The 57,671-nt window shown below is 44.0% G+C and carries 46 protein-coding genes, 1 tRNA gene and 1 pseudogene (2 of these 48 only partly in view); 37 read left to right on the top strand and 11 right to left on the bottom strand.

Translation table 11 applies throughout. The features are described from left to right. The 19 genes from ACGHVY_RS17500 to ACGHVY_RS17410 all read left to right on the top strand — a co-directional run. Window positions 1-1,120: the 3' portion of a transglutaminase domain-containing protein gene (locus ACGHVY_RS17500; protein ID WP_390600264.1), read on the top strand. Its footprint begins 761 nt before the window's first position; the window shows 1,120 of its 1,881 coding nt (coding positions 762-1,881); the start codon falls outside the window, past its left edge; its stop codon occupies window positions 1,118-1,120. Window positions 1,121-1,283: 163 nt separating this feature from the next. Beyond that, window positions 1,284-1,757, top strand: coding sequence for an arginine repressor (locus tag ACGHVY_RS17495; protein ID WP_008776404.1), 474 nt, complete (start codon window positions 1,284-1,286; stop codon window positions 1,755-1,757). 25 nt (window positions 1,758-1,782) lie between these two features. Next, the gene (locus ACGHVY_RS17490) at window positions 1,783-2,361 is read left to right on the top strand and encodes a GNAT family N-acetyltransferase (protein WP_308746521.1); all 579 of its coding nucleotides are present in this window, start codon (window positions 1,783-1,785) and stop codon (window positions 2,359-2,361) included. Window positions 2,362-2,376: 15 nt separating this feature from the next. Next, complete coding sequence (locus tag ACGHVY_RS17485; protein ID WP_024987829.1) at window positions 2,377-3,585, top strand: argininosuccinate synthase; 1,209 nt, start codon at window positions 2,377-2,379, stop codon at window positions 3,583-3,585. Then, window positions 3,582-4,550 carry an N-acetyl-gamma-glutamyl-phosphate reductase gene (gene argC, locus ACGHVY_RS17480; RefSeq protein ID WP_308746520.1) on the top strand — a complete coding sequence of 323 codons (969 nt, stop codon included), beginning with the start codon at window positions 3,582-3,584 and terminating at the stop codon, window positions 4,548-4,550. Before ACGHVY_RS17485 ends, argC begins: the two co-directional genes overlap by 4 nt. 109 nt (window positions 4,551-4,659) lie before the next feature. After that, window positions 4,660-5,781, top strand: a complete 1,122-nt coding sequence (locus ACGHVY_RS17475; protein WP_390600261.1) for an aspartate aminotransferase family protein — start codon at window positions 4,660-4,662, stop codon at window positions 5,779-5,781. A 137-nt stretch (window positions 5,782-5,918) separates the two neighbouring features. Next, on the top strand, window positions 5,919-6,692 hold the full coding sequence (gene proC, locus ACGHVY_RS17470) for a pyrroline-5-carboxylate reductase (protein ID WP_390600260.1): 774 nt from the start codon (window positions 5,919-5,921) through the stop codon (window positions 6,690-6,692). A gap of 111 nt (window positions 6,693-6,803) precedes the next feature. Beyond that, window positions 6,804-7,358 (top strand): helix-turn-helix domain-containing protein, encoded by a 555-nt coding sequence (locus ACGHVY_RS17465; protein WP_390600259.1) that lies wholly within the window; start codon window positions 6,804-6,806, stop codon window positions 7,356-7,358. Between the two features lie 7 nt (window positions 7,359-7,365). After that, on the top strand, window positions 7,366-9,021 hold the full coding sequence (locus ACGHVY_RS17460) for an AMP-binding protein (RefSeq protein ID WP_390600257.1): 1,656 nt from the start codon (window positions 7,366-7,368) through the stop codon (window positions 9,019-9,021). A 160-nt stretch (window positions 9,022-9,181) separates the two neighbouring features. After that, window positions 9,182-11,329, top strand: a complete 2,148-nt coding sequence (locus tag ACGHVY_RS17455) for a polysaccharide lyase 8 family protein (RefSeq protein ID WP_390600254.1) — start codon at window positions 9,182-9,184, stop codon at window positions 11,327-11,329. Between the two features lie 239 nt (window positions 11,330-11,568). Further along, window positions 11,569-13,062, top strand: coding sequence for a sodium:solute symporter (locus ACGHVY_RS17450; protein WP_390600253.1), 1,494 nt, complete (start codon window positions 11,569-11,571; stop codon window positions 13,060-13,062). Further along, window positions 13,062-15,527 (top strand): DUF4922 domain-containing protein, encoded by a 2,466-nt coding sequence (locus ACGHVY_RS17445; protein WP_390600251.1) that lies wholly within the window; start codon window positions 13,062-13,064, stop codon window positions 15,525-15,527. Before ACGHVY_RS17450 ends, ACGHVY_RS17445 begins: the two co-directional genes overlap by 1 nt. Then, window positions 15,524-16,894 carry a SpoIID/LytB domain-containing protein gene (locus ACGHVY_RS17440; RefSeq protein ID WP_390600250.1) on the top strand — a complete coding sequence of 457 codons (1,371 nt, stop codon included), beginning with the start codon at window positions 15,524-15,526 and terminating at the stop codon, window positions 16,892-16,894. The genes ACGHVY_RS17445 and ACGHVY_RS17440 overlap by 4 nt, the downstream gene beginning before the upstream one ends. 15 nt (window positions 16,895-16,909) lie before the next feature. After that, window positions 16,910-18,193, top strand: a complete 1,284-nt coding sequence (locus ACGHVY_RS17435) for an MFS transporter (RefSeq protein ID WP_390600248.1) — start codon at window positions 16,910-16,912, stop codon at window positions 18,191-18,193. Between the two features lie 41 nt (window positions 18,194-18,234). Beyond that, window positions 18,235-19,350, top strand: coding sequence for an acyltransferase family protein (locus ACGHVY_RS17430; RefSeq protein WP_390600245.1), 1,116 nt, complete (start codon window positions 18,235-18,237; stop codon window positions 19,348-19,350). Next, window positions 19,347-20,204 (top strand): ATPase, encoded by an 858-nt coding sequence (locus ACGHVY_RS17425; protein WP_390600243.1) that lies wholly within the window; start codon window positions 19,347-19,349, stop codon window positions 20,202-20,204. The genes ACGHVY_RS17430 and ACGHVY_RS17425 overlap by 4 nt, the downstream gene beginning before the upstream one ends. Before the next feature lie 70 nt (window positions 20,205-20,274). After that, window positions 20,275-21,090, top strand: coding sequence for an N-acetylmuramic acid 6-phosphate etherase (gene murQ / locus ACGHVY_RS17420; RefSeq protein ID WP_390600241.1), 816 nt, complete (start codon window positions 20,275-20,277; stop codon window positions 21,088-21,090). Between the two features lie 272 nt (window positions 21,091-21,362). Then, window positions 21,363-21,629 carry a PD-(D/E)XK nuclease domain-containing protein gene (locus ACGHVY_RS17415; RefSeq protein WP_390600239.1) on the top strand — a complete coding sequence of 89 codons (267 nt, stop codon included), beginning with the start codon at window positions 21,363-21,365 and terminating at the stop codon, window positions 21,627-21,629. Window positions 21,630-21,670: 41 nt separating this feature from the next. After that, entirely contained in the window at window positions 21,671-21,898 is a 228-nt protein-coding gene (locus tag ACGHVY_RS17410; protein ID WP_390600996.1) for a hypothetical protein, read from the top strand. A gap of 48 nt (window positions 21,899-21,946) precedes the next feature. On the opposite strand, the gene ACGHVY_RS17405 is transcribed toward ACGHVY_RS17410, so the two are convergent. Continuing rightward, a complete protein-coding gene (locus ACGHVY_RS17405) occupies window positions 21,947-22,963 on the bottom strand; it encodes a zinc-binding alcohol dehydrogenase family protein (RefSeq protein ID WP_390600238.1) in 1,017 nt (338 codons plus the stop codon). Between the two features lie 139 nt (window positions 22,964-23,102). Between ACGHVY_RS17405 and ACGHVY_RS17400 the strand changes: the two genes are divergently transcribed. Continuing rightward, window positions 23,103-24,266, top strand: coding sequence for an IS4 family transposase (locus tag ACGHVY_RS17400; RefSeq protein ID WP_002561845.1), 1,164 nt, complete (start codon window positions 23,103-23,105; stop codon window positions 24,264-24,266). A 55-nt stretch (window positions 24,267-24,321) separates the two neighbouring features. Here ACGHVY_RS17400 and fucP read toward each other — a convergent pair whose 3' ends face one another. The 3 genes from fucP to ACGHVY_RS17385 are packed head-to-tail and all read right to left on the bottom strand — an operon-like array spanning window position 24,322 to window position 27,505. Next, window positions 24,322-25,596, bottom strand: coding sequence for an L-fucose:H+ symporter permease (gene fucP, locus ACGHVY_RS17395; protein ID WP_390600236.1), 1,275 nt, complete (start codon window positions 25,594-25,596; stop codon window positions 24,322-24,324). A 37-nt stretch (window positions 25,597-25,633) separates the two neighbouring features. After that, window positions 25,634-26,557 (bottom strand): amidohydrolase family protein, encoded by a 924-nt coding sequence (locus tag ACGHVY_RS17390; RefSeq protein ID WP_390600234.1) that lies wholly within the window; start codon window positions 26,555-26,557, stop codon window positions 25,634-25,636. A gap of 15 nt (window positions 26,558-26,572) precedes the next feature. Continuing rightward, the gene (locus ACGHVY_RS17385) at window positions 26,573-27,505 is read right to left on the bottom strand and encodes an aldo/keto reductase (protein ID WP_390600233.1); all 933 of its coding nucleotides are present in this window, start codon (window positions 27,503-27,505) and stop codon (window positions 26,573-26,575) included. Between the two features lie 178 nt (window positions 27,506-27,683). Between ACGHVY_RS17385 and ACGHVY_RS17380 the strand changes: the two genes are divergently transcribed. Then, window positions 27,684-28,706, top strand: coding sequence for a LacI family DNA-binding transcriptional regulator (locus ACGHVY_RS17380; RefSeq protein WP_390600231.1), 1,023 nt, complete (start codon window positions 27,684-27,686; stop codon window positions 28,704-28,706). A gap of 3 nt (window positions 28,707-28,709) precedes the next feature. Here the strand turns inward: ACGHVY_RS17380 and ACGHVY_RS17375 are convergent. The 4 genes and pseudogenes from ACGHVY_RS17375 to ACGHVY_RS17360 form a co-directional block, all read right to left on the bottom strand. Beyond that, window positions 28,710-28,862 (bottom strand): annotated as a pseudogene (locus ACGHVY_RS17375) (ATP-binding protein); the annotation flags it as partial. A 61-nt stretch (window positions 28,863-28,923) separates the two neighbouring features. Then, window positions 28,924-29,490 carry an FKBP-type peptidyl-prolyl cis-trans isomerase gene (locus ACGHVY_RS17370; RefSeq protein ID WP_308744528.1) on the bottom strand — a complete coding sequence of 189 codons (567 nt, stop codon included), beginning with the start codon at window positions 29,488-29,490 and terminating at the stop codon, window positions 28,924-28,926. Window positions 29,491-29,501: 11 nt separating this feature from the next. Continuing rightward, a complete protein-coding gene (locus tag ACGHVY_RS17365; protein ID WP_308744527.1) occupies window positions 29,502-31,043 on the bottom strand; it encodes a glycine--tRNA ligase in 1,542 nt (513 codons plus the stop codon). A 103-nt stretch (window positions 31,044-31,146) separates the two neighbouring features. Next, on the bottom strand, window positions 31,147-31,656 hold the full coding sequence (locus tag ACGHVY_RS17360) for an HU family DNA-binding protein (RefSeq protein ID WP_390600228.1): 510 nt from the start codon (window positions 31,654-31,656) through the stop codon (window positions 31,147-31,149). 231 nt (window positions 31,657-31,887) lie between these two features. Here ACGHVY_RS17360 and ACGHVY_RS17355 point away from each other — a divergent pair, with 231 nt between their 5' ends. The 15 genes from ACGHVY_RS17355 to ACGHVY_RS17285 all read left to right on the top strand — a co-directional run bounded on the left by ACGHVY_RS17355 (window position 31,888) and on the right by ACGHVY_RS17285 (window position 52,513). Further along, window positions 31,888-33,060, top strand: a complete 1,173-nt coding sequence (locus ACGHVY_RS17355) for a substrate-binding domain-containing protein (RefSeq protein ID WP_390600226.1) — start codon at window positions 31,888-31,890, stop codon at window positions 33,058-33,060. A gap of 269 nt (window positions 33,061-33,329) precedes the next feature. Then, complete coding sequence (locus tag ACGHVY_RS17350; protein WP_390600223.1) at window positions 33,330-34,403, top strand: family 16 glycosylhydrolase; 1,074 nt, start codon at window positions 33,330-33,332, stop codon at window positions 34,401-34,403. A gap of 90 nt (window positions 34,404-34,493) precedes the next feature. Next, a complete protein-coding gene (locus ACGHVY_RS17345) occupies window positions 34,494-37,634 on the top strand; it encodes a SusC/RagA family TonB-linked outer membrane protein (protein WP_390600221.1) in 3,141 nt (1,046 codons plus the stop codon). A 16-nt stretch (window positions 37,635-37,650) separates the two neighbouring features. Then, window positions 37,651-39,237, top strand: coding sequence for a SusD/RagB family nutrient-binding outer membrane lipoprotein (locus tag ACGHVY_RS17340; protein WP_390600218.1), 1,587 nt, complete (start codon window positions 37,651-37,653; stop codon window positions 39,235-39,237). Window positions 39,238-39,296: 59 nt separating this feature from the next. After that, window positions 39,297-40,631 carry a glycosyl hydrolase family 18 protein gene (locus ACGHVY_RS17335; RefSeq protein ID WP_390600215.1) on the top strand — a complete coding sequence of 445 codons (1,335 nt, stop codon included), beginning with the start codon at window positions 39,297-39,299 and terminating at the stop codon, window positions 40,629-40,631. Between the two features lie 16 nt (window positions 40,632-40,647). Next, the gene (locus tag ACGHVY_RS17330; RefSeq protein ID WP_390600213.1) at window positions 40,648-41,769 is read left to right on the top strand and encodes an acyltransferase family protein; all 1,122 of its coding nucleotides are present in this window, start codon (window positions 40,648-40,650) and stop codon (window positions 41,767-41,769) included. A gap of 12 nt (window positions 41,770-41,781) precedes the next feature. Continuing rightward, window positions 41,782-43,110: a sugar MFS transporter gene (locus tag ACGHVY_RS17325; protein ID WP_390600210.1), complete on the top strand. Its 1,329-nt coding sequence runs from the start codon at window positions 41,782-41,784 to the stop codon at window positions 43,108-43,110. Further along, window positions 43,086-44,270 carry an N-acetylglucosamine-6-phosphate deacetylase gene (gene nagA / locus ACGHVY_RS17320; RefSeq protein ID WP_390600208.1) on the top strand — a complete coding sequence of 395 codons (1,185 nt, stop codon included), beginning with the start codon at window positions 43,086-43,088 and terminating at the stop codon, window positions 44,268-44,270. The genes ACGHVY_RS17325 and nagA overlap by 25 nt, the downstream gene beginning before the upstream one ends. Before the next feature lie 7 nt (window positions 44,271-44,277). Beyond that, window positions 44,278-45,063: a glucosamine-6-phosphate deaminase gene (locus ACGHVY_RS17315; RefSeq protein WP_390600207.1), complete on the top strand. Its 786-nt coding sequence runs from the start codon at window positions 44,278-44,280 to the stop codon at window positions 45,061-45,063. Window positions 45,064-45,073: 10 nt separating this feature from the next. Then, window positions 45,074-46,624 carry a family 20 glycosylhydrolase gene (locus ACGHVY_RS17310; RefSeq protein WP_390600205.1) on the top strand — a complete coding sequence of 517 codons (1,551 nt, stop codon included), beginning with the start codon at window positions 45,074-45,076 and terminating at the stop codon, window positions 46,622-46,624. Window positions 46,625-46,827: 203 nt separating this feature from the next. Continuing rightward, a complete protein-coding gene (locus ACGHVY_RS17305) occupies window positions 46,828-49,473 on the top strand; it encodes a DNA gyrase/topoisomerase IV subunit A (protein ID WP_308744506.1) in 2,646 nt (881 codons plus the stop codon). After that, window positions 49,473-50,336, top strand: a complete 864-nt coding sequence (locus tag ACGHVY_RS17300) for a DUF3316 domain-containing protein (RefSeq protein WP_390600203.1) — start codon at window positions 49,473-49,475, stop codon at window positions 50,334-50,336. The genes ACGHVY_RS17305 and ACGHVY_RS17300 overlap by 1 nt, the downstream gene beginning before the upstream one ends. 49 nt (window positions 50,337-50,385) lie before the next feature. Next, window positions 50,386-51,408, top strand: coding sequence for a S41 family peptidase (locus tag ACGHVY_RS17295; RefSeq protein WP_390600200.1), 1,023 nt, complete (start codon window positions 50,386-50,388; stop codon window positions 51,406-51,408). Window positions 51,409-51,481: 73 nt separating this feature from the next. Continuing rightward, window positions 51,482-51,563 (top strand) — tRNA-Leu (locus ACGHVY_RS17290). Between the two features lie 59 nt (window positions 51,564-51,622). Then, complete coding sequence (locus ACGHVY_RS17285; protein WP_390600198.1) at window positions 51,623-52,513, top strand: PfkB family carbohydrate kinase; 891 nt, start codon at window positions 51,623-51,625, stop codon at window positions 52,511-52,513. 82 nt (window positions 52,514-52,595) lie between these two features. Here the strand turns inward: ACGHVY_RS17285 and ACGHVY_RS17280 are convergent, their stop codons facing one another. From ACGHVY_RS17280 to ACGHVY_RS17270, 3 genes are all read right to left on the bottom strand, one after another. Continuing rightward, window positions 52,596-52,958: a hypothetical protein gene (locus ACGHVY_RS17280; RefSeq protein ID WP_390600195.1), complete on the bottom strand. Its 363-nt coding sequence runs from the start codon at window positions 52,956-52,958 to the stop codon at window positions 52,596-52,598. Between the two features lie 4 nt (window positions 52,959-52,962). Next, entirely contained in the window at window positions 52,963-53,772 is an 810-nt protein-coding gene (locus tag ACGHVY_RS17275; RefSeq protein WP_390600194.1) for a hypothetical protein, read from the bottom strand. Between the two features lie 308 nt (window positions 53,773-54,080). Then, window positions 54,081-55,718 carry a tetratricopeptide repeat protein gene (locus ACGHVY_RS17270; protein WP_390600192.1) on the bottom strand — a complete coding sequence of 546 codons (1,638 nt, stop codon included), beginning with the start codon at window positions 55,716-55,718 and terminating at the stop codon, window positions 54,081-54,083. 264 nt (window positions 55,719-55,982) lie between these two features. Here ACGHVY_RS17270 and ACGHVY_RS17265 point away from each other — a divergent pair, with 264 nt between their 5' ends. Continuing rightward, window positions 55,983-57,671 carry the 5' portion of a SusC/RagA family TonB-linked outer membrane protein gene (locus ACGHVY_RS17265; RefSeq protein ID WP_390600189.1) on the top strand. 1,377 nt of this gene lie beyond the right edge of the window, so 1,689 of the gene's 3,066 nt are visible here — the first part of the coding sequence; the start codon lies at window positions 55,983-55,985; the stop codon falls past the right edge of the window.

Here is a 57,671-nt window from a genome sequence, read left to right as displayed (position 1 = left end):
CGCATGGTGCGTAGTGAGGGATACTACAAACGAAAATGCTTCATTTTACTTTACGGAAAATATTCCCATACGTGGATACAGAGGTGGAGAATTTCGCAAGATGTGTAAGATATACAGGCAAACCTATGCAAAACAACCGGACGGTTCGCGACAAAAGGATGTAAGTGACGAATATTTCAAAGATACTTTAACAATAGATATTCCTAACACCAAGAAAACGGGTAATTTATATCTGGGAGTTTTCAACAGGGACAAATTCTGTCCGATTGCCAAATCAACTGTCAACGGGAACAATGTATCATTCGGGCATGTGGAAGCTAATTGTATCTATATCATATTATCCAAGGAAGGAAAAAAAATCATACCTTTTACAGACCCGTTTATTTTCGATGGTAAACAACTCAAATACTTTTCGACGAATAATGAAAGAAAAGAGGCTCAAGATATTAAAATCTACCGTAAGTTTCCATTTTTTGCATGGAACAAAGATAGAATGTACAGAATCATAGATTCCAAATTTGAGGGAAGCAATACGATAGATTTCAGTCATCCCCACATATTATATCATATTTGTGATACTCCCAAGGTATGTTTTAATAAATTCACTTTACCCAATAAGCAAAAATTCCGCTATGTACGATACAAAGTTAGGAAAAATGCTTTTCTCGAATTAGCAGAGCTACACTTTTATCAAGACCAGCAAGAGGTGAAACCTGTAAATATAGTCGCATGCGAACCATATTATGCTAATGACGATGAATTTAAACTGGCGAATTGCTTCGATTATGACCCGCTCACTTATTTTCTGTCTAAGAAAGAAGGACAGGAACTTATTTTTGACTTTGGTTCAGAAGTCTTGATTAATAAGATTTTATGTATTCCACGTAACGACGACAATTTTATCCGCCCGGGAGATACCTATGAACTCTTTTATTGGGGAAAAAATAAAAAGTGGATTTCGTTAGGTAAACAAAAAGCAAAAGGTGTTTATTTAGAATATAAAAATATTCCCCGAAACGCACTGCTTTTTCTTCATGATGAAACCCGGGGAAAAGAGGAAGAGGTATTTTTCTTGAAAAATGGAGAACAATTTTTTGTTAATAGTTTGCCTATAGACTAACCTTCAACATCACATAAATCCAATAGCGATACTGGCAGCATACAAGCTATCTTTCACAAAACAGCACCCTATTTTTTCACTTTTATGCAAAAAATTAGTGGTTTTATGCATCTTTTCTCCAAAATAATGCATACTTTTGCAGCGTTATTAGAATAAATATGCAATGAAGAAGAAAGCAAATCGGTTAGACGCCATCAAAATGATTATCTCAAGCAAAGAGGTCGGCTCGCAGGAAGAACTGCTGCAAGAGTTGAACCGTGAAGGCTTCGAACTGACTCAGGCCACCCTCTCCCGCGACTTGAAACAACTGAAAGTAGCCAAGGCTGCCAGTATGAACGGAAAGTATGTATATGTACTGCCGAACAACATTATGTATAAACGTTCTACCGACCAGAGTGCCGGCGACATGTTACGCAACAACGGATTTATCTCTTTGCAGTTCTCCGGCAACATAGCCGTTATCCGCACCCGTCCCGGTTATGCCAGTAGCATGGCTTATGACATCGACAACAATGAGTTCACCGAAATACTCGGAACCATTGCCGGAGACGATACGATTATGCTAGTGTTGCGTGAAGGAGTCGCTATCAGCAAGATACGCCAGCTTTTATCACTCATCATCCCGAATATCGAATAATTATACCTATATTATATATAAAGAAATGGACACTCAACAAATAGATGTTATGGTAGCCGACGCCTCACATGAGGTTTACGTTGACACTATTTTGGAAACTATCAGAAATGCTGCCGCCGTACGAGGAACAGGAATCGCGGAACGCACACACGAATACGTAGCGACAAAGATGAAGGAAGGTAAAGCAATTATTGCCCTTTGCGGTGACACGTTCGCCGGATTCACTTATATTGAATCGTGGGGCAACAAGCAGTATGTGGCAACTTCCGGTCTGATTGTTCATCCCGATTTCCGTGGTTTGGGATTGGCAAAACGTATCAAACAGGCTTCTTTCCAACTGGCACGTCTCCGATGGCCGAAAGCGAAGATATTCAGCCTGACTTCCGGCGCAGCCGTGATGAAGATGAATACGGAACTGGGCTATGTCCCCGTCACCTTCAATGAACTGACAGACGATGAAGCTTTCTGGAAAGGATGCGAAGGATGTATCAACCACGACATCCTGAAAGCCAAAAACCGCAAATTCTGTATCTGCACAGCCATGCTGTACGACCCGACAGACCCGCGGAACATTAAAAAAGAACAAGAAAGAAATAACATTTAAAAAATATACAGCACTATGGAAGAAAAGAAGAAAAAAGTAGTGGTGGCATTCAGCGGCGGACTGGACACATCGTTCACCGTCATGTACCTCGCCAAAGAAAAAGGTTACGAAGTATATGCAGCTTGTGCCAATACGGGTGGTTTCAGTGAAGAACAACTGAAAACAAACGAAGAAAATGCTTACAAACTGGGAGCAGTGAAATACGTAACACTGGACGTTACCCGGGAATACTACGAGAAGAGTCTGAAATACATGGTTTTCGGAAATGTGCTGCGTAACGGTACTTATCCTATTTCGGTCAGTTCCGAACGTATCTTCCAGGCATTGGCCATCGCACGTTATGCCAACGAAATCGGAGCGGACGCTATCGCACACGGTTCTACCGGAGCAGGTAACGACCAGATTCGTTTCGACATGACTTTCCTCGTACTGGCTCCGAATGTGGAAATTATCACATTGACCCGCGACATGGCATTGAGCCGTCAGGAAGAAATTGATTATCTGAACAAACATGGTTTTAGCGCGGATTTCACCAAACTGAAATATTCGTATAACGTAGGTTTGTGGGGCACTTCCATCTGTGGCGGTGAAATCCTCGACTCCGCACAGGGATTGCCGGAAACTGCCTACCTGAAACATGTAGAAAAGGAAGGCAGCGAACAACTCCGCCTGACTTTTGAAAAGGGAGAATTGAAAGCCGTCAACGACGAGAAGTTCGATGACCCGATCAAAGCAATTCAGAAAGTGGAAGAAATCGGTGCCGCTTACGGTATTGGCCGTGATATGCACGTAGGTGATACAATTATCGGCATCAAAGGCCGTGTAGGTTTCGAAGCCGCCGCCCCGATGCTGATTATCGGCGCTCACCGCTTCCTCGAAAAATATACACTGAGCAAATGGCAACAGTACTGGAAAGACCAGGTAGCCAACTGGTATGGTATGTTCCTGCACGAAAGCCAGTATCTGGAACCTGTGATGCGCGACATCGAAGCGATGTTGCAGGAAAGCCAGCGTAATGTGAACGGTACGGCTATCCTCGAACTTCGCCCGCTTTCTTTCTCTACCGTAGGCGTAGAATCGGAAGACGACCTCGTGAAAACTAAATTCGGAGAATACGGTGAAATGCAGAAAGGCTGGACAGCCGAAGACGCGAAAGGCTTTATCAAAGTGACCTCTACTCCGCTGCGTGTTTACTATAATAACCATAAAGACGAAGAGATATGATTAAAGCAGGAATCATTGGTGGCGCAGGATATACGGCAGGCGAATTAATCCGCCTGCTGCTCAACCATCCGGAGACTGAAATCGTATTTATCAACAGCAGCAGTAATGCCGGAAACAGAATCACCGACGTACACGAAGGTTTGTATGGAGAAACAGATTTAACATTCACCGACCAGTTGCCTCTGGACGAGATTGACGTTCTTTTCTTCTGCACAGCCCACGGCGACACGAAGAAATTCATGGAAAGCCACAACATACCGGAAGACCTGAAGATTATCGACCTCTCCATGGACTACCGCATCAAGAGTGACGACCACGACTTCATCTACGGTCTGCCGGAACTGAACCGTCGTGCCACATGTACGGCAAAGCATGTAGCCAACCCCGGTTGTTTTGCGACGTGTATCCAACTGGGTCTGCTCCCGCTGGCCAAAAACCTGATGTTGACAGACGATATTTCCGTAAATGCCATTACAGGAAGTACCGGGGCCGGAGTGAAACCGGGTGCTACCAGTCATTTCAGTTGGAGAAACAACAACATTAGCGTGTACAAAGCATTCGAGCACCAGCACGTGCCGGAAATCAAACAGTCACTGCAACAGTTGCAGAACAGCTTTGATTCCGACATAGATTTTATCCCGTACCGCGGCGATTTCCCCCGCGGCATCTTCGCCACCCTCGTGGTAAAGACGAAAGTGGCTCTCGATGAAATCGTCCGCATGTATGAAGAATATTATGCGAAGGACTCATTTGTACACATCGTAGACAAGAATATAGACCTCAAACAAGTAGTCAATACCAACAAGTGTCTGATACATCTCGAGAAGCATGGCGACAAGCTATTGATCATCTCCTGTATCGACAACCTGCTGAAAGGTGCCAGCGGACAGGCGGTTCATAACATGAACCTGATGTTCAACCTGGAAGAGACAATAGGGCTGCGTTTGAAGCCTTCAGCGTTTTAATAACGGAATAACGGTTAGTGATTAGTGATTAACGGCTACGCTATAATGAAGTTAATTATTAATCACCAAACGTTAACCGCTAATCGTTAATCACTAAACGTTAATCAATATGAAATTATTCGACGTATATCCTTTATATAATATCAATATAGTCAAGGGGAAAGGTTGTAAAGTCTGGGACGAGAACGGGACTGAATATTTAGACCTTTACGGAGGTCACGCCGTTATCTCCATCGGACACGCACACCCTCACTATGTAGAGATGATCAGCAATCAGGTAGCCAATCTTGGTTTCTACTCGAACTCGGTTATCAACAAGCTGCAACAACAGGTAGCCGAACGGCTGGGAAAGATTTCCGGCTATAACGATTACAGCCTGTTTCTTATCAACAGCGGTGCCGAAGCGAACGAGAACGCACTGAAACTGGCTTCTTTCTACAACGGACGTACCAAAGTGGTTTCTTTCACCAAAGCCTTCCACGGACGTACTTCACTGGCAGTAGAAGCGACCAACAATCCGTCCATCATCGCTCCTATCAACAACAACGGGCACGTTGTCTATCTTCCTTTGAATGACACCGAGGCCATGAAGCAGGAACTGTCTAAAGGAGACGTATGCGCTGTTATTATTGAAGGAATACAAGGCGTAGGCGGCATCAAGATACCGACTACCGAATTTATGCAGGAACTCCGCAAGGCATGTAGCGAAACGGGCACTATCCTGATTCTCGACGAGATTCAGAGCGGATACGGACGTAGCGGAAAGTTCTTTGCCCACCAATACAATGATATCAAACCGGATATTATCACCGTAGCCAAAGGTATCGGAAACGGATTCCCGATGGCAGGCGTTCTTATCAGTCCGATGTTCAAACCTGTATATGGACAGTTAGGAACCACTTTTGGCGGAAATCACCTGGCGTGCTCGGCAGCCCTTGCCGTAATGGACGTTATCGAGCAGGAAAATCTGGTAGAAAACGCTGCCAGGATAGGTAACTACTTGCTGGAAGAACTGAAAAAATTCCCGCAAATCAAGGAAGTACGCGGACGCGGACTCATGATCGGGCTCGAATTTGAAGAGCCAATCAAAGAATTGCGCAGCCGCCTCATCTATGACGAGCACGTATTTACCGGAGCAAGCGGTACGAATGTACTTCGTCTTCTGCCCCCTCTCTGTCTCAGTATGGAAGAAGCGGATGAGTTCCTTGCCCGGTTCAAGAAAGTACTCTAACCGCTCATTTGATTAATAAACAGCCAACGATAAAAGCAGCCTTCAGTAGAAAAATCTTTCTTATTCAGGCTGCTTTTTGTTTTTTCGTAATTTACCGTTACCTTTGTCTATGACAACTCATTAAAAACAAGCGTAATATGAAAATAGCTATCATCGGTGCAGGCAACATGGGCGGCTCTATCGCTCGCGGCCTGGCAAAAGGAAGTCTGATAGAAGACTCGGATATCATCGTATCCAACCCCAGTGCAGGCAAACTGGAACAACTGAAAAAAGAATTTCCGGGCATCTCTACCACTCACAACAACGCCGAAGCGGCGCTGGGAGCAGACATCGTTATCCTTGCAGTAAAGCCCTGGTTCATGCAACCCGTAATGCGCGAGTTGAAACTAAAAAGCAAACAGATACTCATATCGGTAGCCGCCGGTATCAGTTTCGAGGAACTGGCTCATTATGTGGTATCACCGGAGATGCCGATGTTCCGCCTCATCCCCAACACCGCTATCAGCGAACTGGAAAGCATGACACTCGTTGCCGCGCGCAATACGAATGACGAACAAGATAAATTCGTTCTCCGGCTCTTCAGTGAAATGGGAACAGTGATGCTTATCCCCGAAGACAAAATAACCGCAGCCACCGCACTGGCTTCCTGCGGCATCGCCTACGTCCTGAAATACGTTCAGGCGGCCATGCAGGCCGGTATCGAAATGGGAATCCGCCCGAAAGACGCAATGACCATGGTAGCGCAATCACTGAAAGGAGTCGCCGCACTGATTCTGAACAATGAAACCCATCCTAGCGTAGAAATCGACAAGGTGACTACTCCGGGCGGAATCACCATCAAAGGAATCAACGAACTGGAGCACAACGGCTTTACGTCTGCCATCATCCAAGCAATGAAAGCATCGAAATAACGATTAACGGAGTAGTGATTAGTGATTAACACTATACAGCGCAGCTATTAATCACTACTCCGTTAATCACTAAATCAATCTCCAATCATTAATAATTAATCACTTAATAACATGAATGACCAAATTAAACAGATAGCAGAACGCCTTCGCGGATTGCGTGATGTACTGGAACTGACTTCTGAGGACATTGCCCGCGACAGCGACATCTCTGCTGAAGAATACCGACTTGCAGAAACAGGAGAATACGACATTTCTGTCAGCATGCTGCAGAAGATTGCACGTACGTATAATGTTGCCCTCGACGCCCTGATGTTCGGCGAAGAACCTAAGATGAGCAGTTATTTCGTAACCCGTACAGGAAAAGGAGTCAGCATCGAACGTACGAAAGCCTATAAATACCAGTCATTGGCATCGGGATTCATGAACCGCACTGCCGACCCGTTCATCGTTACCGTTGAACCGAAAGGGGACAACGAACCTATCCATTACAACAAACACAACGGACAAGAATTCAATCTTGTGATTGAAGGACGCATGCTCATCAATATCGAAGGCAAAGAAATCATCCTCAACCAAGGCGACAGTATCTATTTTAATTCCCAACTCCCACATGGCATGAAAGCGCTCGATGGCAAAACGGTACGTTTTCTGGCAGTAATTATGTAATAATATCATGGTAGAAAGATTTTTATCACAGACCTCTTTCAGTTCACAAGAGGACTTCAACAAGAACTTGAAAATAAACGTTCCGGAGAACTTCAACTTCGGTTACGATGTAGTAGATGCCTGGGCTGCCGAGCAACCCGATAAGAACGCTTTGCTTTGGACAAACGACAAAGGCGAGAGCCGCCAGTTCTCATTTGCCGACATGAAGCGTTATACGGACATGACCGCCTCTTACTTCCAAAGTCTGGGTATCGGTCGCGGCGACATGGTGATGCTGATTCTGAAACGGCGTTACGAGTTCTGGTACAGCACCATCGCCCTTCACAAGCTGGGAGCAACCGTTATCCCCGCCACTCACCTGTTGACAAAAAAGGATATTATCTACCGTTGCAACGCTGCGGACATCAAAATGATTGTAGCCGCCGGTGAAGGAATCATCCTGCAACATATCAAAGATGCCCTGCCCGATTGCCCGACTGTCGAGAAGCTGGTCAGCGTCGGCCCGGAAATACCCGAAGGATTCGAAGATTTCCACCAGGGAATAGAGAATGCAGCTCCGTTCGTACGTCCGAGACACGCAAATACCAACGATGATATTTCGCTGATGTATTTCACTTCCGGCACTACCGGCGAACCTAAAATGGTGGCACATGACTTCACTTATCCGTTAGGTCATATCGTAACAGGCAGCTTCTGGCACAACCTTGACGAGAACAGCCTTCATCTCACCATCGCCGACACCGGTTGGGGAAAAGCCGTATGGGGCAAACTTTACGGACAATGGATTGCCGGAGCCAACATCTTCGTGTATGACCACGAGAAATTTACTCCCGCCGCCATTTTGGAAATGATACAGAATTATCATGTCACTTCCCTCTGTGCGCCGCCTACCATCTTCCGCTTCCTGATTCACGAAGACCTGACGAAGTTCGACCTGTCTTCACTCAAATACTGCACGATTGCCGGAGAGGCCCTGAATCCTGCCGTATTCGAGACGTTCAAGAAACTGACCGGCATCAAACTGATGGAAGGTTTCGGACAGACAGAAACGACCCTGACTATCGCCACCATGCCTTGGATGGAACCGAAACCGGGAAGTATGGGACTGCCGAACCCGCAATATGACGTTGACCTGATAGACCACGAAGGCCGTTCGGTTGAAGCCGGAGAACAGGGACAAATCGTAATCCGTACCAGCAAAGGCAAACCTCTCGGACTTTTCAAAGAGTACTACCGCGATGCGGAACGTACACGCGAAGCCTGGCATGACGGCATCTATTATACAGGAGACGTTGCATGGAAAGACGAAGACGGTTATCTGTGGTTCGTAGGTCGTGCGGACGATGTAATCAAGAGTTCCGGTTACCGTATCGGCCCGTTCGAAGTGGAAAGCGCCTTGATGACTCACCCGGCGGTTGTGGAATGTGCCATCACCGGAGTACCTGACGAGATTCGCGGACAAGTAGTAAAAGCTACGATTGTCCTATCAAAAGAGTATAAGAACCGCGCCGGAGAAGAACTGATTAAGGAATTGCAGAACCATGTGAAGAAAGTGACTGCTCCTTATAAATATCCGCGTGTAATTGAATTTGTAGACGAACTTCCGAAAACTATCAGCGGCAAAATCCGTCGTGTGGAAATCCGTCAGAATGATGAGAAGTAAGTAAAAAACAATCTGTTCATCAATATATCCCCTTTAGCTACCTCTTGGGCAACTAAAGGGGATTTTTATATTATATATGAAAAAATTACACTTCTATTTTACTTTTCTCCATACCTTTGTCTCCGAATAATTTAATACAACCATTTAAAATAGAACCAACATGAGATTTGTTAACTACATTATCGGACTTCTACTCGCAGCTTTCTACACATCTGCCCCCCTCATGGCAAATAACAATAAAAATGACGAATTTGAAACTTTAATGGAGAAAATAAGGAACGACTTTGCACAAAATCCACTTATTGACGAAACTTTAAATAAGTACGATGCCGGCAAAGGATGTTTTACCGATGTAGACTACAGCCGCCGTGACCGCACCAACTGGGAACCTCTCATCCACATAAACCGATTGTATGATTTTGCTTTTGCCTATACCAATCCGCAGAACACTTACTATCAAAACGAAGACATTTACAATAAGATAGTGAAAGGACTGGAATATTGGTATGAACGTAATCCGCACTGCAACAACTGGTGGTACAACCAAATTGCCGAACCTCAGAAAATCGGCATATTACTTATACAGATGCGTATCGGCAAAAAACAAATTCCATCCGAACTGGAGACTAAAACTTTACAACGCATACGCAAAGACGGTGGACACCCTGCCAAATGGACGGGTGCCAACCAAACAGACATCGCACTTCACTGGATTTACCGGTCATGCCTGGAAAAAAACGCGACCGACCTGAAAACGGCTCTCGATAATGCTTACAGCCCGATAGAATACACCGTCAAAGAGGGTTTTCAGCATGACAACTCTTACTTCCAGCATGGCGTACAGCTTTATATCGGCGGATATGGTGATGAGATTCTAAAAGGAATCACCCAAGTAGCCATGTACACACAAGGAACCCAATATGCATTGAGTGCCGAAAAAATACGGATTCTGAGCAAATTTATGCGCGGGACTTATTATCAGACCATACGCGGAAAACATATGCTTTTTGACGTACTAGGCAGAGGCATAAGCCGGAAAAACATTACCGACAAAAGCGCTACTACCCTGTTTGCCAAACGGATGATTGTCCTCGACCCGGAACATACAGACGAATATAAGGCCATTATCTCCCGTCTGAAAGGTGAGCAGCCTGCTGACTACAAGTTGCAGCCACTGCACACACATTACTTCCGGGGAGATTATACCCTGCACGTACGTCCCGGCTATACTTTCGACGTCCGCATGGTATCCACCCGCACCATGCGCTGCGAATACGGCAACGGGGAAAACTTAAAAACTTACTTTATGTCGGACGGATGCACCAATATAGCAACACAAGGAAATGAATACGCCAATATCCTGCCTGTATGGAACTGGTGCAGAATCCCCGGAACAACCGCCCCGCAACTGGATACGATTCCGATGGCTGCGAGCGACTGGCAGACCCGAGGAACATCAACTTTTGCCGGCGGTGTATCCGACAGTATCTACGGAGTATCCGCCTACGCCTACACGGACAACTATGCAGGAGTCAACACCGGTGCTAAAAAGGCATGGTTCTTCTTCGACAATGAAGTGGTATGCTTAGGGGCAGGAATCAATTCTACCTCTCACGCACCCATATATACTACAATCAACCAATGCCTGCTGAATGATAAAAACATACTGGTATCACAGAACAAGAAACAAACAGTTATAAAGAAAGGAGAATTTACCTATGATTCTCCCGACTGGGCTTTACATAACGGAATCGGATATATCTTTCCGCAAGGCGGGCGGATATACCTGAATAATGAACAACAAACAGGGTCATGGTACGACATCAACCATACCGAATCGAAAGAGATGCAACACCGGGAAGTTTTCACTCTCGGATTCGACCACGGGACTACTCCTCACAACGCCACCTATGCATATATCATAGCACCGGGGATAACTTCCGCCCAGCAAATGGACGCATACAATAAGAAGAGCCCTGTTGAAATCCTGGTCAATACGGATTCCATGCAGATTGTAAGGCACAAAAAGCTGAATATCTGGCAAATGGTATTTTATCGGGAAGGAACTTTCACTCACAAGGAGATGACCGTAAAGGTGGACAAAGCATGTACATTAATGCTCAAAGGCAGTCGCCGGGACAATGCGGAATTGCATATTGCCGACCCTGCACAAAAACAGTCGCGCATCAAAGTAGACGTATGCATCCCCAAGATTTCCAAAGATACCCGGAGCATCTTATGTGATTTTGAGAATACAGGTATCTATGCCGGCGCATCCAAGAAATACATTCTTTACAAGAAACAATAATCCATTTGAGCTCCACATAATCCCCGTTCCAGCAGGTTCAGACAAAGGGTCATTCTCACCGCGATGAGATTTTTTTCTCATCACGGTGAGTATACTTTGAGAAAAGTACTGGCTGATAATTTGTATAGAGGAAGAATTCTCTTTATTACATCTGTTTATTGGATTATATTATCAAAAACAGCTATATTTGCTACATAATTCAAGATATCTTATCTCCAAACAAATTTAAACAGCAGATAATGAGCCCAGCCGTCATATCTATTACTATTGTGGCATACTTTATAATCCTGTTCACTATTTCTTATATAGCAGGACGCAAAGCCGACAATGAAGGATTCTTTGTAGGGAACCGTAAATCGGCTTGGTATATCGTTGCTTTTGCCATGATTGGTTCCACGATTTCCGGGGTTACTTTTGTCTCTGTTCCGGGCATGGTACAGGCAAGCAGTTTTTCTTACTTGCAAATGGTACTGGGATTTATAGTCGGGCAGATTATCATAGCGTTTGTGCTCGTTCCTCTCTTTTACCGCATGAATTTAGTTTCCATCTACGAATATTTGGAGAACAGGTTCGGAAGTTCATCTTATAAGACGGGAGCCTGTTTTTTCTTTATTTCAAAGATGTTGGGAGCAGCCGTCCGGCTCTTTCTCGTATGCCTGACTTTGCAACTGCTTATCTTCGAACCTTTCCATCTCCCGTTCTTGCTGAACGTTATCCTGACCGTATTTATCGTATGGCTCTATACATTCCGCGGCGGGGTGAAATCATTGATATGGACAGATGTCCTGAAAACATTCTGCCTAGTAGTTTCGGTGGTTCTCTGTATCTACTATATCGCTTCCAACCTGCACCTGAATTTCAGCGGCCTGGTCACTACGATTTCGGACAGTGACTTCTCCAAGACATTCTTCTTTGATGATGTCAATGACAAGCGGTATTTCTTCAAGCAATTTCTGGCAGGGGTATTCACCGTCATTGCCATGAACGGGCTCGACCAGGATATGATGCAACGCAATCTCAGTTGCAAGAACTTCCGGGATTCACAGAAGAACATGATTACAAGCGGCATTTCGCAATTCTTTGTTATTCTGCTTTTCCTCATGCTGGGAGTATTGCTTTATACTTTTACAGCGCAGCAAGGGATTGAGAATCCGGGAAAAAGCGACGAGTTATTTCCGATGGTCGCTACCGGAGATTATTTTCCCGGCATAGTCGGGATATTATTCATTATCGGGTTGATAGCGTCCGCCTATTCTGCGGCAGGCTCTGCCTTGACGGCGCTGACTACTTCCTTCACCGTAGACATTCTACATGCGCAGAAAAAAGGAGAAGCCGCACTCAGTAAGATACGAAAGCATGTACATATCGGTATGGCAGTCGTCATGGGAGCAGTTATTTTCGTTTTCAATCTGTTGAACAATACCAGTGTGATTGATGCGATTTACACATTGGCAAGTTATACATACGGCCCTATCTTAGGGCTGTTCGCCTTCGGCATCTTCACCAAGAAACAAGTTTATGACAAATATATCCCGTTGGTAGCTATCGCGTCCCCTGCACTTTGCTATATCCTGCAAAGAAATTCGGAAGCTTGGTTCAACGGTTACCAAATCAGTTACGAGTTGTTGATTATCAATGCCCTGTTTACATTCCTCGGGCTTTGTTTGCTCATCAAAAGACAAGACAAAGAGGTATCGTACACAACTCATACTACAAAACAAGAAATAAAATAATGAAAGCAACAATCAACTGTTTTCTTCCTTTTAGCAGGTTGGAAGAAACTGTACAGACGGTTAAAGAATTACGTGCGTCGGCACTGGTAGACAAGATTTATTTATTGGCATCACCGATTACCAATGTCTGCCTTCCCGGATGCGAACTTATTTCCGTAGAGAAAATGCAATCCACACAAGCGATGCGGGCTATTGCCGAACATTCCAATAAAGCATATACCTTACTTTATACCAAACGCACTGCGTTAAAAATAGGGCTGTTCGCTCTTGAAAGAATGGTTCAAGTAATGGAAATGACTCAAGCAGGCATGGTCTATGCAGACCATTACCAACAAGTGGACGGTGTGCTAAAACCTGCTCCGGTCATTGACTACCAACCCGGTAGCCTACGAGATGATTTCGATTTCGGTTCGGTATTGCTGTTCGATACCAACGCATTCAAGAAAGCCATAAAAGAAACAGAAGAAGAATATCAATACGCCGGCTTGTATGATTTGAGACTCAAAATATCCCAAAAGAACAAACTGGTACATATCAACGAATATCTATATACGGAAGTAGAAAGTGACAAGCGGAAAAGCGGTGAAAAACAGTTTGATTATGTAGACCCTAAAAACCGCCAGGTACAGATTGAAATGGAACAAGCATGCACCAAACATTTGAAAGAGATTGGCGGATATCTGCATCCTATCTTCCATCCCATAGACTTCTCTTCCCACACTTTTGAATATGAAGCTTCTGTCATTATACCCGTGCGCAACCGCATTCGCACCATCAAAGATGCCGTACGCTCGGCACTAAACCAGCAAACGACCTTCCCGTTCAATGTCATTGTCATCGACAACCATTCGACAGACGGAACGACCGAAGCACTTCAGGAACTAAGTGTGGACAAACGTTTGATTCACGTCATTCCCGAAAGGGATGACCTCGGCATCGGTGGTTGTTGGAATGTAGGTATCCATCACGAAAAATGCGGAAAGTTTGCCGTCCAACTTGATAGCGATGACGTATATAAAGACGAACATAGTCTGCAAATCATCATTGATACTTTCTATAAACAGAAATGCGCAATGGTAATCGGCACTTATATGATGACTAATTTTGATATGCAGGAAATTGCCCCCGGCATCATCGATCATAAGGAATGGACGCCCGACAACGGACGAAACAATGCATTACGCATCAACGGCTTGGGAGCTCCCCGTGCATTCTATACGCCTATTCTTCGGAAAATCAAAGTCCCGAATACAAGCTATGGGGAAGACTATGCCCTTGGATTGAAAATTTCACACGATTATCAGATAGGCAGAATATATGACGTGATTTACCTTTGCCGCCGTTGGGAAGGAAACTCGGACGCTGCGCTGCCTGTTGAGAAAGTCAACCAGAATAATCTATATAAAGACCGACTTCGTACGTGGGAATTGGAACAGCGCATCCTGCAACAAGAAACGACATTAGAGAAAATTCAGCAAAGAATCGAACAGTTATTCCAGAAGCAAACCCTTTCATGGGAACTTGCCAAAGAGAATTACCAGGCATTGGAACAGTATCAGTCACGAACAAAAGAAATAGGAAAATGGATGGGTAATAGCCATTTAGACGCGAAACTATTCCTTAATCCGAAACGTATTCTTTCGGCTACCGCACAGACAGATACTGTCTCTATTCACTCACGGCCTTGCTTCCTCTGCCAAACAAACCGACCGCAGGAACAAGAGTTCCTCAGTTTTGGGAATTATCAGATACTGGTTAATCCCTATCCCATATTTAAACACCACTTTACAATTGTAGATAAGGAACACAAGCCGCAATCCATAGCCGGGCGTTTTAAAGATATGATAGAACTCACCGACATAATGAAAGAATACTTCCTTTTGTATAATGGACCGGAATGTGGAGCTTCCGCTCCCGATCATGCCCATTTTCAAGCTTGCAGTAAAGAGGAAAGCTTGCAGGGGACATATAACGATAGCATAGAATTAATAGATAACGACAAGGTGCTAATTAATTATGCAGATTTCCCGTACAGTTTTATCCATATTGAGGCGGAAAATAAGAGAACAATGTCGAAAACCTTTCATCTGATTTACGACATCCTAGCTGCCAATAATAACGGAAAAGAACCAATGATGAATATTCTTGCCTGGTATGGTTTGATACGCACCAAAGATTCTTTTGGAAAGAACTACGAAGACGAACTTAAAGCCGCAACCACACACCCTTACAAATGTGTTATCTTCTTACGCAGCAAACATCGCCCTGACTGCTATTACGCCAAAGGAGACGAACAAATTCTCATCAGTCCTGCTATTGCTGAAATGAACGGTATATTCCCTATAGTACGCGAAGAGGATATGGAGAAACTGACTCCTGAAAAGGTATATGATATCTATAAGGAAGTATCCATATCTAAAGAAAAACTACAAGAAATAGCAGAACGCATTAAAGCCGCCTTATGACAGAGCCTCAAATAGCAGTTGGCATTCTTTCGGAGAAAGAGATTAGATTCTCTTTCCCGGAAGAATTCATCTCTTCTGATGGAATGGCAATCTCCGGAATACAACAAGCCGTTTATCAGAAAGGGAAAATCCATTGGCAAGAAAAAGTATATGATGAGTTATCCTTCACTCCCCAAAAGAATACAACTTCTTTCTTTGAACTGCAAGACGTAACCATCGGCATCAACTTCCATTGGGAACGTAAAGAAGTTCAAAGGTTCAAAGGTAAACTGAAGATTATCGTTGAAGATGACAAGCTGACCGCCATCAATATAATTTCTATCGAAGATTATCTCACCAGCGTGATTTCATCAGAGATGAGCGCAACAGCTTCTTTAGAACTGTTGAAAGCACATGCGGTTATCTCCCGAAGCTGGCTATTGAATAAATTGAGAATTGAGAATGAAAAATTGAAAAATAAGATGCAACCGGACAACGCGGACAGCGCAGCCATTTCTCAATTCTCAACTCTCAATTCTCAAATTATCAAATGGTACGACCATGAAGCCCACAAGAACTTTGATGTATGTGCCGACGACCATTGCCAGCGTTATCAAGGGATTACACGTGCCTCAACTCCACAGGCTGTTGAGGCTGTTTCCGCTACACGGGGTGAGGCACTTATCTACGAAGGGAAGATTTGTGACGCCCGCTTCTCCAAATGCTGCGGCGGTGCTTTTGAAGAATTCCAGAACTGCTGGGAGAATGTAAGGCATCCTTATCTTATCGGACAACGGGACAGCCGAACAGAAAACCTGCTTCCCGACTTGAGCATAGAAGCGGAAGCGGACAAGTGGATACGCACTTCGCCCGTTGCATTCTGTAACACACAGGACGAGAAGATTCTCAGTCAGGTTTTAAATAACTACGACCAGGAGACTGCAGACTTCTATCGTTGGAAAGTCTGCTACTCCCAACAAGAACTGTCCGAACTGATTCACAAGCGCTCGGGTATTGATTTCGGGAAAATTATAGATTTAATTCCCATAGAAAGGGGAACATCCGGTCGTCTCGTCCGACTGAAGATAGTAGGTACGCTACGCACACTCACCATCGGAAAAGAACTGGAGATACGCCGTACCCTATCGACTTCTCATCTTTATAGTTCTGCTTTCGTTGTGGATAAGGAATACAAAGAAGAATATAGAGAATGTAAAGAAGAAGAGCTAAAAATCCCTTCCCGCTTTATCCTCACCGGTGCCGGATGGGGACATGGAGTGGGGCTTTGCCAAATTGGTGCTGCCGTAATGGGAGAACAAGGCTATAAATACGAAGAGATACTATCTCACTACTACCCCGGTAGTACGATTGAGAGACAATATAAATAAAATCAGACTGATGCTATGACAACGCCAACCATAAACAAAAATCCCTGGAGCTGGATTCCAACCCTCTACTTTGCGGAAGGGCTGCCTTATGTAGCGGTAATGACTATTGCCGTCATCATGTACAAGCGCCTGGGATTGTCGAATACAGAAATTGCCTTATATACTTCCTGGCTTTATCTTCCCTGGACTATCAAGCCCTTATGGAGTCCCTTCGTTGATTTGATTAAAACGAAACGCGCCTGGATTATCGCCATGCAAGGGCTTATTGGTGCAGGATTTGCAGGGATAGCCTTTTTTATCCCTACGACCCATTATGTGCAATTTACGCTTGCTTTCTTTTGGTTGTTAGCGTTCAGTTCCGCCACACATGACATTGCGGCGGACGGTTTCTATATGCTCGGGCTCAACAACAAAGAACAATCTTTTTTTGTAGGTATCCGAAATACATTCTACCGGCTCGCCAATATCTTCGGACAAGGTATTCTTGTGATGCTGGCAGGCTGGTTGGAGACATCACAAAACAATATTCCTTTGGCGTGGAGTATTACGTTCTACTTTATGGCGGGATTATTTCTTGCCCTTACTATCTACCACCGCTTTATCCTCCCCTATCCCGCTTCCGACACTAAACGTCCTGGGCTGACAGCGGGAAAGTTATTAGAAGATTTTCTCCTGACTTTCGTCACTTTCTTCAAGAAGAAGCATTTGGGGCTTATGTTCTTTTTCCTGCTCACCTACCGGTTGGGAGAGTCACAGTTAGCCAAAATAGCCTCTCCTTTCCTGCTTGATACTACGGATAAAGGCGGATTGGGATTATCTACGGCAACCGTCGGAATGATTTATGGTACGATAGGTGTCATAGCCCTGTTAGTCGGGGGGATTATCAGCGGCTTCCTTGTGTCACGCGACGGATTCAAGAAATGGATACTCCCCATGGCACTGGCTATCAACCTGCCGGATATTTTATACGTATGGATGGCTGCCACCACTCCGGATAATCCTATATTTATATCCATCTGTGTAGCTATCGAACAACTGGGTTACGGTTTCGGCTTCACAGCCTATATGCTTTATCTGATTTATATTGCGGAAGGCGAGCATAAGACTGCTCATTATGCTATCGGAACGGGATTTATGGCACTGGGCATGATGATTCCGGGAATGCCCGCAGGTTGGATACAGGAACACACCAGCTACACCAGTTTTTTTATCTGGGTATGTATCTGTACCATACCCGGCATTATCGCTTCATTAATGATTCGCAACCGGCTGGACGATTCTTTCGGAAAGAAACAATAAACAATTTACTTAATAACTTAACACATTAACAAGTAACAGTCATGAATGTAACAAGTAACAAACGCCTACTGGCACTCGATGTAATGCGGGGCATTACCATCGCAGGAATGATTCTGGTAAATAATCCGGGGTCTTGGGGATACGTATATCCCCCTCTTAAACATGCTCAATGGAACGGTCTTACCCCCACAGACCTGGTTTTCCCTTTCTTCATGTTTATCATGGGAATCTCTACCTACATCTCGCTCAGAAAGTATAACTTCACGTTCAGTCCCCCCGCTGCCCTGAAGATTATCAAAAGAACGATTGTCATTTTCCTTATCGGAATAGCCATCAACTGGTTTGCCTTGCTTTGCTACCACCACGACCCGCTCCCCTTTGCCCAAATCCGGGTGTTGGGAGTGATGCAACGACTTGCCCTTTGCTACGGAGCATCCGCATTAATCGCTTTGCTTATCAAACACAAGTATATACCTTATCTGATTTTTGTATTATTGGCAGGTTACTTTATCATTCTTATCACCGGCAACGGCTTTGCCTACAACGAGACGAACATTCTTTCTATTGTAGACCGCAGTATCCTGGGAGATGCGCATATGTATCAGGACAACCACATCGACCCGGAAGGACTTCTCAGCACTATCCCTTCCATCGCGCACGTACTGATAGGTTTCTGTGTCGGCAAACTATTGATGGAGGTCAAAGACATTCGCGAGAAACTCGAACGGCTCTTCCTTATCGGAACTATCCTTACTTTTGCAGGTTTCCTGTTGAGCTATGGATGCCCGTTCAACAAAAAGATATGGTCGCCGACTTTCGTTCTGGTCACTTGCGGACTAGGTTCCAGCATGCTGGCTTTGCTCGTCTGGATAATCGACATAAAAGGGTACAAGAAATGGAGCCGCTTCTTCGAGTCTTTCGGAGTGAATCCGCTCTTTATCTATGTACTGGCAGATGTTCTCGCCATCCTGCTAGGCGTCATAACCGTCACTTACCAGGGAGAAAGCACTTCCTTGCAGCAAGCCTTCTATGCCGGTACCCTGCAACCCATTTTCGGAAACGAAGGGGGCTCATTAGCTTACGCCATATTGTTTGTCCTGCTCAACTGGGCAATAGGCTATATATTATATAAAAAGAAAATATACATTAAGATATGATATTGATTGCAGACAGCGGTTCTACCAAGACCGACTGGTGTGTCGTTCTCAACGGCACACCTATCAAACGAATCAGCACAAAAGGGCTGAACCCTTTCTTCCAATCGGAAGAGGAAGTTCAACAAGAACTGGCACATTCTCTTCTGCCACAGTTACCGGAAGGGACGATTAACTCCGTCTATTTCTATGGTGCAGGTTGTACCCCCGAAAAAGCGCCTGTCATCCGGCGGGCAATAGCCGACAGTTTACCCATTGTCGGGAATATCAAAGCCTATTCGGATATGCTGGCTGCTGCCCGTGGATTATGCGGACATGAGGCAGGCATTGTCTGTATCCTGGGAACCGGTTCCAACTCCTGCTTTTACAATGGAAAAGAGATTGTCAATAACGTCTCGCCATTGGGATTTATCTTAGGCGATGAAGGAAGCGGCGCAGTACTGGGAAAATTGTTAGTAGGTGATATTCTGAAAAACCAGTTGTCACCTACCGTAAAGGAAGCATTTCTCAAACAATTCGACCTGACAGCTCCCGAAATCATCGACCGAGTTTACCGTCAGCCTTTCCCGAACCGCTTCCTGGCAAGTCTCTCTCCTTTCATAGCCCAACATCTGGAAGAACCGGGTATCCGCCAGTTAGTCCTCAATAGTTTCATCGCTTTCTTACGAAGAAATGTGATGCAATATGACTATGCACAGTATCCGGCACATTTCATCGGTTCGGTAGCTCATTATTACAAGGAAATATTACAGGAAGCAGCACAGGAAACGGGAGTCAGTATCGGCAAGATTCTTCAAAGCCCGATGGAAGGATTAATCCGGTACCATACGACTTCATCCAATCAGTTTAATTTATAACCAATTGCTTATATATCATCAATTTATAATCAGCAACTCATAATATAATTAGTAAATTGTAATCATCCCAATGCAGATAACCGAACAATCATCCCTCTACGACGATTTAGAAAAGAAGTCTGTACGAGAAATATTAGAAGACATCAATCGTGAAGACCAAAAGGTGGCATTAGCCGTACAAAAGTCTATTCCACAGATTGAACAGCTTGTCAGCCTGATTGTCCCCCGTATGAAGCAGGGCGGACGCATCTTTTATATGGGTGCAGGAACAAGCGGTCGCCTGGGAGTACTGGATGCTTCAGAGATACCACCGACATTCGGCATGCCGCCTACCTGGATTATCGGCTTGATAGCCGGCGGAGATACTGCTCTACGTAATCCGGTGGAAGGTGCAGAGGACGATATGAACCGGGGATGGGAAGAGCTTACCGAACATCAGATTAATGATAAGGATACCGTAATCGGCATTGCCGCTTCCGGCACCACACCTTATGTAATCGGTGCTTTGCGGGAAGCCCGCAAGCATGGCATCCTGACAGGCTGTATCACCAGCAATCCCGATTCTCCGATGGCGGCAGAAGCGGATATCGCCATTGAGATGATTGTCGGGCCGGAATATGTGACGGGGAGTTCACGGATGAAATCAGGTACCGGACAAAAGATGATTCTGAATATGATTAGCACTTCGGTGATGATTCAACTCGGACGGGTAAAAGGAAATAAGATGGTGAATATGCAGTTGAGTAATCAGAAGCTAGTGGAAAGAGGGACGCGGATGATTATGGAAGAACTGGGGTTAGACCATGGGCATGCGCAAAAGCTGTTACTGCTGCATGGTTCGGTAAAGAAGGCGGTTGACGCATACAATTCAATATCCAAACTATAAAGTATTGCTATTACCCTTTACCGGAGAGCGCCGGAAACATTGATTTTCGTTCAATAATCTAATAGATGGTATCGTATATCTGCCAATAATTAAATAGTATATACTGTTTAATCGTTAATTTAATTGCCTTTAAAAAGAGAATAGACTATTTTTGTTCTCACACTAAAATGAAAGCAGTAGTGGATGCAGCTATAAAGAAAATACCCTACGGGATGACGGACTTCGAGAGAATAATCCGTGAAAATTTTTAGCCAACAATATTCTGATAGATTATGGCAACGAACGTTATCAGGACATTACTCCTGCAACCCCGGTTATTACAACTTCCCGACATGGTTTATAGCTACTGCATCGAAATTAAGTATGCCAAACGGGATACATCCGACACCGAGATAGAGAAACTACTAGCCAATGCAAAAATACAACTGAAACAATATGCAGCCAGCGAATGGATAGCACACGACAAGAGAACCACTGAGCTGAAAAGTATTGCGTTAGTATTTCAAGGATGGAAGCTTGTAAGAGTGGAAGAGGTGTGATATGGAACTTCCCTCGAATCCTCAAATATAGCATCAAAGCTATGCCAGTTCTACTCCGGTCCGGAATGGACGGCAAAGTGCTTGGCACGATACCGATAGATTGGGGAAAAACGGTTGCCAGTCCGGCACGTCCTACACCGTGCAACGCTTCATTCCACCAGTCGTACTCTTTGATTCCCAGTCGCGGAATAGCCGGTGAGGAATTTTGCATTAATGATACTTTCTCTTCCTGTGTCAAACGGGGCAATTTCAGACACCAAAAAGGGTGAAAGGTATCAACCTCCCACCCTTTCGTTCAGGATATATAAAGCAAATTCCTAAAACTCAACCAAAATACGGAATACCTTTCCCGGATTAGCCGTCCATTCCTGCATGGCTTCCAAAGCACCTTCCGGTTTGGCTATCTTCGAAATCAACTCTTCCACCGGACAATTTCCTTCTTTCATATAGTTTATTACCGCACGGAAATCTGCCGGCAACGCATTTCTGGAACCACGGATATCCAATTCTTTTTGAACGAAAAGTTTCGTTTGGAAAGCCACTTCACTCTTGGCATAGCCGATGCAAACTACACGCCCAGTGAATCCGACTTCATCCACTGCCATTACATAAGTTACCGGACTGCCGACTGCTTCAATCACAACATCGGCACCGAGTCCTTCCGTTATTTCCTGTATCCGTTCGTGTACATTCTCTGTTTTAGAGTTAACCACATAAGATGCGCCGACCTTCTTCGCCAGTACCAGTTTTTCATCATCCAAATCGACAGCAATTACTGTTGCACCTCTCAAAGCAGCACGTACAATCGCACCTATACCAATCATGCCGCAGCCGATTACCATCACAAACTCGTTATCAATCACCTGTGCACGCGATACGGCATGAAATCCGACACTCATCGGTTCAATCAGCGCACAGTCACGGGAAGAGATATTGCCCGCCGGAATAATCTTCGTCCAGGGTAATACTGCATATTCGCACATCACTCCATTGCGTTGCACACCCAGCGTTTCGTTATATTCGCAGGCATTGACCCGCCCATTACGGCAGGAAGCACATTTACCGCAATTGGTGTACGGATTCAGCGTCACATTCATTCCTTTCTCGAAACCTGCCGGAACACCCGAACCGATTTCTTCAATAACCGCTCCTACTTCGTGTCCCGGTATCACTGGCAAATTCACCATCGGATTCTTGCCCAGGAACGTGTTTAAGTCCGAACCACAAAAACCGACATACTTGATTTTTACTAATACTTCACCGGCGCCAACGGTCGGTTTTTCCAGTTCAACCACCTTCATTTCTGAGGGGTTGACAATTTGAACTGCTTTCATTTGATATGTTTGATCATTACTGTCCCGTAAAAGTGGATAAATAGTTCTTTGAAATAATTGAAATATAGTCTATTAGATACTACTTTTTAGGCGCGACGATTTGAAATCATACCTTTGAGGTCAATTAAGGTGACCTCAAATGAACCAAGATAAATATGTTTTCGCTCAGTTAGTAGAATTCTTGAACAATGATAAGTTCAGAAGACTTGTAGACAAGTATGATGGCAATCGTTATGTGAAACATTTCACTTGCTGGAGTCAGTTACTTGCAATGATGTTCGGTCAACTCAGTAATCGTGAAAGTCTTCGTGACTTGATTGTAGCTTTGGAAGCACATCAAGGAAAGCGTTATCATTTGGGATTGGGTCGTGAGCCCATTGCCAAAACTACGCTTGCATCTGCCAATCAGAATCGGGATTACAGAATCTTCGAAGATTTTGCTTTCTATATGATGAAGGAAGCATGTGAAAAACGATCGACTCACATCTTGGATATTCCAGGAAGGAAGTATGCGTTTGATTCCACTACGATTCCTTTATGTTTGGCTACATTCCCTTGGGCGAAGTTCCGTAAGAAAAAAGGTGGAGTTAAGGCTCATGTCCTTTATGACATAGAAGCACAACTTCCAGCCTTTTATACAGTAACTACAGCATCCAGGCATGATTCAACAGAAATGTCCGCAATTAATTATGAGCCAAATGCTTATTATATATTTGACAGAGCGTATGACTCGTTTAAAGAACTTTATCGGATTCATCTTACAGGTTCTTTCTTTGTAGTCAGAGCGAAGTCTAATCTGAAATGCAAGTTCTGTAAATGGAAGCGTAGAATGCCGAAGAATATCCTTTCAGATGCGGAAGTGAAACTGATAGGGTACACTTCTGAAAAGAAGTATCCTGAATCATTCAGAGTCATCCGTTTCTATGATGAAGAGGATGATCGTGAATTCACATTCCTGACGAATGCCAAACACATATCTGCACTTGATGTTGCCAATCTTTATAAGAAAAGATGGTTCGTGGAACTTTTCTTCAAATGGCTGAAACAACACCTTAAGATAAAAAGGTTCTGGGGTACTACCGAGAATGCGGTTCGAATACAGATTAGTGTTGCTATCATCACCTATTGTTTAGTAGCTATTGTCCAATATGATATGCAACTGAATCGTTCAACTTATGAGGTCTTGCAGATTCTTAGCATCTCATTAACAGATAAAACGCCTTTACAAGAGCTGTTTAATAAGACTAATTTCAATGATGTCAAAGAACAATTTAATCCCCTTATTCCGGGATTATTTGATTAATTAATAACTCGTCCCGATTTTAACGGGACACTAGTGATGTTTGATAATAAATTTATTAATCGATTACTTTATAACCTTTCCAACCGTAATAGGCACAGAAGACAAAGCAAATCATCGGCACACAATAGGCCATATAATAGATGTGCTCATTGGCGTGCATGAAATAGGCTGTCAACTGCGGGAGACAGGCATTGCCCACAATCGCCATGACAAGAAATGCCGAGCCGCTCTTTGTCTGATTCCCCAATCCTTTCAAAGCCAACGAAAACTGAGTAGGATACATGATAGACATAAAGAAAGAAATAGCCAACATTGCGTATAGTCCAACCATTCCACCCCATATCATGATAACTCCGCACAGGAGTATATTCATCAGTGCATAGATTAACAGCATATCCTGCGGACGGAATTTTATCATCAATCCCGTACCAATCCAACGGCCTAAAAGGAAAGCGAGCATATACAATCCGAAAAAGGTAGTTGCCGTATCTTCCGGCAGTCCGGCATATGTACAGCAATATACCAAGAAAAGGCTGTTAATAGCCGTCTGCCCGCCATTATAGAAGAACTGCGCAATCACTCCCCAACGCAGATGCGAATGTTTCAGTACGCCAAAATCTATCAGTTTTTCTTTCTTATTGTCAGTCGTCGCTTTATCTGAAGAAGCTTCTGCGCCTTCATCCCCAATCTTCGGCAGTTTGGAGAATACAAAGACAACAGCTATGGCGATAAGCAGCAAAGCCAGTATCAGGTAGGGAAGTTTCATGGCATCCGTTTCCAGTTGGATATAGGCTTGCCAGCCACCCGGATAATCTACAGGAAGAGTCTCACGTGTATAGTGAGTTCCACTGAGGATAAGTTTACTCAGGAACATGGCAGCAATGAAAGCTCCCAGTCCGTTGAAGGATTGTGCCAGGTTCAGTCGTCGCGGAGCGGTTTCGGGAGCTCCTAAAACGGTGACATACGGGTTGGCGGCTGTTTCCAGAAAACACATTCCGGTGGCGATAATGAAGAAGATGCAAAGGTAAGCCCAATACTCTTTCAAGATAGCTGCCGGGAAAAATAGCAGGCCGCCGATAGCTGCCAATATCAGTCCGAAGATAATCCCTGCCTTATAGCTATAACGCTTCATAAACATAGCAATGGGAATCGGGAAAATAAAATAGGCAAGCCAATAGGCAGTCTCCGTAAAGGAAGCCTCAAAGGTATTCAGCTCGCAGGTCTTCATCAACTGTCGTATCATCGTGGGAAGCAGATTACTACTTATCGCCCACAAGAAGAAAAGGCAGAAAACCAAAGCCAACGGTATTGTATATGTATTCTTTTTCATGGTATAATATTGTTTCACAATGTGGTTATTTTCTCAATCATTCAGACATGTTCTTGATGTAAGGAAGTACGGGAAGGTCCGTAAATCCATAGAAGTTCCGGGCATTTTCTCCTAGAAAAAGTGCCTTTTCCTTCTCTGACAGTTCTGGCGATTTCAGCACAAAGTCATAGGACATCTTGTAGGTGATAGCCGTAATAGTACGCGGATAATCCGACCCCCACATCAGTTTCTCCATTCCGACCAATTCCGCCGCTTCACGAATAGCCTTAACAGCGCCTTTGAACGGATAGAACTCATCATTGAAAAGCCACGTGATTCCTCCGGATTCAATCATTACATTCGGGTGGCGTGCCAACTTTATCTGTTCGAGCCAATCCGGCAACGTAACCATTCCGAAATGTCCGATAGCTATCTTCAACCGGGGACATTCCTGAATTATCTCTTCCATTTCAGGAACTTGTGTCGCCCCATCCGCCAAATCAATAGAAAGCATCACACTCCGCTCTTCCATATAGTGGAACATCTGCATCATCTCTTCGCTATTCAGCATCACCCTGCCTTCTTTCAGCAACAGGCGATGTGCGGGAATCTTGATAGCTTTAAAGCCTCTGGCTATGAGTTTCTTTGCCTGTTCCAGGAATCCCGGTTTACGAAACTCACACATTCCGCATACAAAGAAACGATTGGGATAACGGGCAACAACCTCGGCTAAATAGTCATTCTGTATGCCATCAATAAACTCCTGTGTAATGACAGCGGCAGACACTTGCGCATAGTCCATATTCGACAGAAAGACTTCCGCACTATTCACTCCGTCTATCATAAAAGGTGGAACCATCTGCCGGATTTCTCCCATAAATAGCGAGCGTCCGTTTTCAAGCGTTCGGATAGGGAGTCCATCTACGACCGTATCCTGCCGTAACCACAGATGAGCATGTGCATCAATAATTGTGTAATCCATACGAACGGTTCTGTTTTATGAGTTTGCCCAGCTTACACGTTTCTGTTCCCCGATAATATCCTGCACTTCCCGAACAAGTTCCCAGTCAACCGGTTCCCCGATGAAAGCGATATTCTTTTTCACATTTTCAGGATTAGTCGTACTGAACAAAGTAGTCGCAATCCGAGGATTGCTGACAGAGAATTGCATGGCAAGTTTCTCAATCGGATAGTTTTTCGCTTTACAATGTTCCATTGCTTTGCTGCAGGCTTCTACCAGTGTTTTTGGGGCCGGATGCCAAGCAGGAACACCCCGTTCGCTCAATAGTCCCATTGAAAGTGGAGAAGCATTGATTACACCGATTTCTTTAGATTCAAAATAATCCAAGAAGTCAGCAAGTTTATCATCACACAGGCAATAATGGCAGAAGTTAAGAACAGATTCAACCGTACCGCTTGGAGAGTGGTCGATGACCCATTTCAGGTTCTCCAGTTGCAGGTCAGTGATTCCGACATGGCCTACCACACCTTTCTCACGCAATTCCACCAAAGCAGGCAGTGTCTCATTTACCACCTGATTTAAATCGGCAAATTCAATATCGTGCACATTTATCAAGTCGATAAAGTCTATGTTCAGACGTTCCATACTCTCATACACGCTCTCGGTAGCACGTTTAGCGGAATAATCCCATAAATTCACACCGTCCTTTCCATAACGTCCTACCTTTGTAGAAAGATAATAACGGTCACGAGGAAGCTCTTTCAGTGCTTTTCCCAGTACGGTTTCCGCTTTATAGTGTCCGTAATAAGGAGAGACATCAATGAAATTCATTCCCGATTCAACAGCAGTGAACACCGCCTGGATACCTTCTTTCTCTTTCAAATCATGGAAAACTCCCCCTAAGGAAGAAGCTCCGAAACTAAGAGATGAAACTTTCATCCCCGTCTTTCCGATTTCATGGTATTGCATACTTTTAGGTTTTAAATAGTTTTGTATGCGGCAAAAATAGGTCATGAATGATTGCCGTCAGTCAAAGGATAGCGTAAAAAGCCACGTAACGGTTTACGTAAAAAATATTGCTTCGAATGTTTTTATTTACCCGGGAATGTGCTTTCTTTGTAAAAGATTCAAAGTTGGAAACCTTCAAATGGAAAACCGGAAGCATACCTCACTCAAAGACCTTGCCCAAGCATTGGGCGTATCGATTCCCACTGTATCCAGGGCGTTGAAAGACAGTCCTGAAATCAGCCGTGAACTTTGTGCCAAGGTAAAGGAACTTGCCAAGGAGATGAATTATCGCCCTAATCCTTTTGCCATGAGTTTACGGAAAAATGCGCCGCGTATTATCGGTGTGGTCGTTCCGGATATCGTAACCCATTTCTTTGCATCTATTTTGAACGGAATAGAAAATATGGCTATCGCCAACGGATATTTTGTGATTATCACCACATCACACGAATCTTACGAGCATGAGAAGCGGAATATCGAGAATTTGGTCAATATGCGTGTAGAAGGTATTATCGCCTGTTTATCCCAAGAGACAACAGATTATTCCCATTTCGAAGCCTTGAAAGACATCAATATGCCGCTTATCCTATTCGACCGCGTTTGCTTGACTGACCAGTTTTCTTCAGTTGTAGCCGATGGAGCACAATCTGCGCAAATGGCAACGCAACATCTGTTGGATAATGGAAGTAAACGGGTAGCCTTTATCGGTGGAGCCAATCACCTGGATATTGTAAAAAGGAGAAAGCATGGTTATCTGGAAGCGTTGCGTGATAACCGGATTCCTATCGAAAAGGAGTTGGTGGTTTGCCGGAAGATTGATTACGAGGAAGGCAAGATTGCCACGGAAACATTGCTGTCTCTCCCCCAACCTCCCGATGCAATTCTTGCAATGAATGATACATTGGCATTCGCGGCTATGGAAGTTATCAAAAGCCATGGTCTCCGCATACCGGAGGATATTGCCATTATCGGATATACGGATGAACAACATGCCAATTATGTGGAGCCCAAATTATCAGCCGTGTCTCATCAGACCTATAAAATGGGAGAAGCTGCCTGCCAGTTGCTGATTGAACATATTAAAGGAGATAAGACAATCAAGCAGGTGATGATTCCGACACATTTGCAGATTAGAGAGAGTAGTATTAAGCCACGGCCTTAATATAAGAGCATAAGCCAAATTCGTATTATTCAAATAAACCTTGTCCACTTTCCCCAACAGCCTGATACCTTCCGTATCCGAACGAAGCTGGTTAATCATACCGGCTTTCTCCCAATAGCACATAAGATCAGAAACCGTATTTCTATTTATATCAAGAAAAGAGGTATTGCATCTATTACGATACAATACCTCTTTATCCTCATTGTCTTATATAAGACTATCTATCTACGATCTTGTCTAACTTCACATTATAAACTAATGCAGAATATGGCTGTAAAGATCCATCGTTACCAGTACCAGAGCCATAACCGCTTTGATAAGGAATATATAATGTCCAGAAATCACCAACTTTCATTTCAACCAGAGCATAAGACCAACCAGAAATTACACCATCCAAAGAAAACTCTGCAGGAGAATCAAACTCTGTCGGCTCTGCCCCCGTGAAAGTCTGCTGAACTACATCTCCATTAAAATAAGACATACGATAATATGCACTGATAGTAGAAGTATATACGGGAAATTCTGTTCCATCCCCGTTTTGTATCTTCTTTACATATATCTTTTGATTATTGGTCAAATCTGTTACAGCATAAAGTCTCTCTTTTTCATCTGTTACCGCTATGCTACCGCTTTGCTGCCCAGCATATACATTTGCTATAGAATCGATAAAAGCTTCGCTACGTGCCTGCCAATTATCATACTTACCAACCTCTTCCGTTTCACTACAAGCAGTAAACGCAAGAGCCAATAATATTAAGGAGAAAAAATAGATCTTTTTACTCATTCGTCAAAGGTTTATTGTAAAGTTTTCAATAGAGAAGTGATGCTTACTCTGTCTGCGATAATATTATTCAGTTCAGAGATAGCGACACGCTCTTGCTGCATGGTATCGCGGTTACGCAATGTTACGCAGTTATCTTCTAATGTCTGATGGTCGACTGTTACACAGTACGGAGTACCAATAGCATCCTGACGGCGATAACGCTTACCGATACTATCTTTTTCATCATATTGGCAATGGAAGTGGAACTTCAGGTCGTCGATAATCTCACGAGCCTTTTCAGGCAGACCGTCTTTCTTCACCAACGGCATGACAGCTAATTTCACCGGAGCCAAAGCAGCAGGTAATTTCAATACTACGCGGCTTTCACCATTTTCCAGTTGTTCTTCGCAATAAGCTGCGCTCATGATACTGAGGAACATACGGTCAACGCCAATAGAAGTTTCAATTACATACGGAGTATATGATTCGTTCAGTTCAGGATCAAAATATTTAATACTCTTTCCTGAGAACTTCTCATGCTGTGACAAGTCGAAGTTAGTACGGGAATGGATACCTTCCACTTCCTTAAATCCAAACGGCATCAGGAATTCGATGTCAGTAGCAGCATTGGCATAATGAGCCAGTTTATCATGGTCGTGATAACGATAGCTTGCATCACCGAAGCCCAGCGCCTTGTGCCATTTCAGACGGATTTCTTTCCATTTCTTGAACCAGTCGAGTTCAGTTCCCGGTTTTACAAAGAACTGCATTTCCATCTGTTCGAACTCACGCATACGGAATATGAACTGACGGGCAACAATCTCGTTACGGAAAGCCTTACCAATCTGCGCAATACCGAAAGGAACTTTCATACGACCTGTTTTCTGTACATTCAGGTAGTTTACGAAAATACCTTGTGCAGTTTCCGGGCGAAGATAAATCTTCATAGAACCATCGGCAGTAGAACCCATTTCTGTAGAGAACATCAGATTGAACTGACGAACCTCTGTCCAGTTCTTAGTACCGGAGATCGGGCATACGATTTCTTCATCAATGATAATCTGGCGAAGTTCTTCCAAATTACCGTCATTCAGCGCTTTCGCGAAACGAGCATGAAGAGCGTCACGCTTTGCCTGATGCTCCAATACACGTCCGTTGGTAGAACGGAATTGAGCCTCATCAAAACTTTCGCCGAATCTCTTGGCAGCTTTCGCCACTTCCTTATTGATTTTATCGTCATACTTAGCCAACTGGTCTTCAATCAGCACATCGGCACGATAACGCTTTTTAGAATCTTTATTGTCAATCAAAGGGTCATTGAATGCGTCAACGTGTCCGGAAGCCTTCCAGATAGTAGGGTGCATAAAGATGGCAGAGTCGATACCGACAATGTTTTCGTGCAACAGCACCATGCTGTCCCACCAATATTTCTTAATGTTGTTTTTCAATTCAACGCCCATCTGACCATAGTCATACACAGCGCCCAGTCCGTCGTAGATATCGCTTGAAGGAAATACGAAACCGTACTCTTTGCAGTGCGATACAAGTTTCTTAAAAACGTCTTCTTGTGCCATTTTCTTTTCTATATCTATTAATTTGATTTTCCTTTTTTCGTAAAAAGTGCCACAAAGATAGGGATTTATCTCATAAATAAGACAGGTAGGGTATTAATTTATCTTATTCCTGAACTTCTTCATCCATTTCCGGCTCTTCTATGTCGTATTCTGTTTGTTCCAATTCCCGATCTGCCTTCTTCATATTTTTCGTCAGCATACTTTCGGGCATATAATATTTAAAAGGTATACGGGTACACTTGGTTTTCTTCAGTTCCTTGCTGAATTTTGAATTTGCAACAAAATATACGCGTGAAATAGATACTTTCCCCGGTGTCACCAATTCGGGTAACTCATATCCCTGACTTGTCAATGCGGTCTGAAATGTTCCTAATCCTTCAATGGTCACCGAATGACCTGAAGAGAGCAAATCTTGAATACTCTCAACCAGTTCCGACAAAATGCCCTCTATCTGTCCACGATGAAATCCTGTCATTTTTGCCATACGTACCGCAAGTTCCTTATTCTTCACCCCGCCTCTTTGCTGCATTTTACTAGGTACACCGTACCATAACTCTTTTCTTTCTCCGGATGACAAATCCGCTTTCTTTCTCACTACATAAGGTATAGACATAATCTTGTGCTCCTTTCTTTTTTATTCGTTATAATAGTTTGTTCGACACCCGGGTGTCATGCATACTGAGACCCGGGTGTCGAACACAACAACACCCGGGTGTCGTACAGCACGAGACCCGGGTGTCATACAAGTTATTCTTGCCACAAAATTAAGTCTTTATTATAGGAAAACAAAGTTATTCTTATATATTTGTGCATCTTTCATAATGCTAAAGAAAAACATTAAACCATGATTAAGATTCTTCTACTGATTGACTACTCCAGTGAGTTCGACAGGAAACTGTTGCGGGGGCTTGTACAGTACTCCAAAGAAAACGGTCCCTGGCTCTTCTACAGACTACCTTCTTATTATAGTGCAATGTACGGAGAGGAAGGCATTCTGAAATGGGCAAAAGAATGGAAAGCCGATGCCATCATCGGTCAATGGAACAACGACACGATTGATTTGCAGAAAGAACTGAATATACCGGTGGTATTACAAAACTACCATCACCGGAGCGTTACTTACTCCAACTTGACCGGTGATTATAAAGGCACGGGAAGAATGGCCGCCCAATTCTTTGCGAAAAGAATGTTCCGCAACTTTGCTTATTTCGGTGTCAAAGGTGTGGTGTGGTCTGATGAGCGTTGCGAGGGCTACCGGCAGGAAGTGAAACGCACCGGCGGCGGATTCTTCTGTTTCGAATCAGACAAACAGGAAGACGAGATAAGATTGGAAGTAAGCCGGTGGTTGCAGCAACTCCCCAAACCGGTCGCCCTGTTTTGCTGTGATGACGCACACGCCCTGTTCATTTCTGAAACCTGCCGGATGAACAATATCCATATTCCGGAAGAAATAGCCTTATTAGGTGTGGATAACGACGAACTGATGTGCAATATCTCCGACCCTCCAATCTCATCCATAGAACTCGAAGTAGAAAGAGGCGGATATTCTATCGGCAGGCTCATCCATCAACAAATCAAAAAAGAACACGAAGGTACTTTCAATATTGTCATCAACCCTATCCGCATCGAACTGCGGCAATCAACGGAGAAACACAATATCAAAGACCCTTATATCCTGGAAGTAGTGAAATATATAGATTCTCATTACAGTGACGACCTGACGATAGACTCTTTGCTTGCCAATCTTCCGCTATCCCGCAGGAATTTTGAAGTGAGATTCAAGAATGCGTTGAACACTTCTATTTATCAGTATATCCTGAATTGCCGGTGCAATCATCTGGCAGACTTGCTGCTTACGACAGACCGCCCGTTGACCGATTTAGCCATAGCAGTAGGTTTCAAGGATTATAATAACATAGCACGCGTTTTCAAGAAATATAAAGGCTGTTCACCTATCGAATATCGTCAAAAACAAAAGCTGGTTATACATAGTCCGGTTTCCGGCACCACAGACTAAACACACTCACCTGCTTTCACCGGATTACACTTTTCGAGGAAGCCCTGTCAAAGCGTTTTTAGGGCTTACTTAAACTATTACTTCCTGCTTTATTTCTGTTTTTAACACTCATAGCACGAAATCCTGCGCAAAATGAAGATTCAATTGCGCAAATTGTGCGTAAATAGACTAAAAATCTCCATACTTTTGCGAATATAAAAGACGTCTGATAAACTATATTTTCACCAATTAAAATAATATTATGAATCACTAATTTAAATGTGCAGATTATGAATAAAGGTATAATTTATCTATGCATGCTATTCTTATGCTTTGCATGCAATGACTCCGATGCGGGAAATACGCTACCTCTTTCTTTCCAGACATTACAAATGGAAAACAATTCCAATTTTGTCACTCTGACAGCTATCACAGACGGTGATGCAAAGGACGCGTCATTCGAATGGTTCATTCCTAGCAAGAACTTACGATTGACAGGCAGAAGTGTCGTATGTTATTTTGAACAAAAAGGGACTTACGAGGTCACTCTGACCAGTGAATGGAATTCACAAAAAGGTTCAATCACCAAGACAATCACGGTGGATAACGACTCCTATTACCACCAACAAGGCGAGCAGCTTTGGTGGAATGACGAATTCACATCTTACACTCTCGACAAGATGGCCTGGAACTATGATATAGGTACCGAAGGATGGGGTAACAGCGAAAAGCAAAACTATACCAGCAGCCCGGAAAACTCCTTTATCAGAGACGGAAAGTTAGTGATAAGGGCAATAAAAGTAGACGGAAAAACCGGAGAAGAAAAAGGTGATTTCACCTCTGCACGCATTATCACGAAGGGAAAAATAGAAATTAACCGGGGACGTGTGGAGGTACGCGCCAAAGTGCCCGGAGTAAAAGGTACTGTCCCCGCCATCTGGTTCTATGGCAAAAATGCATATCCCTACTATTCCGAATTGGATATGATGGAATATGTAGCTTACGAGAAGAACAAGATTCACGGCACAGCCCACACTACAGCCACACTTGCCGACCCGAAGGAAGAGACAAACGTTTCAGGCGGCACTATCATGGTGAACGATGTAGAAACCAGTTTCCATGTTTATGGTATGAACTGGACAGACGATAAAGTGGAATTCTATGTAGATGACCCGGCAAACGTGTATCTGACTTTCACACCGTCACAGAAAGACAATCCCCGCTTCTGGCCTTTCAACAGCGAGTTGTATCTGATAATGAACGTCTCAGTCGGTGGAACCTGGGGAAGCCGCTACGGCATAGAACTGGACAAGTTTCCTCTAGAAATGGAAATTGACTATGTACGCATTTTCAAAAAGAACTAATTATTAACCCTAAAGAATACGAAAGTGAAAAACTCAATTCATTCATTCCATCCGTCCGAAAGAAGAATTTTCCTAAGGAGTTTTTTTCTAATGGTATATATATGCTGCTTCAGTCCGGTAATATTTGCCCAAAACCATTTCGTAGTGTCCGGCAAAGTGATCGGGGCAGACAAAGAACCCATCATCGGCGCCACCATCCAGGATAAGGCTAATAATATCGGTGTTATCTCGGATATAAACGGTAATTTCAGCATTAAGGCTTCTTCACGCAACGCTACGCTGCACGTTAGTTATATAGGCATGAAATCTGCGGAAGTGAAAGTGGAAGGAAGAACCACACTTACAGTGGTATTGGAAGAAAATACGGTAAAAATAGACGAAGTGGTGGTCACGGCACTCGGCATCAAACGGGAAACGAAAGCTCTGGGATATGCCGTGTCTTCGGTTAACAACGAGACACTGACCGCCGGAAACGAGCAAAATGTGATGTCCGCCATCTCCGGTAAAGTGGCAGGGGTGGATATTTCTTCCACTACGGCAGGGCCTTCGGGTTCCACACGTGTCATCATCCGCGGTAATTCACAGTTGAGCGGTTCCAACCAACCGTTGTATGTCATCGACGGTATGCCGGTAGACAACACTGAACTGGAAGGAGCCGGGAAATGGGGTGGTTATGACTACGGCGATGTGCTTTCCTCGCTCAATCCGGATGATATTGAAAACATCTCTATTCTGAAAGGTCCTTCGGCGTCTGCACTCTACGGTTCGAGAGCTTCCAATGGGGTCGTACTCATCACAACCAAGTCTGCCGGCAAGAAAAAAGGAATCGGAGTGGAATTTTCGTCCAACCTCAGTATCGTAAAACTGTTAAGCAACTTCGACGATTACCAGCGTGTCTACGGACAAGGACGTGACGGTCGCCCGCCAATGTCCACAGAGACAGCTTCGAACACGTCACAAGTATCCTGGGGCGGTAAACTGGATCCGAATCTGGAAGCCAACATCTATAACGGAGAATTACGGAATTATGGAAATGTAAACAATAACATCCTGAGCTTTTTCCGTACTGGTATTACAACAACCAATGCCGTAGCTTTCAACAAGACCAACGACAATTCATCGTTCCGTGTTTCCATATCGGACATGCGTAACTGGGACATCGTTCCGGAATCAGACTTAAACCGCACAAGCGTTTCTTTCAAAGGTAGCGCAAAAATGACTAAACGCCTGACAGTGGAGGCTCAGGGAACTTATAGCTACGAAACAGTCAAGAACCGTCCGGCACTGTCCGACAGCCCCAGCAATATAGGGAACGCACTGATAGGTATCGCCCCGAACTTCGACCAGAAATGGCTGGCGGCTAACTATAAAGATGAAGCCGGACGCTACAACGACTGGAACGGAGATAAATACCGTATCAACCCTTATTGGGTAATCAATGAAATGAGTAATAAGTCGAAACGTGACCGCCTGATGGGACAAGGACGTGTGTACTACTCTTTCCTCGACTGCTTGCAAGCCAGTTTCAAGGCAGGGTTGGATTCTTACACTTTCCGGTTTACGGATTTCACTCCCATGTACACTCCCGGCTTTGTGGACGGGCTGATGAAAGAGATGACCAATAACGTAATGCAATACAACTTCGAAATGATGCTCCGTTTCCAGAAACGTTTCAACGAGTTTGATGTTTCGGCTTTTGCCGGCGGTAACGTCATGCGTTACGAGTACGAGTCGATGATACAGACAGGGCAATCGCAAGTAATACCCGACCTTCAGGATATTACAAACTATGGCAGTATAGAAACAGAACATGCATTGGTACGTAAAGCAGTACGTTCCTTGTTCGGGCAGGTAAGCCTGGGATATAAGGAGCTTGTCTATATTGATGCCACTTTCCGCAACGACGTATCTTCTACATTAAGTGCCAGCAACCGTTCTTATTTCTACCCTTCCGTATCGGGAAGTTTGATATTCTCCAATCTTTTCGAGCACAAGGACTGGCTGACATTCGGAAAGCTACGCGGCTCGTGGGCGAAAGTAGGCGGTGATACAAGTCCCTATCAGTTGCAATTGGAGTATGGTCTGAAAGCCTATACCAACAAAGGTACATCTTTGGGATATATCGCTTCCGGCTCTGTACCTAACGCAAACTTGAAACCGACCTCTACTTATTCATTCGAGGTAGGGTTGGATGTGCGTTTCTTTGACAGCCGCCTGGGGCTGGATGTGACTTACTACCAACAGACGACCAAAGACCAGATTCTGTCTCTCCCGTTGTCACAATCCACCGGATACAAACGCGCCGTCATCAATGCCGGAGAAATAGCAAACAAAGGTATTGAAGCCTCTCTCTCGTTCGTTCCGGTAAGAACAAAGAATTTCACATGGGATGCCAGTGTCAACTTCGCCAAAAACTATAATGAGGTGGTGAAATTGCATGATGAGGTAAAAGACTTCGAACTCGCTTCCGCCCGTTGGGCAAATGCTTCCATCTACGCCAGCGAAGGACAGCCTTACGGTGTCATTGTAGGCAAAAAGCTGAAACGGACGGAGAAAGGAGACGTAATCTTTGAAAACGGTCTTCCTACTTTTGACGACAAGGTTTCTGTGTTAGGCAACGGCAACTATGATTTTACTTTAGGTTTCCGCAATGCATTCACTTACAAGAACCTCTCGATGAGCGTATTGTTCGACATGAAATTCGGTGCAGATATTTATTCTATGAGCGCTATGCAGTCTCATGTAAACGGTACATCGAAAGAGACACTCGAAGGACGTCAGGAATGGTATCGTTCCGAGCAGCAACGCCAATCGGCAGGCGTTCCGGCAGGAAGCTGGATAGCTACCGGCGGTTATGTGGGAAAAGGAGTGATGGCAATAAAAAACGATGATGGCGAAATGGTTTACGTGCCCAACAATGTATGTGTAGACCCTGCAAAATACTGGCAGGCACTGCAAACGACTTCTCCCGAACCGTTCATCTACGACAATTCATTCGTCAAACTGCGCGAAATATCACTCTCGTACACCTGTCCCAAGAAGTGGTTCGTACATACTCCCATCGAGTCTGTCACTCTCTCTGCCTACGGACGCAATTTATTGCTAATTTATTCCAATGTCGATAATATAGATCCGGAATCATCTTATAATAACGGCAACGGTCAAGGGTTTGAGTATGGCTCGTTACCTTCACGCCGTACCTTCGGATTCGGCATTAATGTCAAATTCTAAAAAACGCACACCGAATATGAAAAGAATTAAATGGAATTTCTTAATTGCCAGCCTCTTCTGCTTATGCAGTTGTGCCGACCTCACAGAGTTGAACGAAAATCCGACCAAGGCAACCAGCATTTCTCCCCACTTGCTGATACCTACCATACAACTGACTCACTCGCAATATCTACAAAGCACTCTCCGCTATCTGATTTTCCCGGGAGCATTTGTCAACCACTGGATTGGTGGCTGGAGCATGCAGGAATATGGCGGCAAGTGCAAAAAGCGCGTCGACTACATGGAGCGTCTCTGGACGATCTACTATCCGGAAATTATCAAAACCGCTGTCGCTCTTGTAGACCAGACCGCCGACAACCCGGAAGAAAGCAACTTGAATGCTATCGGCCGTATCTTGAAAGTGGAAGCCTTCTTGAAATTGACAGACTATTATGGTGATATCCCTTATTTTGAAGCCGGCAAGGTTTATCAGGAAAACATTGTAAAACCGAAGTATGACAAACAGGAAGATATCTACATGGACTTCCTGAAAGAACTGCGCGAGGCTTCCGCCCAACTGAGCACGGCAGCCATAGCACCTCAAAACGACCTTTACTTCAAAGGTGACATAGAGAAATGGAGACGTTTTGCCAACTCCTTATGGCTGCGTATTGCGATGCGGCTCCTGAAAGTAAATCCGACACTCGCACAGCAGGAAGCCAAAGCCGCCTACGAAGCAGGAGTAATGAATTCCAATCAGGACATCTGTTATGTGGAACATGAAGCCAGCAGACTGGAAGAAGGTCCCGGCAATGGTTTCGCCAACCAGCTATTGGAAGACCCGCAACACAGCAACTACCGCATGACCACCGAACTGCTGGATGCGCTGACTTCCGTCAATGACCCGCGGACCATATATATAGGTGGAGCATATACCGATGGCGACCGCATAGACATCACTTCTCAGGTATATGAAAAGCTGGGAGCTTATCAGGGAGTTCCCGCACAGGACTTTATCTATAATGCTTGGGCAGCAGCATTAACTCTCACGGTTGACGGAAAAGAAGTAAGCGTCACTCATAATTATCAAAAGATGCAACCTTCCAAACTGCTGACTAATCCGGGCTCTCCATACATTCACCTGAGTTATGCAGAAACAGAGTTCTATTTGGCCGAAGCAGCCGTCCGCCAGTGGAATGTATCTGCCGAAAGTCCCAAGGAACATTACAAAAAGGGATTGACTGCAGCAATCAAACAATGGGAACTGTTCGGAGCGACTCTCCCCACTGATGCGCAAATCAAGACCTTTGTTGAAAAACAATCCGCATTACTGGATGCCGGCACCACTGCTGCTTTGGAAGAAATAAACAAGCAATTATGGATACTCTATATCCTTGACCCGATTGAAGCATGGTCTAACATCCGCCGCACCGAAATGCCGAGCAAATATGTCATGTTCAAAAACCTCGCTCCCACAGAGAACGAGTCTAACGGAAAACGCCCTGCCCGCATGATGTACCCGATAGAAGAGCAGACCAAGAACAAGGCCAATCTGGAAGCCGCTATCGAACGTATGGGCGGTACGGACGACTGGACAAGCCATGTATGGTGGGACAAGGAATAAAAATGAGAGATTAGAATTACAAAAATACCCAACCATGAATAAATAAATGAATATACTATATGAAAACAAATTACCTTTTTTTACTATTATGCTTCATCGGTATAATGTTAGGAAGTTGCAAGGATGATTCTGCCAACAATCCGGAATTCAGGGATGATGAAGTACCCTACATCTACACGGATATGCAAGAAACGGCATCGGCTATAGCCGGCGAAGTGACAGAATTCAAGGTGCTGGTATCTCCGGCAGATGAAAAGACCTCTGTAAAATGGTTTCTGGACAGTGAAGAGATAGGGACAAGCGCTTCATTGGTCTATACTTTCCCCGAAACAGGCTCTTTCAGACTACGAATCGAAGTGACACGTAACGGATTACTAAATTACAGAAACTTTGCCTTGACTGTAACAGCACCGGTGACACCACCCGAAGAGCCCGAACCTGTGGAATTAAAGAAGAAGATATTCTGCTATTTGTCAAACGGTGCCATAACCAGTCGCGAAATTCCTTGGGAAAAGATGACACATTTGTGTGTCGTTGGTGGCGTTACCACCGACGGAACTATTCAGGCAGCAACCACCCTCCAGTCAAATACCGACTTCATCCGACAGGGACAGGCTAAAGGGGTGAAAGTTTTAATGTCTATGGATCTTGCCAGCGTAATGAAAACCATGACGGACGACTTCCGCCAGTCACTCGGCGAAAGAGCCTTGCAAGTAGTGGAAGATTGTGAACTGGACGGAATCAATGTACTCTTTGAAGGCTGGACGGGCAGTAGTGCAGGTGGTTCTGACAAAGCAGAAAACGCAACATATGCAAGCCACTTGAAAGCACTCTACCAACAACTGAAAGCGGGATTGGGAGATAAGCTGTTAACAGCCGGTGTAAAAGGAGACAGTGAAGGCATGTGGGGAAGCCAGAATGCTTACAACGGTGATTTCTCAATGTTCGAGTATGTGGATTATCTCAATGTGGCAATATATAACTTTACCGGGGCTTGGGCTTCATCTGCCGTAGACCAGCACTCTAGTTTCGAACATTTCACTGCCGCAGCGACCCAATGGGGTATCACCAATGGAATTGACAAGAGTAAGATTATTTTAGGCTTGCCTGCCTATGGCATCCAATTCCAAAGTACCACTATCCCGACCGGTGCCGTACGCAAAGCATACAAGGTCATTCTTACAGAATATGTTTCGGATACCCCTGCCGGAAAAGATGAAATAGAAAAAGATGGCAAAATAGTCTTCTACAACGGTCATCCGCTCGTACAGCAGAAATCCGACTATGTAGTGGACAATGATTTCGGTGGGATTTTACTGAATGACCTGTCGGATGACTCGGAAGATGACGCAACTAGCTTACTGAATATCATCTACAAGACCTTTATAAAATAACCAACACTCAGGATATATGTCGACCCAATCAAATAGATTACTTGCACTTGACGTAATAAGAGGAATCACCATTGCCGGAATGATCCTAGTTAACAACCCCGGTTCCTGGCAGTCTGTTTATGCCCCGCTAAAACATGCACAGTGGAACGGCTTAACCCCCACAGACTTGGTTTTTCCTTTCTTTATGTTCATTATGGGGGTGGCAATCCACTTCTCATTGCACAGGTTTGAGAAGTTGGATGCTGCCGTCAGCATGAAAATCATCCGCCGTACAGTGGCACTCTTTGCAGTGGGAATCGCCCTGGACTGCTTTTCCAAGCTCTGCTATGGAACCTTTTCATGGGAACATCTACGGATTCTCGGCGTGATGCAACGGCTTGCCCTTTCTTATGCGGGGGGAGCTTTCCTCGCCATCATCGTTCCGCAAAAGTACTATCTCGGTGTGGCCGGCGGTATCCTGCTGTTGTATTTCGGCTTATTACAAGGTTTCAATGGGTATGTGCATTCTGCCGACAACCTGATTGCGGTCATTGACGTCAAGCTGTTAGGAGCCGGACATTTGATTAAGGAAACTGCCGATGGCGGCAGCTTCGCTTTCGAACCGGAAGGACTACTCAGCACGATACCTTGCTGGGCACATGTGCTGCTAGGTGCATATGTCGGTGGTTTGATAACTCATACGGATGAGAATAAGGAACGTGTCCGCAAAATTGCATTATTCGGGATAATCCTGCTTTTTACCGGTTTCCTGTTGCAATACCTCGATCCTATCAACAAGAAGTTGTGGACTAGTTCCTATACACTAGTAACTTGCGGAGCAGCCTCGTTACTCCTCGCCCTGCTGATAGATGTCATAGATGTCCGCCGGCGAAAAGGATGGAGCCGCTTCTTCGAAGCTTTTGGAGTGAATCCTCTGTTTATGTACTGTGTCGGCTGGATTGCCAGTGTGTTATTCAGCCTGTCGTTTATCCCTTGGGACGACCGGCTTACCAGCATACGCGGATTGCTCTATAATCAGGCTTTACAACCTCTGCTAGGTGATTATATGGGCTCATTCATTTATGCCTTAATCTTCATCATTATAATCTGGGGATGCGGATATATCCTCTATCGGAAACGCATTTATATAAAATTGTAAAAAGAAAAGTTTATGGATAACGTTCAGTCAAGACAACCGTCCAATCTGCTCCCGATGATCATGCTGGGAATGCTGTTTTTCATCTTCGGATTAGTGTCATGGGTCAATTCTATCCTGATACCTTACTTCAAGGTATCCTGTGAATTGACACATACACAATCTTACCTGGTAGCCCTGGCATTCTACATCGCCTATCTTGTCATGTCCATCCCTGCCGCCCGGCTGATTGGACGGGTAGGTTCAAGGTGGAGCATTATGATCGGATTATGGCTGATGTCGGCAGGGACACTCATGTTCGTTCCTGCCGCCTATACAAGAGCTTATTCTATTTTCCTGACCGGGCTGTTCACCATAGGAACCGGGCTATCCATATTGCAAACGGTAGCCAATCCTTATGTAACCATACTCGGGCCGATAGAATCTGCGGCACGGCGCATCAGCATTATGGGATTATGCAACAAGATTGCCGGCATTCTTGCGCCTTTATTATTTGCGGCCGTCATTTTAAAATCGACAGACCATGAATTATTTGAGGTACTTAAAAACAACAACGTAACGGGTGTCGAGAAAGATATTCTGTTAGACGGACTGATTCGCAGGGTCATTATCCCTTATTCGGTGCTCTCATCGTTCCTTTTCTTATTCGGCTGCGCCATCTACTTTATCCGGTTGCCGGAAGTGAGCAATAGCCGACAGGAAGATATGGTACACAATGGCAGCGACCGCAAATCCATCGGTTCGTATCCTTATCTTATCATGGGAGTATTCGCCATCTTCTTCCACGTGGCTGCGCAAGTAATCTCCATTGACACCATCATCAGTTATGCGGAGAGTATGGGTTTCAATCTTCAGGAAGCCAAGATTTTTCCCAGCATTACGCTGTCATGCGCCCTCGTGGGATATTTTCTCGGTATCCTGCTCATTCCACGAATCGCCAGCCAACGACTCATGCTCCGGATTTCTACCGTAGGTGGACTTATTCTGTCAATCTGCGTGTTATTCATTCCCGGCACCATACAGATGTACGGACATACGACTTCGCTTTCCATCTGGTGTTTGTGTCTGATGGGAGTCTGCAATGCATTGATTTATGCCGGAATATGGCCGCTTGCCATACACGACTTGGGACGCTGGACGAACCTGGGTTCCTCATTTATGGTAATGGCTTTATGCGGAAATGCTTTCATGCCTGTCATTTATGGATTGATAGCAGATCATCACGGACTACGCACCGGGTATATCGTACTGGTCCCCTGCTTTCTTTACTTGATATTTTACGCTTTCTACGGATATAAAATTAATCATTGGTCAGAATTATGGAGACTAAAAAAGGAAAAATAACCAGAATATTCAACGGAGAAATCATCACTCCGGAAAAGAATCTCGGAATAGGTACGGTACTTATCTCCGAAGGAAAAATCATCGGTGTGGAGCCTGGCAATTACGAAGTAGCCGACAGCATTGATTATAACGCCAAAGGAGGATTTATCGCACCCGGATTTATCGACCTGCATACTCACGGCGCAGGCGGTTCCGATTTCATGGATTGTACGGAAGAGGACTGTCTTACCATAGCACGCGAGCATCTTAAACATGGGACAACTCTACTCTACCCCACCACTTTAGCTTCGGATAATCAGGAACTGCTTCGTTTTCTCGATGTGTACGACCGGATAAAAGGGCAAAGCGTCGGAGCAGCATTTGGAGGTTTACACTTGGAAGGACCTTATTTTGCCTATGCATTCCGGGGAGCACAAGACCCTCGCTATCTACGCAATCCGGCTCCCGAAGAATATATGGAGATACTGGACAGGAGTAAGGACATTGTTCGCTGGAGCATTGCACCTGAACTGCCCGGCGCCTTAGGATTCGGCGACCTGCTGTTGGAAAGGGGGATTCTTCCCTCTATTGCCCATACAGACGCTATATACGAGGATATAGTGGAAGCTGTGCATCATGGCTTCACGCATATCACTCACTTCTATTCCTGTATGAATGGAATCACCCGCCGAAATGCTTACCGCTATGCGGGATGCATCGAAGCCGGTTACTTACTGGACGAGCTTACCATCGAACTGATTGCGGACGGAATACACGTACCGGCTCCTCTGATGAAACTTGCTGTCAAAAACAAGGGAGCAGGAAAAATCGCCTTAATCACCGATTCCATGCGTGCCGCAGGTATGCCCGAAGGAAAGAGCATACTAGGCAGCCGTGCCAAAGGACAAGAGGTGCTTATCGAAGATGGAGTAGCCAAAATGCCCGACAGACAGTCTTTTGCAGGAAGTGTGGCGACAGCCGACCGCTTGGTGAGAAACATGCACCAATTAGGAGAACGTCCTATTGAGGAAGCGGTATGTATGATGTCTTTGACTCCCGCTACCATTATGGGAATCCAGGAACAAAAAGGCAGAATAGCCAAAGGATATGACGCTGACATCGTAGTGTTCAATGCAGATATCCAAATCCAACGAGTATTTATTAATGGACAACAATATTAGAACAATTATGGAGATTATTGAAACAACAGAAATAAAAGAATTAAAAAAAGATAACTTACGCATCCGCATATGCGACAGTCGTTGTACTTTGGGTATGGATGCCGCCCAAACCGCAACGCAAGTCATTAACCAGCTATTAACACAAAAGAAAGAAATCAACATCCTGTTTGCGGCAGCTCCCTCACAAAACGAATTTCTTGCCGTCCTGCAGAAGCAGGACATTCCATGGCAGCGCATCCATGCCTTACACATGGACGAATATGTCGGACTAAAACTTGACGCGCCACAACGTTTCGGAAATTTCCTCAAAGAACATATCTTCGGCTCAGTCCCTTTTAAATCGGTACACTACCTGTTCAGGGAAGGAGCAACACCGGAAGAAATCTGTACTATCTATGAGCAGACTCTTCTAGAGCATCCTCTTGACATCATCTTTATGGGAATCGGGGAAAATGGGCATATTGCCTTCAATGACCCGCACGTAGCCCGTTTTGACGACCCTCAATCAGTCAAACTCGTGTCATTAGATGAAGTTTGCCGTATGCAACAAGTACATGACGGATGCTTTTCCTGCATTGATGAAGTTCCCCGACGGGCTATCACTGTCACTATCCCTGTCATGCTAAAAGCAACCCATATTTTCTGTATGGTACCGGGAAAACCGAAAGCAAATGCTGTGAGAAATACAGTGTACGGGCCTGTCAGCACGGATTGTCCGGCATCCATTCTCCGTACACATCCGCAAGCTACACTTTACTGTGATTTAGACAGCGCATCGCTCTTATTCATTTAATATAGTAGCCATGAACAACATTCCGCGTTTTATATACAAAAGCCTGCTCCTGTTAGGCATATTCTTCTGTTCGTGCACTCCTGTGAAAAGCGCACAACCACTTTCTGATTTTAAAATCAGAGCTTTTTATCTGGATTGCCGTACACAAGTAATGACGGTTCCGACTATTAAAGAATTCGCTTCGGATCTGTCCCGAAAAGGAATCAATACCCTATTGATAGAATATGAGGCAACCTTTCCTTTTCAAAAACACGCTACTCTATGCAACCACTTGGCATTCAGCCGCAATGAAATAAAAGCTATCATTCAACATTGCACTTCATTGGGAATAGACGTAATACCTCTGCAAAATTGCTTCGGACATAGCGAATACATTTTACGCCATGACCGATATGCACATCTACGGGAAGATAAAAAAGAAGTATCGCAAGTATGCCCATTGAAAATAGAAGAAGCGAAAAAAGTTTTCCGGGAAGTTTTCCGGGAAGTGGCTGAATTGCATCCTTCCCCCTATTTTCATATAGGAGCTGATGAAACTTATCTATTAGGTAGTTGTGCACAGTGCTCCAAAGCCGACAAATCACGTCTCTTTGTTGATTATATAAAAGCTATGTATGAAGTGGTTAAAGAATTGGGAAAGCAACCTATCATCTGGGCGGATATCATTCTTATGCATCCCGAGGCTGTACAGGAGTTACCAAAAGACCTTGTCTTTGTAGACTGGAACTATGGTTGGGAACCTGATCGTTTCGGCAAACTCGACAATCTGCTTAAACTGGGTGTAAAGATGTGGGGAGCAACGGCTTTACGTTCCGCTCCGGACAACGTTTATCTAACCCAATGGATGAAACACTTTGATAACTTGACTACATTCTTGCCTTTTGCCCGTTCACATGGTTATGAAGGAATAATAGAAACTTCCTGGTCTACTAGCGGCACTTATGGTTTTCATTATGATAACGGTTGGGAAGTTATCAGCATGCAACCCGTCCGCCAGGTTTATCCAATGTCCGGTTTCCAAATTTTGGTTGATGCCTATTGCCAGGCAGCCAACTCCAAGGAGGCACTTAACTCTCAAGAGTTTATCTTGTCCTACGCACACCAGCGTTATGGGCTTTCTAACGAGGAAGCACATATATTCCTTAATTATTTTTTACTACCCCAAGAGTTGGTTCGTAATGGGAAAGATGCTAAAGGAACAGATATAACACAAGTGATTGAAAGCAATAAAGAATTTAAAAATAAATTCGACAAGCTCTCGCCACGGCAACATTCCGGCGAATTTGAGCATTATCGCTTAATGCTGGATCTGCGTATTAATTATCTCTGTTATAAAGAGATTGAGTTTATCTACAATTCAGAGAACTATGATATTACTCAAGCGGCAGGACTTGCACAAAGGCTTAATAAAATCATGTCCGAAGCCGACAAGCTGGACAAACGTTTTATAAACCTCAATAAAAGCTATCTAAAGCCCGGACAAGCAGAAGAGATCAATACGCTGAGAACAGAGAAGATGAAAGAGTTATACCATGCTTTGCTCAGGCAGACTAAAATCTAAACAACATGAAAAGTTATATCAAAAAGAAAGATTCAATCACGACCAAACATATACTTCCATAGGTTATACTTCGTTGGTTCAGTGATAAAAAACGTGAGTTCTTTTCGTCCTCATATGAATTTATTTCGTATTTTTGCGTGGACATCCCCTTTTTTGATGTCCAGGAAGAAAATTTGTTGTAAAAGCAAAGCGAAGATTGATATATGAGTGACGAAATTAACGAGATACCGGAAGAACATTCAGACTACAAACCGGCGGACGCGCGGGACGAAAACGTAAAACATCAACTGACAGGCATGTACCAGAACTGGTTTCTGGACTATGCTTCGTATGTGATTCTTGAGCGCGCTGTTCCCCACATTAATGACGGTTTTAAACCTGTTCAGCGACGTATCCTGCATTCTATGAAGCGTCTGGATGACGGACGATATAACAAAGTTGCCAACATTGTGGGACACACCATGCAGTTCCACCCGCATGGTGACGCTTCTATCGGAGATGCCCTGGTGCAGCTCGGGCAGAAGGATTTGTTAATCGACTGCCAGGGAAACTGGGGTAACATCCTCACCGGAGACGGTGCCGCCGCTCCCCGTTATATCGAAGCGCGCCTGTCCAAGTTTGCTTTGGATGTTGTTTTCAATCCCAAGACTACCGAGTGGAAACTGTCTTATGACGGACGAAACAAGGAACCGGTCACTCTTCCTGTGAAATTCCCGTTATTGCTGGCACAGGGAGTGGAAGGTATCGCCGTCGGACTTTCTTCCAAGATACTGCCACACAACTTCAACGAACTTTGTGATGCCTCTATCAGCTACCTGCGTGGCGAAGAGTTCCAGCTATATCCCGATTTTCAGACGGGTGGTTCCATTGATGTAGCCAAGTACAACGACGGAGAACGCGGCGGAGCTGTAAAAGTACGTGCGAAAATCAACAAGCTTGACAACAAGACACTTGCCATCACGGAGATTCCTTATGGCAAGACCACTTCATCCGTTATCGACTCCATCCTAAAAGCTGTCGAGAAGGGAAAAATCAAGATCCGTAAGGTAGACGACAACACGGCTGCCAACGTAGAGATATTAGTGCACCTGGCACCCGGAACGTCATCGGACAAAACAATCGACGCCCTCTATGCTTTCACCGATTGCGAAGTAAGTATCTCGCCCAACTGCTGCGTAATCGACGACAGCAAACCCCATTTCCTCACCGTCAGCAAGGTTCTGAAGAAATCTGCAGACAACACACTCGACCTGCTGAAACAGGAGCTGGAAATCAAGAAGGGCGAAATACTGGAAGCCTTACACTTCTCTTCTCTCGAAAAGATATTTATCGAAGAGCGCATTTATAAGGACAAGGAGTTCGAACAATCCAAAGACATGGATGCCGCCTGCACACATATCGACAACCGCCTGACTCCTTATTATCCGCAATTTGTCCGTGAAGTGACCAAAGAGGATATTCTCAAACTGATGGAAATCAAGATGGGACGTATCCTGAAATTCAACTCAGACAAAGCGGACGAACTCATAGCCAGAATGAAAGAAGACATCGCCGAAATTGACGACCATCTGGCACATATTGTAGACTATACCGTCAACTGGTATCAGATGTTGAAGAATAAATACGGCAAGAACTTCCCGCGCCGCACGGAACTGCGCAACTTCGACACTATCGAGGCCGCCAAAGTAGTGGAAGCGAACGAAAAGCTCTATATCAACCGCGAAGAAGGATTTATCGGAACTGCCTTGAAGAAAGACGAATTTGTGGCTTGCTGTTCGGATATTGACGATGTCATCATTTTCTTCCGTGACGGCAAATACCTTGTCACGCCTGTTGCCGACAAGAAGTTTGTGGGCAAGAACGTTCTTTACGTCAACGTATTCAAGAAGAACGACAAACGTACAATTTACAACGTGGCATACCGTGACGGAAAAGAGGGAACGACTTATGTCAAACGTTTCGCCGTAACTTCCGTAGTCCGCGACCGTGAGTATGACATCACACAGGGCACACCCGATTCACGTATCACTTATTTCAGCGCCAATCCGAACGGAGAAGCTGAAATCATCAAGGTTACGTTGAAACCTAATCCGCGTGTACGCCGCATCATCTTCGAACAAGATTTCAGCGAAGTGGGCATTAAAGGCCGACAAGCACGCGGTATCATCCTCACCCGTTTGCCGATACACAAAATCGCCCTGAAACAGAAAGGCGGTTCTACGCTCGGAGGACGTAAAGTATGGTTTGACCGCGACATCCTCCGCCTCAACTATGATGCCCGAGGTGAATATCTGGGTGAGTTCCAGAGTGAAGACACCATACTGGTTGTTCTGAACAACGGTGACTTCTACACCAGCAACTTCGACTTGAGCAATCACTACGAAGATAATGTAAGCATCGTTGAGAAGTTCGACCCCAACAAGGTATGGACCGCCGCGCTTTATGATGCCGACCAGCAGAATTATCCGTACCTGAAACGTTTCTGTTTTGAAGGTTCCAGCCGCAAACAGAACTATCTGGGTGAAAACAAAAATAACCGCCTCATCTTGCTGACCGATGAATACTACCCCCGCCTGGAAGTTGTATTTGGCGGACACGACAGTTTCCGTGACTCGTTGGAAATTGATGCAGAAGAGTTTATTGCTGTCAAAGGATTCAAGGCTAAAGGAAAACGCCTCACTACCTACACGGTAGAGACGATTAACGAACTTGAACCTACCCGTTTCCCCGAGCCCGAACAGCAACCGCAGGAAGAACCGGAAGAAGAGCCGGAGAACTTGGATCCGGACAGCGACAAAAGCGAAGGGGATATCATTGATGAAATCACCGGGCAGATGAAATTATTCTGATGAAGAAAAAACTAATATACTGGGGGCTGGCAGGATGCATCCTGTTCGCCCTCTGCACAAAATTACAAGCTCAGACCGACAGTCTGCAGGCTCATCGCTATGTAACACGTGCTACCATGTACGGTGTCGGATTTACTAATGTGTTTGACACCTATCTTTCGCCACAGGAATATAAAGGAATCGACTTCCGTGTTTCCCGTGAGACGATTCGGATGACCAAACTGTTTGATGGAAATGTTTCCGTACAGAATTTCTTTCAGGCAGATATCGGTTATACGCACAACCGTGCCGACAACAATAATACATTCTCCGGTTTGGTCAACTGGAATTACGGTCTTCATTACCAGTTCCGGCTGACAGAGAATTTCAAATTACTGGCAGGTGGATTGATAGATGCCAACGGTGGCTTTGTCTACAATCTCCGGAACACCAACAACCCCGCTTCCGCTAGAGCTTACGTAAATCTGGACGCTTCGGGAATGGCAATCTGGCATCTGAAAATCAAGCGTTATCCGATGGTGTTACGCTATCAGGTCAACTTGCCTGTAATGGGAGTGCTTTTCTCACCGCACTACGGACAATCCTATTATGAGATATTCTCCTTGGGCAACTCTAGTGGAGTGATTAAATTCACTTCCCTACACAACCAGCCTTCACTCCGGCAGATGCTTTCCGTTGACCTTCCGATAGGATATACAAAAATGCGCTTCAGTTATCTGGCCGATTTGCAGCAATACAAAGTAAATAATATCAAAACACATACCTACTCCCATGTATTCATGGTAGGATTTGTGAAAGACCTATACCGTATCCGAAATAAAAAAGGAACAGGTTCTTTGCCATCATCGGTAAGAGCTTACTAAGAGAACTAAAATTTAATGTTGAAATTTCAAAGCGTGAGAAATAACAAGAATGAAAAATAAGATTATACAACTACTTTTGCTAATCTGCTGCTTACCAGTACTGACCGGTTGCATTAGGGAGGATGAGTACGCCAATGATCCCATGGGCAACTTCGAGCAACTATGGAAGATCATTGACGAACAGTATTGTTTTTTGGAAGCAAAAGGAATTGACTGGGATGGCGTTCACGAAGAATACAGGAAGCTAATCATACCGACCATGTCCAACGATGACCTGTTCGATATTCTAAGCCAGATGCTGTATATCCTGAAAGACGGGCATGTCAATCTTTCTTCTGCCAAACGCACTTCTTTCTACGATGACTGGTATCAGGGATACGACTGGAACTACCGGGAAGATATTCTCTATCAAACTTATCTGGGTAGTGCCAGCAGTGGTTATTACACGGCTTCCGGACTGAAATACAAGATTTTCGATAATAATATAGGATATATCCGTTATGAAAGTTTCAGCGCCGGAGTCGGAAACGGCAACTTGGACGAGGTTCTCCTCTATCTGGCACCTTGCAACGGATTAATCATTGATGTACGCGACAACGGTGGTGGAAATCTGACGAACTCTACCCGCATTGCCGCCCGATTTACCAATAAAAAAACGCTAACCGGATACATCCAGCATAAAACCGGACCGGGACATAATGACTTCTCTAAGAAGGAACCGATTTATCTGGAACCATCCAGCAGTATCCGCTGGCAGAAGAAGGTCGTCATATTAACCAATCGCCGTTGCTACAGTGCGACAAACGATTTTGTCAATGCGATGCGCAGCATAGAAGATACAGAAATTATCCAGGTCGGTGACTGGACCGGTGGAGGTTCGGGACTTCCTTTCTCATCGGAATTGCCGAACGGATGGAGCATCCGCTTCTCTGCCAGCCCGCATTTCGACAAAAACGGACAACCGCTGGAGGAAGGTATCGCACCGGATATTGCCATCAATATGTCTGAAGCAGACCAGCTTAAAAAGAAAGATACCCTGATTGAAAAGGCATTCGAGATATTAAGTGAATAACTTTATCACCGAATTATTTGTCAAATCAGAAAATCTTCCTATCTTTGCACCGCTAAACAAAAAAGCTACATATGCGGATGTGGCGTAATTGGTAGCCGCGCCAGACTTAGGATCTGGTGCCGTGAGGCGTGTAGGTTCGAGTCCTATCATCCGCACAGAAATAAAACTAGAAGCCTTCAAGATACTCTCTTGAAGGCTTTTTAATTGATTGGATATGAATAAACATCAACTTTGCTGTATCGGTCACATCACACTGGACAAAGTGGTTACTCCACAAAACACGGTCTATATGCCGGGCGGGACTGCCTTTTATTGTTCGCACGCCATCCGTTGTTTCAATGATATTGACTACGCATTGGTGACAGCAGTCGGTGCTACCGAAATGAACGTAGTAGAACAACTACGCAAAACAGGCATTAATGTTACCGCATTGCCCAGCAAGTATTCGGTATATTTTGAAAATATCTATGGAGATAATCCAGACGACCGTACCCAACGTGTATTGGCAAAAGCAGACCCGTTCACCGCTTCCCAACTTAAAGAGATAGACGCAGAGATTTACCATCTCGGCTCCCTGTTGGCAGATGATTTCTCATTGGAGGTAATCAAAGAACTTTCCCGAAAAGGACTGATTGCGGTGGACTCACAAGGTTACCTTCGCGAAGTACGTGACACGCACGTGTATCCGGTAGACTGGACAGATAAACGGGAAGCACTTCAATATATCCACTTCCTCAAAGTCAACGAACACGAGATGGAAGTACTGACAGGTCTTGCCGACCCACACGAAGCCGCCCGCCGATTATACGAATGGGGAGTAAAAGAAGTGCTGGTCACACTTGGAAGCATGGGTTCCCTTATTTTCGACGGAACCGACTTTTACCGTATCCCGGCTTACCAACCCGAAAAAGTAGTAGACGCGACAGGATGCGGAGACACTTATACCATCGGCTACTTGTACCAACGGGTATCAGGTGCAAGTATCGAAAAGGCGGGACGCTTTGCGGCAGCTATGTCCACATTGAAAATTGAGAAATCCGGTCCTTTCAGCGGAAGCAAAGAAGACGTCATTCACTGCATGGAGGCTGCAAAAGAGATGTTTTAATCGTTCCTTTATTTATATGAAAAAACTTCAGGATCATTTTCAATCCTAAAGTTTTCCACTTAAAGCATATCAATATATAGAACTATCTATCAATTCTTTGTTTCATTATCAAAAAGTACGCACTTTGTAAAACAACACCCACAAAAATCACTTTTATAGCATTAACTTCAATGGAATGCTCACGTAAGACCTCTACAATTTTTAATGCACAAAATAGAGAAATAATAAACGTAGAAGAATACTGCAAAGCTTTTTTCCTAACTTCTAAAAATCGTTCATCTGTTCTCTTACAGCACCAAGGGAACAAACAAGCCAAACTAAAACCAACAGCAATAGATATTAAATCATCACATACAGATTGCCACATAAACAAGTCATATATTCCCCAAATAACCAGTAGAATGAGAATGATTATATCAGCCAAATTATCTTTTACATATTTCATAACACTATATATTTAACGTTTCATCATCTCCATTATAAACAGCAGTAGAAGTCTCTTCTGTACTATCATCGGCTTCTGATGAGGTACTATCTGATGTATCTACAGTCACTGTGCTGGGATCTAAGCATTTATCCAAGGAATAAGAGAAAGCTGCTCCCCAAATTACGCTCATCGCACCACAACATGTTAAACCCAACAAACCGCCAAGGCAATCAGCCGCTATAACCTTTCTATTATCAGAATTCCTTGTTGTCACAGGCTGCCAGTAGTCTGAAGAAGATTTAAAAATATTACTATACACAACTAAATACTCCCCACCTACATAACTCTTATATTTTTCTGCTAATAAACTTAATTCATAAGAAGAAAGAGTACAGTTCTCATCAGTAATCTCATAAAGAATGTGTTTAACCTCGTCGCATATTCCATTATTATTTTTAATTCTATCAAGAACCAAATCTAAGGAATTCTCATAAAATGCACTATCAATTTCCAAAGACATTACATCTTCAAAATCACTAATAGAGGTTTCACACAATGCTACCTGTTGCCCACTAATTTCATATTTTCCACTCGTAAACAATTCCTCTTTAAATGCATCATAATAAGTTGATATATCATTAGCGGGCACAGTAGTCCCTCTAGTTTGAGATGCGAAATAAGCTGCCAATAATTCATTATGAATATCACCTATATTTTCTATAGTAACAGACTTTTTCAGACCTTTGTTTACGGTATTCAAATCCTCTGATTCATGACAATTAATCAAAAGGAATGCACCTAAAATAGCAGAAATAAATACTTTGGTTTTCATGGTATTCTCTTTTTTAGTAATTCAAACAATTCATGAAAAGACTTTTCCAACCCTAAAAACTTTTCATATATATTCAAACTAAGATTCGTATCACCTCTCATAGATACTCAATCTTATTGAATTCTTCAGAATAACTTCCCAATGAAGTGTTACCATAGTTCCGGAACGAGTATATTTAAAGCCATTAATTGAAACAAATGAAGTCACTTTTCCTCTAATATCCAAGCAAAAGAGGTTACAATTTTAGTTACAAAACAAGATATAGAGATAGTTACATGATTGGAAGATAGAAATGCAATGCTTATTTATCAGCGGTCCTTATTAATAAGAAGTTCAAAAAGCTTATCACCTAATTTTTCTTTAATCCTACTCTTCCGGGTTTTAAAAGCTCCCTCAGAAATACCAGTACAGAGTAGTATCACATATTTCGGACAGTTTATCATCAAGAATATGCAATAAAGAATATCTTGTTTTGTCAGGCTGGTACACTGTGATTTCAAGTCAGCCATCAAATCACAGAAGTTCTCATAAAGAGATTCACAGATATTTTGACGTTCAGCAGCATTTAAATGAATCTTATGACGTAGCTCATCATTTTCAATCACATGAATTTTTCTATAAACATCACTTTCTTTGTACAATTTAAGGCACAAATATAATTTCATCTTAAAATATGTCTCAAAGTCCTCATTTTCGGGTTTTATAGGCTCCAAAGCTGCATTAGTATCCTCATCAAAAGATGTATTTTGTAAAATACCGGCTTTCAATCCATTCAGTTGTTTCTGCAATTTTATTATTTTATTTTTACTTATCCTGTCCTTCAATAGAAACACAAGGATAATCAAGACGCATAGACCACCCAGAGACAGTAGTTTAATTCTATTATTCAGAAATAATTGTTGTTGCATCAATTTTGCCTCATATCTACCCACCATTTTCTCAATTTCTAATGCATTAGTCGTTTCTTGTATAGAATCGGACAAAATAAGAAAAGAATCAACAGCAGCCATTGCTGCCGAAAAGTTCCCCTGTTGTCTTTCCAAATCATAAAGCTCATAGCAACTACCTGCACGACTATATATATAAGGAGATGTCTTAGCGATATTAAAATAGTAACGGGCAGAATCCACCTGGTTCATATGCTTCAAGATTCGTCCTTTCAGAAAATACCCTGCCCAAAGCCTATCCTTTGAAGGAGCAACAGCAATAGATAATGAAACGCACAAAGATGCTTTCTGAAAATCTTTCTTCTTTTCATAGATATGCGCCAAATCGCTTAATACTACATAACGCCAGCGCTTATCATCATATTTTTCGGCAATAGATAAAGCCTTTTGATAATACAAGAGAGAACTGTCCAACTGATTCTGAAAATGATGTATGACTGCCATTCCACGATAACCATAACAAAGTTCCATTTCATTATGCTGCTCACGATATACTTTACAAGCTTTCCAATACATATCTAGTGCATCTGCATACATATCCTGATCTTCATAACAAGCAGCCAGTTTTACATAGATTGCTCCCAAATATAAACCACCACACTTTTCCGGCATCACCTTTACAGCTTTCAGAAAAGCATTCACCGCAGCTTTCATTTTACGCATATCCTTATTAGCGCATCCCCAATAATAATACGCTTGCATTTCTCTCTCCTTATTTCGTCCTCCCGCATAATAATTCACAGCTTCACGGATTAATGAATCACTCGTCTGCCGTATTTGTAATTCATTCTGTACACGTGAATATAAGATTGCATAATCTGCTCTTTCTTTTCTCAAGAGTTTTCCGGGATAATTTATAGACTTAAGCATTGGCAGAGCACTATCCGGAGATGTTTGCATAAGCGAATCGGCACATTTCAAAAGAAATGATTCAGGGTTACTATCCTTCCGACAAGAAGATGTAAATAATGAAATAGCAACAAGACAAATCCAAATCATTATAAAACAAAACCTCATAGCATATGATTTATAGATAGGATTCGCAATTTAACAAATAAAATACAATCCCCCCAATATTATCCTTAAAATTATCTTACTACAAGCATCTTATCATAAACATCGTACCACAAAAAAACAAGTCCCCAATGTTAAAATCGAGCATTCTTTCTTTTTCCAAAATCTTTTTGGAGTCTAGTTTGTTTCCTTTGTTACTTTCGCCGGCGCAGACGGCAGAAAAAAAGACTTCAACCTAAATAGTAACAAATGGAAAAATTTAATGCAATGAGGACTAGATTTTTACAACATCTTCAGACAAAAACCATCAAGCTAAAGGGCGTCATTGCGCTCGCTTGCCTGCTACTGGCTTCCGCATCTGCCTTTGCACAGACAAAGACAGTGACAGGAACAGTGACAGATGCCGCCAATGAGCCGTTAATCGGCGCATCGGTACTCGTACAAGGAACTTCCACCGGAACTATCACAGATATGGACGGTAAGTACTCAATCTCTGTCACTCCGGACGACATACTGGTATTCTCATACGTAGGTATGACCACGCAGAGCATCAAGGTAGGGACACAGAACGTTATCAACGTCACCTTGAAAGAAGACTCGCAAGTACTGGCCGAAACAGTCGTTATCGGATATGGTAGCGCTAAGAAAAGAGACTTGACAGGTTCCATCACCAACATCAAAGGAGAAGAACTGGCCAACAAACCGGCGATGAACCCGCTTTCTTCCCTGCAAGGTAAGGTGGCAGGTGTACAAATCGTAAACTCAGGACGTGCCGGTGCCGACCCGGAAATCCGTATCCGCGGGACAAACTCCATCAACGGATACAAACCCCTCTACATCGTTGACGGACTGTTCAACGATAACATCAACTTCCTCAACCCTGAGGACATCGAATCTATGGAGATTCTGAAAGACCCGTCATCCCTCGCCATCTTCGGTGTACGTGGTGCGAACGGTGTTATCATCATCACCACTAAGAAAGCGAAAGAAGGGCAGACATTGGTCAATATAAACACGTCCTTCGGTTTCAAGAAAGTAGTGGATAAAGTAAAAATGGTGAACGGTTCACAATTCAAGGAACTGTATAGCGAGCAGCTTGCCAACCAAGGAGATGATCCGTTCGATTATACCGGATGGGACGCAAATACCAACTGGCAGGACGAGATTTTCCAAAACGCTTTTATCACCAACAACAATATCAGTATCACCGGTGCTTCACCCAAACACAGTTTCTACCTGGGTGTAGGTTACTCCTACGAACAAGGCAACATCGAGCATGAGAAATTCAGCAAGGTAACCATCAATGCCAGCAATGATTATAAAATCACAGACTTCCTGAAAGTCGGCTTCCAGTTCAACGGAGCACGTATGCTTCCCGCTGATTCCAAACAGGTCTTGAATGCGCTCCGTGCCACTCCTATCGCTCCGGTTTACAACAATGAATATGGATTGTACACTGCCCTGCCCGAGTTCCAGAAGGCACAAATCAACAACCCGATGGTAGACGTCGAATTGAAGGCGAACACTACCAAAGCCGAGAATTACCGTGCTTCGGGAAATATCTACGGCGAAGTGGACTTCCTGAAACATTTCAATTTCAGAGCTACCTTCTCCATGGACTACGCATCCAACAACGGACGTACCTACACTCCTATTGTCAAAGTGTACGACCCTACTGTCAATGGTGACATCGCCACTTTGGGAACAGGAAAAACAGAAGTCAGCCAATTCAAGGAAAATGAGACGAAAGTACAAAGCGACTATGTGCTGACATATACCAACAGTTTTGACAACGGCAACCATAACCTGACGGCCACCGCAGGCTTCACTACCTATTACAACTCACTGAGCCGGCTGGACGGAGCACGCAAACAGGGAGTCGGACTGATGATTCCGGACAACCCCGACAAGTGGTTTGTCAGCATCGGAGATGCCGCC

The organism is Bacteroides sp. f07, from assembly GCF_042854785.1.
Taxonomy (GTDB): Bacteria; Bacteroidota; Bacteroidia; order Bacteroidales; family Bacteroidaceae; genus Bacteroides.
The sequence above is the reverse complement of the archived record's forward strand: the minus strand, read 5'-3'. Positions and strand labels throughout refer to the sequence as shown.

Bases quoted from the DNA above. Each gene is read 5' to 3' on its own strand.
- ACGHVY_RS17495 (WP_008776404.1), top strand. From the start codon at position 1,284: ATGAAGAAGAAAGCAAATCGGTTAGACGCCATCAAAATGATTATCTCA.
- ACGHVY_RS17490 (WP_308746521.1), top strand. From the start codon at position 1,783: ATGGACACTCAACAAATAGATGTTATGGTAGCCGACGCCTCACATGAG.
- ACGHVY_RS17485 (WP_024987829.1), top strand. From the start codon at position 2,377: ATGGAAGAAAAGAAGAAAAAAGTAGTGGTGGCATTCAGCGGCGGACTG.
- argC (WP_308746520.1), top strand. From the start codon at position 3,582: ATGATTAAAGCAGGAATCATTGGTGGCGCAGGATATACGGCAGGCGAA.
- ACGHVY_RS17475 (WP_390600261.1), top strand. From the start codon at position 4,660: ATGAAATTATTCGACGTATATCCTTTATATAATATCAATATAGTCAAG.
- proC (WP_390600260.1), top strand. From the start codon at position 5,919: ATGAAAATAGCTATCATCGGTGCAGGCAACATGGGCGGCTCTATCGCT.
- ACGHVY_RS17465 (WP_390600259.1), top strand. From the start codon at position 6,804: ATGAATGACCAAATTAAACAGATAGCAGAACGCCTTCGCGGATTGCGT.
- ACGHVY_RS17460 (WP_390600257.1), top strand. From the start codon at position 7,366: ATGGTAGAAAGATTTTTATCACAGACCTCTTTCAGTTCACAAGAGGAC.
- ACGHVY_RS17455 (WP_390600254.1), top strand. From the start codon at position 9,182: ATGAGATTTGTTAACTACATTATCGGACTTCTACTCGCAGCTTTCTAC.
- ACGHVY_RS17450 (WP_390600253.1), top strand. From the start codon at position 11,569: ATGAGCCCAGCCGTCATATCTATTACTATTGTGGCATACTTTATAATC.
- ACGHVY_RS17445 (WP_390600251.1), top strand. From the start codon at position 13,062: ATGAAAGCAACAATCAACTGTTTTCTTCCTTTTAGCAGGTTGGAAGAA.
- ACGHVY_RS17440 (WP_390600250.1), top strand. From the start codon at position 15,524: ATGACAGAGCCTCAAATAGCAGTTGGCATTCTTTCGGAGAAAGAGATT.
- ACGHVY_RS17435 (WP_390600248.1), top strand. From the start codon at position 16,910: ATGACAACGCCAACCATAAACAAAAATCCCTGGAGCTGGATTCCAACC.
- ACGHVY_RS17430 (WP_390600245.1), top strand. From the start codon at position 18,235: ATGAATGTAACAAGTAACAAACGCCTACTGGCACTCGATGTAATGCGG.
- ACGHVY_RS17425 (WP_390600243.1), top strand. From the start codon at position 19,347: ATGATATTGATTGCAGACAGCGGTTCTACCAAGACCGACTGGTGTGTC.
- murQ (WP_390600241.1), top strand. From the start codon at position 20,275: ATGCAGATAACCGAACAATCATCCCTCTACGACGATTTAGAAAAGAAG.
- ACGHVY_RS17415 (WP_390600239.1), top strand. From the start codon at position 21,363: ATGGCAACGAACGTTATCAGGACATTACTCCTGCAACCCCGGTTATTA.
- ACGHVY_RS17410 (WP_390600996.1), top strand. From the start codon at position 21,671: ATGCCAGTTCTACTCCGGTCCGGAATGGACGGCAAAGTGCTTGGCACG.
- ACGHVY_RS17405 (WP_390600238.1), bottom strand. From the start codon at position 22,963: ATGAAAGCAGTTCAAATTGTCAACCCCTCAGAAATGAAGGTGGTTGAA.
- ACGHVY_RS17400 (WP_002561845.1), top strand. From the start codon at position 23,103: ATGAACCAAGATAAATATGTTTTCGCTCAGTTAGTAGAATTCTTGAAC.
- fucP (WP_390600236.1), bottom strand. From the start codon at position 25,596: ATGAAAAAGAATACATATACAATACCGTTGGCTTTGGTTTTCTGCCTT.
- ACGHVY_RS17390 (WP_390600234.1), bottom strand. From the start codon at position 26,557: ATGGATTACACAATTATTGATGCACATGCTCATCTGTGGTTACGGCAG.
- ACGHVY_RS17385 (WP_390600233.1), bottom strand. From the start codon at position 27,505: ATGCAATACCATGAAATCGGAAAGACGGGGATGAAAGTTTCATCTCTT.
- ACGHVY_RS17380 (WP_390600231.1), top strand. From the start codon at position 27,684: ATGGAAAACCGGAAGCATACCTCACTCAAAGACCTTGCCCAAGCATTG.
- ACGHVY_RS17370 (WP_308744528.1), bottom strand. From the start codon at position 29,490: ATGAGTAAAAAGATCTATTTTTTCTCCTTAATATTATTGGCTCTTGCG.
- ACGHVY_RS17365 (WP_308744527.1), bottom strand. From the start codon at position 31,043: ATGGCACAAGAAGACGTTTTTAAGAAACTTGTATCGCACTGCAAAGAG.
- ACGHVY_RS17360 (WP_390600228.1), bottom strand. From the start codon at position 31,656: ATGTCTATACCTTATGTAGTGAGAAAGAAAGCGGATTTGTCATCCGGA.
- ACGHVY_RS17355 (WP_390600226.1), top strand. From the start codon at position 31,888: ATGATTAAGATTCTTCTACTGATTGACTACTCCAGTGAGTTCGACAGG.
- ACGHVY_RS17350 (WP_390600223.1), top strand. From the start codon at position 33,330: ATGAATAAAGGTATAATTTATCTATGCATGCTATTCTTATGCTTTGCA.
- ACGHVY_RS17345 (WP_390600221.1), top strand. From the start codon at position 34,494: ATGGTATATATATGCTGCTTCAGTCCGGTAATATTTGCCCAAAACCAT.
- ACGHVY_RS17340 (WP_390600218.1), top strand. From the start codon at position 37,651: ATGAAAAGAATTAAATGGAATTTCTTAATTGCCAGCCTCTTCTGCTTA.
- ACGHVY_RS17335 (WP_390600215.1), top strand. From the start codon at position 39,297: ATGAAAACAAATTACCTTTTTTTACTATTATGCTTCATCGGTATAATG.
- ACGHVY_RS17330 (WP_390600213.1), top strand. From the start codon at position 40,648: ATGTCGACCCAATCAAATAGATTACTTGCACTTGACGTAATAAGAGGA.
- ACGHVY_RS17325 (WP_390600210.1), top strand. From the start codon at position 41,782: ATGGATAACGTTCAGTCAAGACAACCGTCCAATCTGCTCCCGATGATC.
- nagA (WP_390600208.1), top strand. From the start codon at position 43,086: ATGGAGACTAAAAAAGGAAAAATAACCAGAATATTCAACGGAGAAATC.
- ACGHVY_RS17315 (WP_390600207.1), top strand. From the start codon at position 44,278: ATGGAGATTATTGAAACAACAGAAATAAAAGAATTAAAAAAAGATAAC.
- ACGHVY_RS17310 (WP_390600205.1), top strand. From the start codon at position 45,074: ATGAACAACATTCCGCGTTTTATATACAAAAGCCTGCTCCTGTTAGGC.
- ACGHVY_RS17305 (WP_308744506.1), top strand. From the start codon at position 46,828: ATGAGTGACGAAATTAACGAGATACCGGAAGAACATTCAGACTACAAA.
- ACGHVY_RS17300 (WP_390600203.1), top strand. From the start codon at position 49,473: ATGAAGAAAAAACTAATATACTGGGGGCTGGCAGGATGCATCCTGTTC.
- ACGHVY_RS17295 (WP_390600200.1), top strand. From the start codon at position 50,386: ATGAAAAATAAGATTATACAACTACTTTTGCTAATCTGCTGCTTACCA.
- ACGHVY_RS17285 (WP_390600198.1), top strand. From the start codon at position 51,623: ATGAATAAACATCAACTTTGCTGTATCGGTCACATCACACTGGACAAA.
- ACGHVY_RS17280 (WP_390600195.1), bottom strand. From the start codon at position 52,958: ATGAAATATGTAAAAGATAATTTGGCTGATATAATCATTCTCATTCTA.
- ACGHVY_RS17275 (WP_390600194.1), bottom strand. From the start codon at position 53,772: ATGAAAACCAAAGTATTTATTTCTGCTATTTTAGGTGCATTCCTTTTG.
- ACGHVY_RS17270 (WP_390600192.1), bottom strand. From the start codon at position 55,718: ATGATTTGGATTTGTCTTGTTGCTATTTCATTATTTACATCTTCTTGT.